At 66.5% G+C, this 42,873-nt stretch carries 36 protein-coding genes; 17 read left to right on the forward strand and 19 right to left on the reverse strand.

What is annotated here, in order from left to right; all coding sequences use genetic code 11:
* Positions 1–66 precede the first annotated feature (66 nt).
* On the reverse strand, positions 67–849 hold the full coding sequence (locus tag TVC13_RS10845) for a hypothetical protein (RefSeq protein ID WP_422401219.1): 783 nt from the start codon (positions 847–849) through the stop codon (positions 67–69).
* A gap of 229 nt (positions 850–1,078) precedes the next feature.
* On the opposite strand from TVC13_RS10845, the gene sigK reads away from it, so the two are divergent.
* From sigK to TVC13_RS10860, 3 genes are all read left to right on the forward strand, one after another.
* Positions 1,079–1,684, forward strand: a complete 606-nt coding sequence (gene sigK / locus TVC13_RS10850) for an ECF RNA polymerase sigma factor SigK (RefSeq protein WP_422401220.1) — start codon at positions 1,079–1,081, stop codon at positions 1,682–1,684.
* Positions 1,681–2,454, forward strand: coding sequence for an anti-sigma factor domain-containing protein (locus TVC13_RS10855; protein WP_422401221.1), 774 nt, complete (start codon positions 1,681–1,683; stop codon positions 2,452–2,454). The genes sigK and TVC13_RS10855 overlap by 4 nt, the downstream gene beginning before the upstream one ends.
* A gap of 176 nt (positions 2,455–2,630) precedes the next feature.
* A complete protein-coding gene (locus TVC13_RS10860; RefSeq protein WP_422401222.1) occupies positions 2,631–3,188 on the forward strand; it encodes a hypothetical protein in 558 nt (185 codons plus the stop codon).
* 66 nt (positions 3,189–3,254) lie between these two features.
* Here TVC13_RS10860 and TVC13_RS10865 read toward each other — a convergent pair whose 3' ends face one another.
* Positions 3,255–4,922 (reverse strand): FAD-binding dehydrogenase, encoded by a 1,668-nt coding sequence (locus TVC13_RS10865; protein WP_422401223.1) that lies wholly within the window; start codon positions 4,920–4,922, stop codon positions 3,255–3,257.
* Between the two features lie 129 nt (positions 4,923–5,051).
* On the opposite strand from TVC13_RS10865, the gene TVC13_RS10870 reads away from it, so the two are divergent.
* Positions 5,052–5,183, forward strand: a complete 132-nt coding sequence (locus TVC13_RS10870; protein ID WP_422401224.1) for a hypothetical protein — start codon at positions 5,052–5,054, stop codon at positions 5,181–5,183.
* Positions 5,184–5,275: 92 nt separating this feature from the next.
* On the opposite strand, the gene TVC13_RS10875 is transcribed toward TVC13_RS10870, so the two are convergent.
* Together TVC13_RS10875 and TVC13_RS10880 are read right to left on the reverse strand one after the other, a co-directional pair.
* Positions 5,276–5,512, reverse strand: a complete 237-nt coding sequence (locus tag TVC13_RS10875) for a YegP family protein (protein WP_091607647.1) — start codon at positions 5,510–5,512, stop codon at positions 5,276–5,278.
* 123 nt (positions 5,513–5,635) lie between these two features.
* Positions 5,636–6,613 (reverse strand): asparaginase, encoded by a 978-nt coding sequence (locus TVC13_RS10880; protein ID WP_422401225.1) that lies wholly within the window; start codon positions 6,611–6,613, stop codon positions 5,636–5,638.
* Positions 6,614–6,739: 126 nt separating this feature from the next.
* On the opposite strand from TVC13_RS10880, the gene TVC13_RS10885 reads away from it, so the two are divergent.
* The 3 genes from TVC13_RS10885 to TVC13_RS10895 are packed head-to-tail and all read left to right on the forward strand — an operon-like array spanning position 6,740 to position 8,212.
* Positions 6,740–7,198, forward strand: coding sequence for a very short patch repair endonuclease (locus TVC13_RS10885; protein WP_422401226.1), 459 nt, complete (start codon positions 6,740–6,742; stop codon positions 7,196–7,198).
* 40 nt (positions 7,199–7,238) lie between these two features.
* Positions 7,239–7,928 carry an HAD family hydrolase gene (locus TVC13_RS10890; protein WP_422401227.1) on the forward strand — a complete coding sequence of 230 codons (690 nt, stop codon included), beginning with the start codon at positions 7,239–7,241 and terminating at the stop codon, positions 7,926–7,928.
* A 26-nt stretch (positions 7,929–7,954) separates the two neighbouring features.
* Entirely contained in the window at positions 7,955–8,212 is a 258-nt protein-coding gene (locus TVC13_RS10895) for a hypothetical protein (RefSeq protein WP_422401228.1), read from the forward strand.
* Here TVC13_RS10895 and TVC13_RS10900 read toward each other — a convergent pair.
* Positions 8,209–10,623 (reverse strand): Tex family protein, encoded by a 2,415-nt coding sequence (locus TVC13_RS10900; RefSeq protein ID WP_422401251.1) that lies wholly within the window; start codon positions 10,621–10,623, stop codon positions 8,209–8,211. The two genes, TVC13_RS10895 and TVC13_RS10900, sit on opposite strands and share 4 nt — an antisense overlap.
* 202 nt (positions 10,624–10,825) lie before the next feature.
* Here TVC13_RS10900 and TVC13_RS10905 point away from each other — a divergent pair, with 202 nt between their 5' ends.
* Positions 10,826–12,502 carry a thiamine pyrophosphate-dependent enzyme gene (locus tag TVC13_RS10905; RefSeq protein WP_422401229.1) on the forward strand — a complete coding sequence of 559 codons (1,677 nt, stop codon included), beginning with the start codon at positions 10,826–10,828 and terminating at the stop codon, positions 12,500–12,502.
* Positions 12,503–12,701: 199 nt separating this feature from the next.
* On the opposite strand, the gene TVC13_RS10910 is transcribed toward TVC13_RS10905, so the two are convergent.
* Positions 12,702–12,998 (reverse strand): DUF503 domain-containing protein, encoded by a 297-nt coding sequence (locus TVC13_RS10910; RefSeq protein WP_422401230.1) that lies wholly within the window; start codon positions 12,996–12,998, stop codon positions 12,702–12,704.
* A gap of 157 nt (positions 12,999–13,155) precedes the next feature.
* Between TVC13_RS10910 and TVC13_RS10915 the strand changes: the two genes are divergently transcribed.
* Entirely contained in the window at positions 13,156–13,908 is a 753-nt protein-coding gene (locus tag TVC13_RS10915; protein ID WP_422401231.1) for a cytochrome c oxidase assembly protein, read from the forward strand.
* A 9-nt stretch (positions 13,909–13,917) separates the two neighbouring features.
* On the opposite strand, the gene TVC13_RS10920 is transcribed toward TVC13_RS10915, so the two are convergent.
* Both TVC13_RS10920 and mmsB read right to left on the reverse strand, forming a co-directional pair.
* Entirely contained in the window at positions 13,918–15,402 is a 1,485-nt protein-coding gene (locus TVC13_RS10920; RefSeq protein WP_422401232.1) for a CoA-acylating methylmalonate-semialdehyde dehydrogenase, read from the reverse strand.
* 25 nt (positions 15,403–15,427) lie between these two features.
* Complete coding sequence (gene mmsB / locus TVC13_RS10925) at positions 15,428–16,411, reverse strand: 3-hydroxyisobutyrate dehydrogenase (protein WP_422401252.1); 984 nt, start codon at positions 16,409–16,411, stop codon at positions 15,428–15,430.
* Positions 16,412–16,460: 49 nt separating this feature from the next.
* Between mmsB and TVC13_RS10930 the strand changes: the two genes are divergently transcribed.
* Complete coding sequence (locus tag TVC13_RS10930; RefSeq protein WP_422401233.1) at positions 16,461–17,405, forward strand: LysR family transcriptional regulator; 945 nt, start codon at positions 16,461–16,463, stop codon at positions 17,403–17,405.
* A 40-nt stretch (positions 17,406–17,445) separates the two neighbouring features.
* Here the strand turns inward: TVC13_RS10930 and TVC13_RS10935 are convergent, their stop codons facing one another.
* On the reverse strand, positions 17,446–18,861 hold the full coding sequence (locus TVC13_RS10935; protein ID WP_422401234.1) for an MFS transporter: 1,416 nt from the start codon (positions 18,859–18,861) through the stop codon (positions 17,446–17,448).
* 254 nt (positions 18,862–19,115) lie between these two features.
* On the opposite strand from TVC13_RS10935, the gene TVC13_RS10940 reads away from it, so the two are divergent.
* Genes TVC13_RS10940 through TVC13_RS10950 form a run of 3 tightly spaced genes read left to right on the forward strand, consistent with a single transcriptional unit; the run spans position 19,116 to position 22,190 of the window.
* Positions 19,116–20,306: a type III polyketide synthase gene (locus tag TVC13_RS10940; RefSeq protein WP_422401235.1), complete on the forward strand. Its 1,191-nt coding sequence runs from the start codon at positions 19,116–19,118 to the stop codon at positions 20,304–20,306.
* A gap of 4 nt (positions 20,307–20,310) precedes the next feature.
* Positions 20,311–21,048 (forward strand): class I SAM-dependent methyltransferase, encoded by a 738-nt coding sequence (locus tag TVC13_RS10945; protein WP_422401236.1) that lies wholly within the window; start codon positions 20,311–20,313, stop codon positions 21,046–21,048.
* Positions 21,045–22,190, forward strand: coding sequence for an FAD-dependent oxidoreductase (locus tag TVC13_RS10950; RefSeq protein WP_422401237.1), 1,146 nt, complete (start codon positions 21,045–21,047; stop codon positions 22,188–22,190). Before TVC13_RS10945 ends, TVC13_RS10950 begins: the two co-directional genes overlap by 4 nt.
* A gap of 33 nt (positions 22,191–22,223) precedes the next feature.
* Here TVC13_RS10950 and TVC13_RS10955 read toward each other — a convergent pair whose 3' ends face one another.
* The 3 genes from TVC13_RS10955 to speB form a co-directional block, all read right to left on the reverse strand.
* The gene (locus TVC13_RS10955; protein WP_422401238.1) at positions 22,224–23,804 is read right to left on the reverse strand and encodes a Na+/H+ antiporter; all 1,581 of its coding nucleotides are present in this window, start codon (positions 23,802–23,804) and stop codon (positions 22,224–22,226) included.
* A gap of 110 nt (positions 23,805–23,914) precedes the next feature.
* On the reverse strand, positions 23,915–25,567 hold the full coding sequence (locus TVC13_RS10960) for a thiamine pyrophosphate-binding protein (RefSeq protein WP_422401239.1): 1,653 nt from the start codon (positions 25,565–25,567) through the stop codon (positions 23,915–23,917).
* Positions 25,564–26,535: an agmatinase gene (speB, locus tag TVC13_RS10965; protein WP_422401253.1), complete on the reverse strand. Its 972-nt coding sequence runs from the start codon at positions 26,533–26,535 to the stop codon at positions 25,564–25,566. The genes TVC13_RS10960 and speB overlap by 4 nt, the downstream gene beginning before the upstream one ends.
* Before the next feature lie 140 nt (positions 26,536–26,675).
* Here speB and TVC13_RS10970 point away from each other — a divergent pair, with 140 nt between their 5' ends.
* Positions 26,676–28,376, forward strand: a complete 1,701-nt coding sequence (locus TVC13_RS10970) for an FAD-dependent monooxygenase (RefSeq protein ID WP_422401240.1) — start codon at positions 26,676–26,678, stop codon at positions 28,374–28,376.
* Here TVC13_RS10970 and TVC13_RS10975 read toward each other — a convergent pair.
* The 4 genes from TVC13_RS10975 to TVC13_RS10990 all read right to left on the reverse strand — a co-directional run bounded on the left by TVC13_RS10975 (position 28,306) and on the right by TVC13_RS10990 (position 35,108).
* Entirely contained in the window at positions 28,306–31,329 is a 3,024-nt protein-coding gene (locus tag TVC13_RS10975) for an alpha-mannosidase (RefSeq protein WP_422401241.1), read from the reverse strand. The two genes, TVC13_RS10970 and TVC13_RS10975, sit on opposite strands and share 71 nt — an antisense overlap.
* Before the next feature lie 41 nt (positions 31,330–31,370).
* Positions 31,371–31,949, reverse strand: coding sequence for a helix-turn-helix domain-containing protein (locus TVC13_RS10980; RefSeq protein WP_422401242.1), 579 nt, complete (start codon positions 31,947–31,949; stop codon positions 31,371–31,373).
* A 215-nt stretch (positions 31,950–32,164) separates the two neighbouring features.
* The gene (locus tag TVC13_RS10985) at positions 32,165–33,343 is read right to left on the reverse strand and encodes an AI-2E family transporter (RefSeq protein ID WP_422401243.1); all 1,179 of its coding nucleotides are present in this window, start codon (positions 33,341–33,343) and stop codon (positions 32,165–32,167) included.
* Between the two features lie 13 nt (positions 33,344–33,356).
* Positions 33,357–35,108 (reverse strand): long-chain-fatty-acid--CoA ligase, encoded by a 1,752-nt coding sequence (locus tag TVC13_RS10990; RefSeq protein WP_422401244.1) that lies wholly within the window; start codon positions 35,106–35,108, stop codon positions 33,357–33,359.
* Between the two features lie 336 nt (positions 35,109–35,444).
* Here TVC13_RS10990 and TVC13_RS10995 point away from each other — a divergent pair, with 336 nt between their 5' ends.
* Positions 35,445–36,575 carry a VIT1/CCC1 transporter family protein gene (locus TVC13_RS10995; protein WP_422401245.1) on the forward strand — a complete coding sequence of 377 codons (1,131 nt, stop codon included), beginning with the start codon at positions 35,445–35,447 and terminating at the stop codon, positions 36,573–36,575.
* A 103-nt stretch (positions 36,576–36,678) separates the two neighbouring features.
* Here the strand turns inward: TVC13_RS10995 and TVC13_RS11000 are convergent, their stop codons facing one another.
* The 3 genes from TVC13_RS11000 to TVC13_RS11010 form a co-directional block, all read right to left on the reverse strand.
* Complete coding sequence (locus TVC13_RS11000) at positions 36,679–38,316, reverse strand: MDR family MFS transporter (protein WP_422401246.1); 1,638 nt, start codon at positions 38,314–38,316, stop codon at positions 36,679–36,681.
* The gene (locus TVC13_RS11005) at positions 38,313–38,951 is read right to left on the reverse strand and encodes a TetR/AcrR family transcriptional regulator (RefSeq protein ID WP_422401247.1); all 639 of its coding nucleotides are present in this window, start codon (positions 38,949–38,951) and stop codon (positions 38,313–38,315) included. Before TVC13_RS11005 ends, TVC13_RS11000 begins: the two co-directional genes overlap by 4 nt.
* A gap of 82 nt (positions 38,952–39,033) precedes the next feature.
* Entirely contained in the window at positions 39,034–40,089 is a 1,056-nt protein-coding gene (locus tag TVC13_RS11010) for a zinc-dependent alcohol dehydrogenase family protein (RefSeq protein WP_422401248.1), read from the reverse strand.
* Positions 40,090–40,481: 392 nt separating this feature from the next.
* Here TVC13_RS11010 and TVC13_RS11015 point away from each other — a divergent pair, with 392 nt between their 5' ends.
* Positions 40,482–41,060 (forward strand): hypothetical protein, encoded by a 579-nt coding sequence (locus TVC13_RS11015; protein WP_422401249.1) that lies wholly within the window; start codon positions 40,482–40,484, stop codon positions 41,058–41,060.
* 156 nt (positions 41,061–41,216) lie between these two features.
* The gene (locus TVC13_RS11020) at positions 41,217–42,782 is read left to right on the forward strand and encodes an alpha/beta hydrolase (protein ID WP_422401250.1); all 1,566 of its coding nucleotides are present in this window, start codon (positions 41,217–41,219) and stop codon (positions 42,780–42,782) included.
* Positions 42,783–42,873: the final 91 nt, after the last annotated feature.

Genomic DNA, 42,873 nt, shown 5'->3' on the forward strand with positions numbered 1-42,873 from the left:
CCCCCCACGGCTGCTCCCCGTCACTGTAGGTCCACCGGGGAACAGCCGGTCTTCATTGCCGGTTCCTTAGCCACGGGCCCGGCGGCGGGCCAGCATGGCGCCGGCCAGTGCCAGCACTCCTGCTCCCATTCCGGCAGCTGCCAGCGTAGAGCCGTCTACTGCGCTGCCGGCGGCGGATGCTTCCGCTCCGGTGTCAGCTCCGCCCTCAGGCATGGCGCCCATCTGTGAGACAGCTACTGTGCCGCAGGCAGCCGGAAGGGTTGCTGCCGCCGGAAGGGAAGGATCCAGATCGGACATCTTGGCCGCTGCGGCCTCCGGCATCTTGGCCGGATCGACGCCGTGGACCACCACAACAGCCGTGCCGTTCTCCAGGGACTGGGCGGTTTCCGGGTTCACCTCGAAGGTCCGCTCATAGGTGTACGCAGAGCCGCCCGGGAAGCGTTCGACTGCGAGGCCGGAGTCGGCACTGGTGTCGCCTTCGGTTGTGAGGGAGGTGCCGATGTGTCCGTAGTAGGGGTGGCCCTCGGTCGTGTTGACCACACCGTCGCCGTCGGTGTCTGCATCAGGGCCGGGACAGACGCCCTGCGCGGCGATGTGGATGTGCTGGGCGTGCGGGAAAGGACCGTCCATGAAGGTCTCAGCCGCGCCCGTTACGTTGACGGTCACCTTGGCTTCGGTCCCGTGTACCTCAACCATGGCCTGGCCGGTGGTACCGGAGTTGTTCAGGGTGTTCAGCGTTGCCTGCCCGGACCAGGAATCCGGTCCGTGGGCCATGGCCGGCGTTGTGGAGAGCGCCAGTGCGCCCAGGGCGAGCGTGGGAACGGCGAGCAGCCGGAGCTTTGTATTCATGATCGGTTTCCTTCGTCGTGATGAGTCTGTAAATCGGTGTGAATGCGTAAGTAGTTCGGAGCCGATCGGCGTTCGGATGGGTCGGCTGCCAAAAAAACTTTCACCCCGGTCCCGGCGTCGTGGTTCCGCTGGCATCCCCAGGCCCGCATATGGCAGAGTTCACGTCCATAGTGCGTCCGTGGACATTCCGCGCAGATGCCAACGCCGAAGGGATAAGCAGTGCAGGCCCATGACTGAGACCGGTGGAGCCCCGGGTGAGCAGCACGGCGTTCCCACGCTGGGCCGCATGGACCCGGATCTCACGGATCTGGTGCGCCGCAGCGCAGGCGGAGATGAAACGGCCTTCGCGGCCCTCTACGACGCAACCTCGGCAAGGGTTTACGGTTTAGCTATACGGATAACCCGCTCTCCCGAGCTAGCGGCCGAGGTGGTCCAGGAGGTCTATTTCATGGCCTGGGAGCAGTCGGAGCGCTTTCAGCCATCTCGCGGATCAGTACTGGGGTGGCTGTGCACCATGGCCCACCGGAGGGCCGTGGACCGGGTCCGCCAGGTCGTCAGCGAACGGGACCGGGAACAGACTTACGAAGACCAGCGGCCAAAATCGGCAGCAGACCAGACCTGGGAGGAGGTGGAGCAGTCCATGGCTGTCCAGGAAGTACGTGACGGGCTGGGGACGCTCACTCCCCTCCAGCGCCAGGCCGTTGCCCTGGCGTACTACGACGGATGCACTCACCAGGAGGTGGCCCGGCAGCTGGACATACCGCTCGGCACCGCCAAAGCCCGGATCCGCGACGGCTTAAACAGTCTCAGGTCCGCACTGGGGGGACGGCGATGAACGAACAGCTCTACGGCGACGCGCTCCACGAACTGGCTCCTCTTTTTGCCATCGATGCCCTGGAACCGGACGAGCGGGCGGCCTTTGAAGAGCATCTGGCCGGCTGCACCCGCTGCCAGGCCGAGGTTGCCGATTTCGCCGAGGTCACTGCCCACCTGGCAGCCGGCGCGGCGCAGGAGCCTCCTGCCGAGCTGCGGGCCTCAGTGCTTGGTGCCATTCACGGCACCCGGCCGCGTTCGGTCCCCCAAGCTGAAGAGGATCCCGGATCGCCGGCTGCACAGGTTGCACCTCCGGTTCCCCTCCACACCCGCCGGCTGCGCCCGCTGCTGCTGGCCGCCGCCGCTGCGGCACTGCTGCTTCCGGCTGCCGGGCTGGCAGGCTGGGCCCTGGGCATGCAGTCCGAACAGCGCCAGCAGGAAGAGGCGGCTGACCAGCAGCAGCAGCGCCAGGACCGCCTGCTTGCGGCACCGGATCTGTCTGTTCAGCGCCTGGACGTGGACGGGCAGCCCGCAACACTGCTGTTTTCCGAAGAACAGGACTCGGCCCTGTTTGTCGCGGAGGGCCTGCCTGATCCGGGCCCGGACCGTGAGTACCAGCTTTGGCTGCTGGAAGACGGCACCCCCGTCCCTGATGTCCACTTTGCCGGAGGTGAAATCCAGGTGTGGCTGACCGGCGAGGTCTCCCAGGCCGGAACCGTGGCCCTCACCGTCGAACCAACAGGTGGATCCACCACTCCAACATTCCCGCTCCTGGCTGCGGCAGACATCTGAGCCTGAGAGCCGCTTAGTCCTTCCGGTGCAGGCAGCGCGGTAAACAGAATCGGCGAATTCCGCCTTATTGGGGAGGTCAGGGACCGATTCTCTGGTTAGGCTGGCTTCGTCAAGCGCCGGTGGATTCTGCAGCCGCCGGCTCTCACACCGCATTGCAGACACCTATGAGGGGAATTATGTCCGAGCAGCAGCCTCCGGCAAACAACTACAGCTACAACGCATACGCCAGCAACCAGGCAGCGGCAGCGCCGCCCGCGCCGGTGCGTCCCAAGCAGGTTGACCTGGGCTTCTGGCTGCTGATTGCAGCGGCCGTCGTCTCAGCGATCAGCATCCCGGTGACGATCGCCTGGATGGATTCCGCCGAATTCCGCGACGCCATTATGTCCACCAGCACCGGGGCCATCACTGAGTCCGACGTAGACGCGATCATCGCGATTACTGCGGTGACCATCATCTTCTTCGCTGCCATCAGCATTGCGATCGCCCTGCTGGTAGCCCTCTTCATCCGCAAGGGCCACAACTGGGCGCGCATCGTTGCCACCGTCTTCGCGGCTCTGGGCATCTTCGGCCTGACCAACCTGACCATGGCCGGCGGACTGATGGCCGTGCTTACCGTGCTCAGCGTGCTGCTGCCCATCGTCGCCGTCGTGATGCTGTGGATGAAGCCTTCAACTGAGTACTTCAACGGCGCCAAGGCTTACCGCCAGTTCAAGAAGTACAACCCGGGAGCCTAGTCTTCCCGCAGGTGAAGAGGCCGGTACCGCAACTGCGGTACCGGCCTCTTTTGCTCTTCCGGCGGGTCAGCGGGAAGCAGCCCGCCCCGCCGCACGACCGCTGAACAGGCAGCCGCCCAGGAAGGTTCCTTCCAGCGACCGGTAGCCGTGCATCCCTCCACCGCCAAAGCCAGCGGCTTCCCCGGCCGCAAACAGGCCCGGAACCGGGTTCCCGTCCGCTCCGAGCACCCGGGAATCCAGATCGGTTTCAAGCCCTCCGAGCGTCTTTCGGGTCAGCACGGATAGCCGGACGGCGATCAGCGGCCCATCCTTCGGTTCCAGGATGGGACGCGGCACCGCGGTTCGGATCAGCCGGTCACCCAGGTAGGACCGCGCACCACGGATAGCTGTGACCTGTGCATCCTTGCTGAACGGATTGGCGATCTCCCGGTCCCGTGCCTGCAGTTCTGCCAGCACGGCGTCCGCGGAGAGCACCGGGGCCGTGCCGTCGGTTGAGGACTTGGCCAGGGCATTCATGGCCGCAACCAGCTCCGGGACGCTGCCGGCGGTGAGGAAGTCCTCGCCGTGGTCGAGGAACTTCTGCACCGGCCCCGGAACGTCCGCGGTGGCCCGGCCCAGCACTCCCCGCAGGGACTTGCCGGTCAGGTCAGGGTTTTGTTCAGATCCGGAGAGCGCGAATTCTTTTCGGATAATCGCCTTGTTCAGCACAAACCAGCTGTAGTCGTGGCCGGTGCGCCGCAGGTGCTCGAGGGTCCCGAGCGTGTCGAAACCCGGAAACAGCGGACCCGGCAGCCGGTTCCCCGCAGCATCCAGCCAGAGCGATGACGGCCCAGGCAGAATCCGGATCCCGTGGTTCGGCCACACCGGATTCCAGTTCCGGATCCCCTCCACGTAGTGCCACATGCGGTCCGGGTTGATCACCCGACCGCCCGCGCTTTGCGCGGCCTTGATGCCGCGGCCGTCTACGTGTCCCGGTACTCCGCTGAGCATCGTTCGGGGCGGGGAACCCAGGCGCTGCGGCCAGGCGGCACGAACCAGGTCGTGGTTGCCTCCAATGCCGCCGGTAGTGAGGACGACGGCGCCGGCCGAGTACTCGAACTCGCCCACCACAGTCCGTTCAGCCTCCCGGCCGCGCGGCGTCGTCGTTCGCTTGAAGACAGTGCCGCGTGCTCCGGTGACCGTACCGCCGGTGCTCACCAGGGATTCCATGCGGTGGTTGCAGGCCAGCCGCACCAGCCCACGCTCGACGCCGTCGCGCACCTTGGCCAGGAAAGGCGCGGTGATCCCGGGCCCGGTTCCCCAGGTGATGTGGAAGCGTGGCACGGAGTTCCCGGGTCCGGTGGCGCCGTAGCCGCCGCGCTCGGCCCAGCCAACCACCGGAAAAACCCGGTGCCCCAGCTGGTGCAGCCAGGCCCGTTTCTCTCCGGCCGCGAAATTGACGTAGGCCTCAGCCCAGCGGCGCGGCCAGTAGTCTTCCTCCCGGTCGAATCCAGCCGTCCCCTGCCAGTCCTGCCAGGCGAGGTCCACTGAATCTTTTACGCGCAGGCGCCGCTGCTCGGGCGAGTTCACAAAGAACAGGCCGCCGAAGGACCACCAGGCCTGCCCGCCCAGGCTCTGTTCACCTTCCTGCTCAAGCAGGATTACTGAGCGGCCGGAGTCCACCGCTTCGGCCGCCGCTACCAGGCCGGCAAGTCCGGCACCGACCACAATGACATCCGCGTCTCTTCGCTGCATCCGGCAAACGCTACCGGCAGGTACACACTCCTGCCTAGGGATGCGCGGGGTGCCGCAAACCCTGTCGGGAGCGCGTGCAGGTTCCTAGACTGGAAAGGCAGATGCCGTAAACCAGCTATGGAGGCATTCATGAGCACCACACCGAATGACGAAGACCGGACCCACAACGAGCAGCCGTCAGAAGGCGAGGAATCAGCCCAGGCCGACTCCACACGGGACCATTCCCAGAACGCGGCGGAAGGTGACGAAGGCCAGTCATAACAACAGCCATAACAAAAGGCCTCCCGTTCCCGGCGTCCTGTGCGGCGTCGGGAACGAAAGGCCTTTAGAGAGACCCTGGGGGCGGAGCGCGGTCAGGAAGCCTTCGCCCTGCCCGTATTTCGTTTGGCATCTGCCACGACATCGGCATCCTTGCTGTGGTCCACGACTGGCCCGGTTCCGGCAATTTCGCGCAGCTGCTCAATGCCCGCTGCCGCAGCTTCCTTGGTGGGGAACATCGCGGACACTGCCATGAGTGCTCCGTCACCGGAAATGAGCTTGATCCGGAATGCGCCGTCGTGGGCGTCAACCAGCTTAAAGTAGCCCGACATCTCTTACCTCCTTGTAAGGGGTACCTTCAGTGCCATTAATAGTAAGCCGACTGATGGCTTTTGGGACCCCTTCCCCGGCAACTGTGGAAGGACGATGCAGGATCGAGACCTAAGCGTGCGCCGCTAACGGTTCCGCGACGTCCCGGTGGTGAGCGCCTGGAGGAGTTCTTCCTGCGTGGCGGGCAGGGACGTCAGCAGCGCAGCCAGCATCCTGGCCTGCGCCGGGGCCAGGTCCCCGCCCGGGATGGCTCCGGCCCGGACCAGGTCCAGGCCGCCGCCGGCGCCGTAGGCGGGAACCACAGGTCCGGCAGGCACCCGGCTGCACAGGATCACCGGACAGCCGCCGCGCACCGCGTCCTGCACGGCTTCGGCAAATCCCTCCCCTGCGTTGCCCACACCCGTTCCGGCCAGAACGACGGCATTAACCCCCGCGTGGACCGCGTGGCTGAAGAGTTCCGGATCCGTACCCAAAGCACAGACGATGATCTCCACACGGGCATTATCGAAGTCTTCCCCCGGCATTGGCAGGGGCGCCGGCCGCACCGGAATCGCCGTGACGTGCAGAGTGCCGGCAATAAAGTGCGCCACCTCCACTCCCCCGGCGAACGGGTTCGCAGCCACGGTGTGGACCTTCCGCACTCCTCGCGCGGACTGGACCTGACCCGCGAAAGAAATCAGCACACCGGCGCCTCGCAGGCCGGCGTCGGCAGCGGCCGTGACTGCTTCCTCCAGATTGCCCGGTCCATCCGCCACCGGGCTGTCCGCCGGGCGCTGCGCGCCGGTGAAAACCACAGGCTTGGGAGAGTCATGGACCAGATCCAGCGCGAACGCCGTCTCCTCCATCGTGTCCGTGCCATGGGTGACCACGACGCCGTCCACGCCTTCGTCTGCCACCGCAGCACGGACCGCCTCGGCTAGGACACGGACATCCGCGAACCGCAGCCGGAAACTGTTCGCATTCGTAATGTCCCGGACGGAATAACTGTGCCGTCCTGACAGGGACGCCGCGAGGTCCTCCGCGCGGCCGGCAGATGCTGCGCCGTCGCGCCCGGTGCGTGACGCAATGGTCCCGCCGGTCGCCAAGATTCTGATGTGGGCCATGGAACAGCTGTCCTCTCGCCGGCATCACCACTGCCAACATATGCCTGCCCGTGACCTATTGGCTAGGAGGTCCGCCCTTCCCGCCGCGCAGATGAGCAAACCTGTGCAGGGACCTAGACTGGCGGCATGGCAGATACGGTCTCCGCGGAACAGCGCAGCCGCAACATGTCCCGCATCCGGTCCAAGAACACCAAACCCGAGCTGAAGGTCCGGCGTCTGCTGCACCATGCCGGCTACCGTTTTCGGCTCCACGGTGCTGCCGCCGGGGGTTCATTGCCGGGGAAACCGGATCTGGTCTTTGCGGGCCGGCGGAAGGTCATCAACGGCTGCTTCTGGCACACCCACTCGTGTTCCGCAGGCACCCATGCACCGGCCACCAACCCCGAGTTCTGGGCGGCCAAGCGCGCCCGGACGGTGGCGCGTGACGCCGCAGCGCTGCAGGCCCTGAAGGCCGCCGGCTGGGAAGCGCTGGTGGTCTGGGAGTGCGAGCTGCGCAATCCCAGTGCCCTGGAAGCCGAACTCTCTGCTTTCCTCGGACCGCCGGGCACGCCGGCGTCCGCGCTGGAGGAAGACGCACCTCGTTAGACTCGTCAGACACACTGCACCCAACCCGAGGGAATCTCCGATGACAGAAACTTCCCGGCCGCTGCGCGGCGTGCTTTTCGACGTGGACGGCACCCTGGTGGATTCGAACTACCTGCACACCGTCGCCTGGTGGCAGGCCTTCCGCCGGCTGGACTATGACATTCCCATGGCCAATATCCACCGTGCCATTGGCATGGGCGGGGACAAGCTCATTGGCCATCTGCTCGGCAGCGATCCGGAACCCGAGGTGGAAGAGAAGCTCGACTCCAGCCACGGGGCGATCTTCTCCGCGTCCTGGCCCGCCCTGCGGGCGTTCGACGGCGCCGCAGACCTGCTGCGGGCGTGTGCGTCCCGGGATCTCGCCGTCGTGCTTGCCTCCTCGGCCTCGGAACCGGAGCTGGCGGCCCTGCGCCGGGCGATCGACGCCGACGACGCGATTACCGGCGCCACCAGCTCCTCCGACGCGGAGGAAAGCAAACCTGCACCAGACATCCTCCAGGCGGCGCTGGACTCTTCGGACCTGGACGCCGAAACCACAGTGTTCGTGGGCGACTCCGTCTGGGACGTCAAGTCCGCGGCCGCCCTGGGGATTCCGACCATTGGGCTGACCTGCGGCGGCACGAGCGAAGCGGAACTGCGCGACGCCGGGGCGGAACAGGTTTACGCCTCACCACGCGACCTGCTGGAGAACCTGCAGAACAGCCTGCTCGGCCAGGGCGACGCGAGCTAGCTCCCACCACCCGAAAGGACCGCACCATGACCACCGAACCTACCGGACCGGCCAACGACGCCGAGGATCCGCTGGGAACCAGCGTCCCGCAGCCCGAACCCACCGGCTCGCCCAGGAAGCCCGGTACCGCTGACGAATCGGCCGGGAACATCCGCGAGGAACAGGGTACGCATGCTCCCGGAACCGTTCCTGCGGCGCACTCCGGCGGAGAGGACGCCGCCGAAACTGACGGCGGACGCCGCCCGGAGGACGCCCTCAACGAGCCGGAGTCTGTGGACGGCTAAGCCAGCCCGGCCCGCCGCAGCGCCTCGGCCATGGCACTGTCCGGTGCCGCCGGGGTGCGGCGCGGCGCGTTTCCGGCCTTCCCGCCCTTGTGCTTGGGTCCGCCCTGCGGGGTCCGCCCGCTGCCCTGGTTTTTGCCCTGCGGCCGGGAAGCCCTGGGCCGCCCGTTTCCGGCCCCTTCGCCGGCCACTGGAGCGTCGTCGTCCAGGCGAAGGCTCAGCGAGATCCGGTTCCGCACCGGATCAGCTTCCATCACCTTGACCTTGACCACCTGGCCGGACTTCACGACGTCGTGCGGATCGGAGACGAAGGAGGAGGACATCGCCGAGATGTGGACCAGCCCGTCCTGGTGAACGCCGATGTCAACAAACGCACCGAAGGCGGCCACGTTGGTGACAACGCCGTCAAGTACCATGCCCGGGCGCAGGTCAGCGACTTTCTCGATCCCCTCAGAAAAGGTGGCCGTCTTGAACGCCGGGCGCGGGTCCCGGCCGGGCTTGCGCAGCTCGGACAGAATGTCCAGGACGGTTGGCAGGCCAGTGGAATCATCCACAAACATGGCCGGATCAACGCCCGTGAGCTCTGCCCCGGCAGGACTCATCTCAGCCTTGGCTGCGGCAAGGATCCGGCGGGCGATTGAATAGGATTCGGGGTGCACGCTGGACGCGTCCAGCGGTTCTGTTCCGCCGGTGATCCGCAGGAAGCCGGCGCACTGTTCGAAGGCCTTCGCCCCAAGCCGGGGCACCTTCAGCAGGTCCGCACGGCGGGCAAACGGTCCGTTGGCGTTGCGGTGGGCCACAATGTTTTCGCTCAGCAGGGGCCCGACGCCGGCAACCCGGCTCAGCAGGGCGGGTGAGGCAGTGTTCACGTCCACCCCGACGGCGTTGACGCAGTCCTCCACCACGGCGTCCAGGGACCGGTCCAGCTTCGCCGCAGTTATATCGTGCTGGTACTGACCCACCCCGATGGACTTCGGATCGATCTTCACCAGTTCCGCCAGCGGATCCTGCAGCCGGCGGGCAATCGACACCGCGCCGCGCAGCGAAACGTCCATGCCCGGCAGTTCGGCTGCAGCCAGCGCCGACGCGGAATAGACCGAGGCACCGGCTTCGGAGACCACAAGCTTCTGCAGCTTGGCTTCCGGCACCAGCCGCATCAGCTCGCCAGCGAGCTTGTCCGTTTCGCGGGACGCCGTGCCGTTGCCGATGGCCACCAGCTCCACCCGGTGCTTCTTCACCAGGTCCGCCAGCCGCACCAGCGCATCGTCCCATTTGCGGGCCGGGGCGTGCGGGTAGACCGTGTCCGTGGCGATGACCTTCCCGGTTCCGTCCACTACCGCCACCTTGACTCCGGTGCGCAGCCCCGGGTCCAGTCCAAGGGTGGCGCGGTTGCCGGCCGGCGCTGCCAGCAGTACGTCGCGGAGGTTCGCCGCGAACACCCGGACTGCTTCAGTTTCGGCGTCCTGGAACAGGCGGACCCGCAGGTCAACGGAGAGTTTGGCGAGGATCCGGCGCCAGGCAAGCTGGACGGTCTGCTGCAGCCACGCTCCGGCCGCTCCCCCGCCCGAGGCAACGCCCAGCCGGAACGCCACCGAGTTTTCAAACCGCTGCCGGGCAGCCGCCAGCGCATCAGCATCCGCCGGGTCAGCTTCAGCCAGGCCGAGCTCCAGAATGCCTTCTTTCTCCGCGCGCAGCAGGGCCAGCACCCGGTGGGACGGCATGCCGGAGGGAGCCTGCGCGAAGTCAAAGTAGTCGGCGTACTTCTGTCCCTCGGACTCCTTGCCCGGGCGCACCTGTGAGCGCAGACGGCCCTGCTTCCAGAGTTTCTCGCGCGCTTCGGTCAAAAGATCAGCGTCCTGGCCGGCACGTTCCACCAGAATCGCCCGGGCTCCGGCCAGGGCCTCTGCGGCGTCGGGAACGGCGTCATTCACATAGCGGGCGGCTTCAGCCTCCGGCACCAGCCCGGGATTGGCCAGCAGGGCATCGGCGAGGGGTTCCAGCCCGGCTTCACGGGCAATCGCTGCCTTGGTCCGCCGCTTCGTCTTGTACGGGAGGTAAATGTCCTCCAGCCGGGACTTGGTCTCCGCAGCTTCCACCGCCGCGCGCAGCTCATCGGTGAGCTTGCCCTGCGACTCAATGGCTTCCAGGACCGCACGCCGGCGGTCGTGGAGTTCACGCAGATAGCGGAGCCGTTCATCAAGTTCACGCAGCTGCGTGTCATCGAGGGTGCCGGTCACTTCCTTGCGGTACCGGGCAATAAAGGGGACCGTCGAACCGCTGTCCAAAAGCTCGACGGCGGCGCGGACCTGCCACGGTGCAACGCCGAGTTCCGCGGCGATCTGCGCATAGATGCGTGCAGCGGCGTCGCTGCCGGAGGACGCGGGTTCGGGCTGGCGGGAGGGCTGCGGGGCGATGGTGAGACTCACCCGCCCAATTGTTCCCCATGACCGCCGAAAGCGGCCAACCCCGCCAACGGATCGCAGGGGTGCAGGAGGGATGTTCCCTGACACATTGGCACATGATTGGGGGAACCGGCTCAACCATGGGGTAGAACATAGGGATGCCTCCCGCCGCAGGCTGGCGGCATTTCAACGTTTCAATGAAGAAAGGTCGAAAATGACTCAGATTGCCCCGCTGTCTCATTCCCCTGCCGCAGGGCCGGAGGTGAAGAGCGCCGGCCATGTCATTGTCGATTCCCTCATTGCCCACGGTGTAAAGCGCACGTACGTGGTGCCCGGAGAGAGCTTCTTGGACGTCCTGGACGGACTTCATGAGAGCCCAATCGAGACCGTGGTCTGCCGTCACGAAGGCGGCGCCGCCTACATGGCTGAGGCCGACGGAAAGATGAACCAGCTTCCCGGCGTCGCCATGGTGACCCGCGGTCCCGGCGCCGCGAATGCCCACGTTGGCCTGCACACTGCCTGGCAGGACTCCACCCCCATGGTGCTTTTTGTGGGGCTTATCCCCTTCGAGCACCGGGACCGGGAAGCATTCCAGGAGTTCGACATCAAAGCCTGGTTCGATACCGGGGCCAAGCGCGTAATGGTGCTGGACCACCCGGAGCGAGCATCGGAAATCGTTGCTGAGGCTTTCTTCGCCGCCATGAGCGGACGTCCCGGCCCGGTGGTGATCGGCCTGCCTGAAGACATCATCCGCAAGGAAGTTTCCGCCGCGCTGCACCCGCCCATTCCGGTAGCCCCCGGCGGCATGACCGTCACCGACTGGAAGGCCCTGCAGGCTGCGCTCAAGGACGCGGAGAAGCCGCTGTTCGTCACCGGCGGCAACGACTGGACCCAGGAAGGCGCGGACACCCTCACCCGCTGGCTGGAAGAGCACCACCTTCCGGCTGCCGCCGAATGGCGCTGCGAAGGAACCATCTCCTTCGACTCGCCGTCCTACGTTGGACCGATCGGCTACGGCCGGCCCAAACCCACCTACGACCTGTTGGAAGAGACCGACCTGCTGGTCTTCGTGGGCACCGTGCCCGGCGACGTAATCACTGACGGTTTTGTGGTTCGCCAGGACTGGGAAAAGAAGAACTTCCTGGTCACTATTGACCCCTCCCTGCGCGGCCGCTCCGGCCCGGTCTCCTACCAGATTGTTGCCAAGCCGGACGTCTTCGTGCGGGACCTGGTGATGATGGACCTGCCGGTGAAGGACGAATGGAAGGCCTGGACATCCCGCATGCGCGGGGAGCAGGAGAAATTCGCTGCCCTTCCCCCGGCCGAGCCGTCCAACGGCCAGGCCCGGATGGACACGCTGATGGCCAACCTGGTGCCGACGCTTCCCGAGGACGCCATGATCACCCTCGGGGCGGGCGAGCACACCAACTGGGCGCACCGCTACTTCCCCACCCGCCGCTACGCGTCGATGCTCAGCGCCCGCAACGGTTCAATGGGCTACTCGGTGCCGTCTGCCATTGCTGCGTCGCTGGCGCACCCGGGACGCCGCGTGGTCACCATCGCCGGCGACGGTGAGTTCATGATGAACGGGCAGGAACTGGCCACAGCCGCGCAGTACGGCGCCACGCCGCTGGTGGTCGTGATGGACAACCAGGAATACGGAACCATCCGCACCCACCAGGAACGCCACTACCCGGACCGGATCTCCGGGACGCAGCTGAAGAACCCGGACTTCGCGCTGATGGCCCAGGCTTTCGGCGGGTTCGGTGTGCGGGTGGAGAACGACGCCGATGTGCCCGCCGCCGTCGAGGCTGCGCTGAAGGCCATCGATGAAGAGGGCAAGTTCGCGCTGATCCACCTGATCGTGGAGCAGCGGGTCAAGGCCTACTAAGCGGGATCGGGGCTTCGCGGCCGGGGTTACTACCCGGTCGCGAAACCATGCCGTCACCTGCTGCGCCCACCCTTCCCACGCTCCGTGACAGGTGTTAACTGGTGTGGTCCCACCAGCCACAGCAGTACCGAAGCGTGGGAAAACTGGTCGGGGAACGGGCCTCAGGCGGGGCGCTGCCTCTTGCCCCGTCCAGTTCCATCTACTCGTCTTCGCTGCTCAGTACCCGTCTGCGGGTGCTGAGCAGCTGCACTTCGGGCCGGTAGGCAACCAGCCGCTCGGCGCTGTCCAGGACCTCGACGACGTGCGCGCGGTCCGCGGACACAATCCCGATTCCAATCTCTGCGCGCCGGTGAAGATCCAGCTGGCCGGTCTCGGCGGCGGACACGGCAAACCTGCGTGCCAGTTCGGCCACCAGCGGCCGGACCAGCGACCGCTTCTCCTTGAGGGAATGGACATCGTCAAGCAGCAGGTCGAATTCAAGGGTCCCCGTCCACATGGTTTCCATCCTTGCCGCCGAATGGGATCTGTCAACGTACGGCTTAGGAGCTGAGGGTTCAACCGGGACCTGTGCGGTGTTACGTTCGAAAACATGACGCCGTCCCAGACAGTGCGTTCCCGGCCAGTTCCTGTACCGACTTCACCGGCAGCACCGTATGCATAACCACGGTGACTTTCCGGCGGAGTCCCTCTTCCTCATTCCCGCCGTCGCCGCGGCGGCCGCGTATTGGGCCGGCACCGTGTCGAAAAAGTCCGGCGCCTGGCCCTATCGGCGGCTGGTGTTCTTTTTGTCCGGGATTCTGACCGTGCTGCTCACGGTATTGGAACCTTTGGCCGGCTGGGCGCACTATGATTTCGGCGCACTGGCACTCTCCCACGTTCTGGCCGGGATGGCCGGGCCGGCGCTGCTGGTCCTCGCCCACCCCGTGGACCTGGCGCTGCGGACCCTGGATCCCGTTCCCGCAGCCCGGCTGCGCCGTGCCGTGGATTCTGCGGCGGCCCGCGCCCTGACCCACCCGGTAACCGCTACGGCGCTGGTGGCAGCCGGGATGTGGGCTATGTTCCACACCCCGCTGCTCACGGCAATGCAGCAGTCCATGCCGGTGCACTGGCTGGTCACTGCGTATCTCACGGCCACCGGGTGCCTGTTCACCGCCGCCATCCTGGACTGTGGTCCTGTGCCGCACAGCCTCCGCCTGCGGGCCGGGGCGCTGGCCGCAGCCGCCGTCGCGCATGCCGGCTCCGCGGCCTGGCTGCTGGTCTTTCCTCCCGCGGGCGCCGGCAGTACCGCCGCCGGGGCGCTGCTGCTCCTGGGTTCCGGACTGGCAGTCCAGACCGGCCTGGCGCTGATTCTGCTGGGGCAGCAGCGGGGCACCGCCCGGCTGCTGCCCTCGGCCCGCGGGGCTTAGGACCTCTGCCTAGAGGACCTGCGGGAAACCCAGGTCGATTTCCGACGTCGCGGGATCCGGCCAGCGGGTGGTCACCACCTTGCCGCGCGTGTAGAACCGGATCGAATCCGGACCGTACATGTGGGTGTCTCCGAAGAGTGAATCCTTCCAGCCGCCGAAGGAGAAGGACCCCACGGGAACCGGAATGGGCACGTTGACGCCCACCATGCCGGCCTCCACGTCGAACTCGAACGAGCGGGCGGCACCGCCGTCGCGCGTGAAGATCGCGGTCCCGTTGCCGTACTGGTTCTCGTTGACCAGCTGCACCGCGTCTGCGTACGTCTCAACCCGGACCACGGAGAGAACAGGACCAAAGATCTCGTCGTCGTAGGCTTTCATGCCGGGCTTCACGTGATCCAGCAGGCTGACGCCCAGGAAGAACCCGTCGCCGTCGAACTGGCTTTCCCGGCCATCGACCACCACTGTGGCACCTTCATCCGCTGCTCCGGCTACGTAGGAGGCCACCTTGTCCCGGTGCTCGGCGGTGATCAGCGGACCCATCTGGGAGGACGGATCAGTTCCGGGTCCGATCTTCAGGTCCACCATCCGCGAGCGCACGGCTTCCACCAGGTCATCGGCAATGCTGCCCACCGCCACCAGCACGCTTACGGCCATGCAGCGCTCCCCCGCGGACCCGTAGGCCGCCGAAACCGCAGCATCGGCAGCCATGTCGAGGTCGGCGTCGGGCAGCACCACCATGTGGTTCTTGGCTCCGCCCAGGGCCTGGACCCGTTTCCCGTGTTCGGCCGCCCGCCGGTAAATCGTGCGGGCGATCGGCGTGGAACCGACAAAACTGACGGCCTTTACGCCCGGATGCTCCAGCAGCACGTCCACGGCTTCCTTGTCCCCGTGCACCACGTTCAGCACCCCGTCCGGCAGCCCCGCTTCGGCGAACAGCTCCGCGATAAACACCGACGCGGACGGGTCCTTTTCACTGGGCTTGAGCAGGACGGTGTTGCCGCAGGCCAGGGCGCTGCCGATCATCCACAGCGGCACCATGGCCGGGAAATTGAACGGGGTAATGCACGCAACCACGCCCACCGGCTGGCGGATGGAGTGGACGTCGACGCCGGAGGCCACCTGTTCCGAGCGCTCCCCCTTCAGGCTCAGGGCGAGCGCGGAGGCGAATTCGATGTTCTCCAGGCCCCGGGTGATCTCTCCTTCGGCGTCGGAGAGGACCTTGCCGTGTTCGCTGGTGAGGATCGCAGCGAGCTCGGCCTTGCGTTCGGTCAGCAGCTCGCGGACCTTGAAGAAGATCGCTGTCCGGCGTGCCAGCGAGGTGGCGCGCCAGGCCGGTAGTGCTGCCTGGGCGGCCTGGATGGCTTCTTCAACTCGCGCCGCTGAAGCCAGGGCCACTTCCTTCTCCTGGCTTCCTGTGGCGGGATTGAACACCGGCCCATACCGCTCGGCCTCGGGAACGTGCTCTCCGTTGATGATGTGTGGAATGCGCTGCATGGGTTCTCAATTCGTTTCGGCGCCGCTACGGCGCGGGGACCTGGTCCTGGGAGCCGGCCAGCGAGCCGTCCACCAGTTTCACGATCATGGAGCAGTCTTTGCCGGCGTGGCCGGCGTCGATCAGCCGGGCAAACAGCTGCTGCACGTGCTCGCCGATTTCCAGCGGCGTGCCGGTGTCTGTGGCGGCTGCGATCGCCAGGTTGATGTCCTTGTTCGCCAGCTCGGTGGTGAAGGTTGGTTCGAAGTCATTGTTCGACGCCGCGGTCTGGACTACGCCGGGCACCGGGTACCAGGTGCGCAGCGCCCAGCTGTCTCCGGAGGAGACGGAGGCGATGTCCCAGAACACCTGTTTGTCCAACCCCAGCCGGTCAGCCAGGACTGCGCCCTCCGCCGTTGCAGCGAGGTTGATAAAGAGCATGAGGTTGTTGCAGATTTTCGCCGCCTGCCCGGTGGTGGGTCCGCCGGTGGGAATCACGTTCCCCGCCATGGGCTCAATGAACCCGGTGGCATCGGCCACGGCGTCCGGGGCGCCGCCGACCATAAAAGTGAGCGTCCCTGCCTGCGCCCCGCTCATTCCTCCGGAAACCGGGGCATCCACGAACCGGAAGCCCGCGGCAGCAGCGGCGTCGTGCAGTGCCTGCGCTGATTCGACGTCGATCGTGGAGGAATCAATCAGCAGCGTGTCGGTGGAGGCGCTGGCCAGCACGCCGTCCGGTTCAAGGTACACCGCACGGGAATGCTCCCCCTTCGGGAGCATCGTGAACACCACGTCCGCTCCCGCCACGGCCTCGGCAATGCTGCCAACCGCCTGCACACCGGCAGCTTCGGCTGTTGCCACGGCCCGCGGACTAAGGTCGAAGCCGCGTACATTGTGACCGGCCTTCACCAGGTTCGCCGCCATGGGGGCACCCATGTTTCCCAGTCCGATCCATCCCACTTCCGCCATCGCTAAGCTCCTTTGCCTAGTTGGTGCTGCCTGAGTTGCGCTGCGCGTCCGCCGCGGAACCAGCGTGGCACCGCGCTAGAGTGCGTTCAAGACCAGAATCCACAGACCCCATGTGCAGCCGTGCACAACGGGGAGAGGAGGAACGGCCCTGGACACCGCCAGCCGCCCGCCCAGTCCCGATGACCTGCTGATCCTGCTCACAGTGGCCCGGCTGGGGCGTTTCACAGCCGTCGCGGAAACTCTCGGGACTACCCACACCACCATTTCCCGGCGGATCACCGCGCTGGAAAAGCAGCTTGGCGGCCGGGCTTTGGCCCGGACTCCGCATGGCTGGGAGCTGACCGCGCTGGGAGCCCAGGCGGTCCGGGCGGCCGAATCCATCGAAGAGAGTCTGGCAGCCCTCCGCTGCGCGCTGGCGGACGACGCCGATCCCCTCGCCGGAGTGGTGCGGATCAGCACCGTGGACGGTCTGGGCGCCGAAATTGTGACGCCGGCGCTGGTCAGGCTGCAGGCATCGCACCCGAACATCAGCGTTGAAATGTTCTCCGCCACGCGCAAGGTCAGCCAGAACCGCTCCGGAGTGGATTTGGAGGTGGTGGTGGGCCATACCGATGTGCGCACTGCCCAGGCGATCCTGCTGGGCCATTACGTGCTCCGCCTCTACGCAGCCGAAGGCTATCTGCGCCGTCACGGCATCCCGGGTGTTCCCGCAGACCTGGCCCAGCACTGCTTTGTCTCCTACGTTGAATCCGCGCTGCTGGTCGAGGAACTGGGCCACCGGTCCACCGGCCTGCCGGACCCGCGCTCGAGTTTCCAGGCGACCAGCATCTTTGCCCAGGTGGAAGCGGTCCGGCGGGAGGCCGGCGTCGGGCTGCTGCCCAACTTTATGGTGGCCGGACGGGAGGGCTTCGTGCCGGTGCTGGCTGATTCCTTTGAACGCCGGCTGCCCATCTGGGCCGTGGCCCGCCCCGAGGCGCTCCGCTCTGCCCGGGTCCAGGCTGTCATTGAGGCTATCCATGCCGAAACCGCTGCCCGCCGGGACATTTTGGATTTCTGACGGGCAGCGGCTTCGGTGCTGGCTCCAACTGCGCCGGGAGTTAGTTGTCCACGGCGGAGGAGCTGCGCTTCTCCTCGTTGGCCTTGGAGGCTGCGAGCAGGTCCGCTGTTCCCTGCGCGTCGGCCGCGTCGACGTCGTGCAGTGAAATACCGTTGGTTTCCCGAAGCAGCAGCACTGAAATCGCCGTGATGACACAGGCCCCCAGCAGGTACAGGGCTACCGGCGTCGAAGAATCGAACTCGGAGAGCAGCGACGTGGCGATGATCGGTGCCAGCGAGCCGGCCACGATCGAGGTCACCTGATAGCCGAGGGACACCCCTGAGTACCGCATCCGGGTGGGGAACATCTCCGCCATGATCGAGGGCTGGCCGGCGTACATCAGCGCGTGGAACAGCAGGCCAATCGTCACCGCCGCCAGGATCATCAGATCATTCGCCGTGTCCATCATCGGGAAGGCGAAGAAGCCCCAGGTGGCGCCCAGCACCGCCCCGGCCATGTACACCGGGCGGCGGCCCAGTGCATCGGAGAGCTTTCCGGCCACCGGCACCGCGCAGAAATGGATGAAGTGCGCAATGAGCAGCAGGAGCAGAATCCGGGAGGTGTCGGTTTCCACCACGATGCGCAGGTAGGTGATGGAGAACGTGACAACCAGGTAGTACAGAATGTTCTCCGCGAAGCGCAGGCCCATGGCGGTGAAGACGCCGCGCGGGTAGCGGCGGAACACCTCAATCACGCCGTAGCCCTTGGCCTCTTCCTCGACCTCCTTTTGGGCTTCCAGGAAGATCGGCGCGTCTGAAACCTTGGTGCGGATGTAGTAGCCCACCAGCACGATCACTGCCGAGAGCCAGAAGGCGATGCGCCAGCCCCAGCCAAGGAAGGCGTCCTCGCTCAGCGTCGAAGAGAGGACAAACAGGACGCCGGTAGCCAGCAGGTTGCCCATCGGAACGGCGGACTGTGGCCAGCTGGACCAGAATCCGCGGGACTTGTTCGGGCTGTGCTCCGCAACCAGCAGCACGGCGCCGCCCCATTCCCCGCCCACGGCGAAGCCCTGGATGAAGCGCAGCGCCACCAGCATGGCCGGAGCCCAGTATCCGATCGAGTCGAAGCCGGGCAGGCACCCCATCAGGAAGGTGGACACACCTACCAGGATGATGCTCAGCTGCAGCAGCTTCTTGCGGCCGAACTTGTCCCCGAAGTGCCCAAAGACGATTCCGCCTACCGGCCGGGCCACGAAACCGACGGCGTAGGTCACGAAGGCGGCGATGATGCCGTCCAGTTCGGTTTCTGCGTTGGGAAAGAACAGGCGGCTGAAGACCAGGGTCGACGCCGCGGCGTAGAGGAAGAATTCGTACCATTCCACGACCGTCCCGGCCATGGACGCTACAACGACCTTGCGCAGCCCTTCCGGCACCGGCGTTTTCCTGCGACCGGCCCGCTGGGGATTATTCGTGCTCATCCGCGATCTCCTTAGGTGTCCTCGTTGACACTGCTGCACCCCTCCGGGAGCCCCAAGGCACCCCGGGCGGAGTAAGCATGAGTATGGTGCGCCGCGGGCTGCGCACTCAACCGCCAAAACCGCATGGCGTATCTGCACAAATGCACAGGCCCTTCAGTACAGGCGCTTCCGAACCCTTCCCGGCGTCCGGGCGGCACGCCGCTGCGCCACGCCGCGCCATTGTGTACTGAAGGTAGTTCACCTAACAATGGAGGATGACAGTTACGCTCAGATCACTCGAAACTGCTGTCCCTTCTACTGTCCTGGTTCAGGACCAGGTCCGTGACGTCTTCGCCGCGCAGCCCGGGCTGACCCGCCTGGGCACGCGGCTTGTAAACACCTGCTTCAATTCAGCCGCCATCGATACCCGGCGCACCGCGCTGGAGGAACTGACCCTGAACTCCACCGCGGAGAACCCGCAGTTCTTCGATCCGCAGACCGGCCTGCTGCTGATGCCTTCCACCAAGACCCGCAACGACATTTTCGCCACCGAGGCCACGAAACTCTTCATCGAAGCCGGCACCAAGGCCGTGCAGAACTGCCCGGGGATCGGCCCGGAAGACGTCACCCACGTCATCACTGTCTCCTGCACGGGGTTCTTCAACCCCGGCCCCGATTACAAGCTGGTGCGCGCACTGGGCCTGAACCCCTCCGTGCAGCGCTACCACCTGGGTTTTATGGGCTGCTACGCGGCCTTCCCGGCCATGCGCGCCGCCAAATCCTTCTGCGACGCCGATCCCGACGCCGTCGTCCTGGTGGTCAGTGCCGAGCTGTGCTCCCTGCATGTGCGCTCCTCAAATGACCCGGACATCATCATGGGGTCCTCGCTCTTCGCTGACGGTGCCGCCGCTGCCATCATCACCGCCCGTGATCTGCCCGGCGAAAGCCCGGCAATCGTGCTGGACCACTTTGAAACCACGCTCACGCCGGTGGGCGAGGAATCAATGGCGTGGAACATTGGCGACCACGGCTTCGAAATGGTGCTGGGCACCTATGTTCCGCACATCATCGATGACCACATTGTGGGAGCGCTGGAACCGCTGCTGGCCCGGGATCCGTCCCTGGAGGGGCAGGCATACAACGATATTGAGCACTGGGCTATCCATCCGGGCGGCCGCAGCATCCTGGACAAGGTCGAAGCGAAGCTGGAACTCAGCGAGGAGCAGCTGGTACCCGCCCGGGAAACCCTGCGCAACTTCGGCAACATGAGCTCAGCGACGGTGATGTTCGTGCTGAAGAACATCCTGGAACAGCCTTTCTCCGGCGGCAACGAGCGGATCTGCTCCATGGCGTTCGGCCCCGGGCTGACGGTTGAAACCGGCCTGTTCACCCGGGTTCCCGGAACCGGTGCCGCAGCCGCTGCAAACGCGCTGGCAGCTGAGCCGGTTCCCGCTGCCGTCGGATAGTGCGGTGAGTCTGCTGGATATTGGACCTCCGCCGTTCCTGCCGCCCCCAATGAGCCGGCGGGCCATGGACGCAGTGGAGGAGATGGACCGCCCGGACTGCGATCCGGTGCTGCTGGAGCGAACGTATGCGCAGTTTCCGCTGATCAACGCCGTGGTCTCCGGCTGGCGGCGGAACTACCGCCGGTATGTGCGGCCCGTGCTGGCAGCGCAGGGCGGCGGAACGGTGCTGGATATTGGTGCCGGCGGCGGGGACCTGGCCCGTGCCCTGGCCCGCTGGGCCCGGCGGGACGGCCTGGCCGTGCAGGTGACCGGCATCGATCCGGATCCCCGCGCCCACGCCTACGCCTCCATGCGCCAGGCTCCGGCCGGGTGCAGTTTCCGTGCCGCACTGAGCTCGGATCTGGTCGCTGAGGGCGCGGTGTTCGACGTCGTGGTTTCCAATCATGTGCTGCACCATCTGGACGATGCAGCATTCCGGGGCATCCTGGCCGACTCGGAAAAGCTGGCCGGATCACTGTCCCTGCACAGCGACATTGAACGCAGCCCGTGGGCCTACGGGCTGTTCTCCGCCGGCACACTGCCTTTCTTCCACCGGTCCTTCATCCGCCGTGACGGGCTGACGTCGATCCGCCGCAGCTATACCGCGCAGGAGCTCACCGCCGTGGCGCCGCCCGGCTGGGAGGTCCGGCGCCAGCACCCGTGGCAGAACCTGCTTGTGTACCCGGCGCGGGGTGGGCGGTGAATCCTGTCGACGTCGACGTCGCGGTTGTGGGCGGCGGGCCGGTGGGCCTGGCCCTGGCAATCCTGGCGCTGCAGGACGGACTGCGGGTCCGGGTCCTGGAAGCCCGGACGGTACGCAGTTCGCACTCCCGGGCCATTGGAATCCATCCGCCGGGCATGGCGGCCCTGGAAGCAACCGGAGTCAGTGCGCAGCTGGCAGCCGAGGGCGTGCAGATCCGCACCGGTTCAGCCCGTACCCGGGACACCGAGCTGGTGTCCATCAGCTTCGCCAGGACCTCCACTGCGTACCCGTACGTGCTGGCCCTTCCGCAGGAACGGACTGAAACGGTGCTTCAGGCGCGCCTGCACGAACTTGATCCCGACTCCCTGCAGCGCGGGCACCGCGTTACCTCGCTGCTCGACGACGGCACTGGCGTCACGCTGGCCGGAGCCGCTGCCGGAGAAGATTTCACTCTCCGCGCCTCCTGGGTGGTGGCGGCAGACGGGGCGCGATCGGCCGTTCGGGGCCTGCTCGGTGTGCAGGCGGCCGGCACGCTGCTGCGCGATTCATACCTGATGGGCGACTTTCCGGACAACACCGGCGACGGTCCGGTGGGGGTGCTGTATCTGGAGCCCGAGGGAATCGTGGAGTCCTTCCCGCTCCCCGGAGGCAAGCGCCGCTGGGTGGCTCATACCCGTTCGCTCCACACCGACTCCGATGCCAAGGACCTTGCCCGGATCGTGGCTGCCCGGACCGGACGGACCCCGGAGGCCGCCGCCAGCACCATGCTCAGCGCTTTCCCGGTCCGGACAACGGCACTGAAACAGCTCGTGCACGGGCGCACGGTGCTGATCGGCGACGCCGCGCATGAAGTCAGTCCGATCGGCGGGCAGGGCATGACCCTCGGCTGGGTCGACGCCGCTGAACTGGCCCCGCTGCTGGCCGCCGCAGTGCACGGAACCGACGTGGGCCGGCAGCTGGCTGCCTTCGACCGCCGACGCCGGCGGGCCGCCGTCGTCGCTTCCACCCAGGCCCGGCTGAACATGGCGCTGGGCCGCCCGCTGCCGGCACCGGTCATGCGGGCCAGGAACACCGTGCTGGCGCAGCTCTTCCGCTCCCGGGTGCTCAGCGACACCGTGGCACGCCGCTTCACGATGCAGTAGCGGCCTGCCGAATCGGGAGCGGCGCTGTAATGGTCAGTGGCTGCCGCGGTCCAGGGTGACGGTACGCAGGTCCAGGCGTCGGAGCACCCGGTCCACGGCCTCCGGGTCCATGCCGGATTGCCTCCGCGCAGCCAGCACTTCCTTCCGGGCCGCTGCCAGCGCCTCACGCTGAACTGTGTCCATGACTTCCAGCGTGGCCTTGAGCTGCAGCATTTTCTGCGGATCGGATTCCGAGTCGCGTTCAAGGATGGAGTGCAGGGAGGACATCCGGCGGGCCAGCGCCGTGCGCCGCTCCGGCGGAAGTTTTTCCGCAGCCCGGGAGCGCTTCATGGTTTCCAGGGCCACCCGTTCGGCACGCCGTGCCAGTTCACGTTCCTGCTTGGCGACGGCTCCGTGGTCACTGGGCAGTTTCAGCCGGCGCATCAGCCACGGCAGGGTCAGGCCGGGAAGCACCAGGGTCACCACCAGGACCGCCCCTGCACAGACGATCATGAAGTTCCTGCCCGGCAGCACCTCTCCTGCCAGCGTGGTGGCCGGCAGTGCGAGGGCGAGCGCCAGGGTGGCCAGGCCCCTCATTCCGCACCAGGACAAGACCAGGACTTCCTTCATGGAGCCGGGAACCCGGTTGAGCCGCTCGGTGCCGCCGAACCGGTAGAGCCCGTACATCCACGCGAAGCGCACCAGGACCACCGCTGCGCAGACCGCCGCCACACCGGGAATGAAACCGAAAATCTCACGGCCTTCGTCTTCGATGACGTAGCGCATTTCGATTCCCACCAGGCCAAAGGCAACGCCGGTGGTCAGCAGCTCAACCACTTCCCAGAAAGCGGTACGGGTCAGGCGCTCTTCGGAGTCCTGCGGACGGGCCCTGCGGCCAAGCTCCAGGGCCGTGACGACCACGGCGACCACACCGGAAAAGTGCAGTTCCTCGGCGAGGATGTACACGGCGTAGGGCGCCACGAGCGTGACGGCGGAGCGTGCCACCAGGTTCGGCACAAACCGGTTGAGCGCACCCACCAGCCAGCCCATGGCAAGGCCCAGCACCACGGCTCCGGCTGCCCCGAGCAGGAAACTGGGCACAATCGACCAACCGACTTCCCCGCCGCTGACTGCTGCGGTCACGGCCGCCTGGAAGATCACGATCGCGATCGCATCGTTGAACAGTCCCTCGGTCTGCAGGACCGTGATGAGCCGCCGGGGCATGTTGACCTTGCCGGCCACCGCTTCCACGGCCACCGGGTCGGGTGGAGCCACGATCGCACCCAGGGCTATCGCAGCGGGAACCCCAAGAGCGGGGACGATCATCCAGGCCACGCCGGCAACCACCCCGACGGTCACCGCCACCAGGGCTACCGCCAGCAGCACCAGGGAACGCCAGCGCAGCCGGAAAACGGACCAGGAGCTGCGCTGGGCCGCGGCGTAGAGCAACGGCGGCAGGAACAGCGGCAGGATGAGTTCGGGATCAATGTGAATCTCCGGAATCATCGGCAGGAAGGCGAACAGCGCCGAAAAGATCAGCATCAGCACCGGGTAGGGCAGCCGGACCCGCTCGCCGATGCCCACCACCAGCACCGTACCGAATAGGAGTCCAATCAGCAGGATCAGGAAATCCATCGGGACCTCCTTCTTTCCGCGGCACCGCTGCGTCCAGTTGCCTTCACCGTCGACCTCCTATAGTTGCCTGAGGTAACTTTACCGCCGTCAACTGGAAGGTTTCCGAACGTTTAGTTCGCCAGGTGCGTCGGAGCGAACAGCCGCAGCAGCGTCTGTACAACCACCACGTTCGGCCCATCCTGCGCGAAGGATTCTTCAAGTGCCTGCCGGACCCCTTCCGGATTTGTCCGGCGCGCCGGCACTCCGAAGGACTCTGCCAGCTTCACGAAGTCCGGACCGGCAAGCTCCGTGGCCGTTGCCTTCCCAAAGGCATCCACCATGTACTCGCGCAGCACTCCGTAGCCGCCGTCGTCCACAATCAGCCAGGTCACCGGAAGGTCGTGCTGGCGGGCGGTGGCAAGTTCGGCAATTGAGTACATTGCCGATCCGTCACCTGAGACAGCCAGGACCCGTTCCCGGGTTCCCACCGCAGCGCCAAGGGCACCAGGGTAGCCGTAGCCCAGCCCGCCGGCGCCCTGTGCCGAGTGGAACTGGCCGGTCCCGGCGTCCCAGCAGCTCCAGGCCCAGTAGGCGGCGATGGTCATGTCCCAGAAGGTCTGCATCCCGGCCGGTACCGCGGCGCGGATGTCCGCCATGAATTTCCGTTCCAGGTCCAGGTCCTGGGCGTCCAGGCGCGCAGTGATCCGGGCCAGGGTATCTGCGGTGAGATCTTCAGCGGTTTTTCCGTGCCAGTCCGGGATCGCATCCCGAACCGGCAGTGCGGCGTCGAGTGCCGTCAATGCCTGGCCGGCGTCGGCCCGGATGCCAAGGGCAGGTCCGTTTGATTCAAGCACCCGGGGCTCGGCATCGATCTGGATAATGCGTCCGCGCGGGGCGAAGGTGAAGTAGTTGGAGGTGATCTCACCCAGCGAAGAACCGATCACCAGCAGGACGTCAGCGTCTTCCAGCAGGTCCGTTGCATATCTGTCCTCAACCCAGGACTGCAGGGACAGCGGATGGTTCCACGGGAACGCCCCCTTTCCGCCTGGCGTGCAGATCACCGGGGCGTGGAGCTTCTCAGCCAGGGAGAGCAGGGACTCCTCGGCATGGCCCCGGCGGGTGCCGCCGCCGGCTATGATCGCCGGGCGCTGCGCGGAGCCAAGCCATTTCACGGCCTCGGTCACCAGCTCGCTGCGCGGCGGGTTGTCGAAAGGCTCCGCGAGCGCGTCCTCAACAGCAGGAACCATCACCGGTGCCAGCAGCACGTTTTGCGGCACCTCGACCCAGACCGGCCCCATGGGCGCGGAAATCGCTTCAGTCCAGGCGTCCTGGATGGCCGAGGGGATTCCGGAGGCGTGCTGGATCAGGCGCTGGCTCTTGGTGACGTTGGCAGCGGAGGCTTTCTGGTCATCAAGCTGGTGCAGCATCCCGCGCCGCCGGGCACCCAGGCCTTCGATGGGGATCTGGCTGGCCACCACAACCATGGGCACGCCGGTGGCATACGCTTCCTGCAGCCCGGCCAGCGAGGTCAGGGCACCGGGTCCGGTGGAGAGGAACAGGACGCCGACCGTTCCCGTGGCACGGGTGAAGCCGTCCGCGGCGAAGGCGGCATTGTTCTCCACCCGGGAGGACACAAACTCCAGGGTCGAGCGCGAGAGGGCATCAAAGAGGCCCAGGGCATGCTGGCCCGGGATGCCGAAGACCGTGGTTGCGCCGAGTGCTTCCAGGGTTTCGACCACCAGATCCCCGCCGTTGCGCACCGCAGTGCCCGCTTCAGCGCTCATGAGTTCAGGCCCATCAGTGTGATGAGGTCGTAGGCCACGTGGGAGGCGGCGACGGCGGTGATGTCCGCGTGGTCGTAGGCGGGCGCCACTTCCACCACGTCAGCGCCGATGAGGTTCAGTCCGCGCATGCCGCGCAGGATTTCAAGCAGTTCGCGGCTGGTGATGCCGCCGGCTTCCGGGGTGCCGGTACCCGGGGCATGGGCGGGGTCCAGCACATCGATGTCCACGGAGATGTAGAGCGGCCGGTTCCCGATGCGGTCGCGGAGTTTCGCCACTACTTCGTCGACTCCCTGCCGGAACACATCGGAGCTGGTGACGATGCCAAAGCCAAAACGGCGGTCATCTTCCAGGTCCTTCTTGCCGTACAGCGGGCCGCGGGTACCCACATGGGAGATCGCTTCGGTATCCAGGATCCCTTCCTCCACCGCACGGCGGAACGGCGTGCCGTGGGTGTACTCGGCGCCGAAGTAGGTGTCCCAGGTATCCAGGTGCGCATCGAAGTGCAGCAGGGCCACTGGTTCCCCGGCCCGCTCGGCAGCTGCGCGGAGCAGCGGCAGGGCAATGGTGTGGTCCCCGCCGAGTGTCAGCAGCCGGGTGCCGTCTTCGGTCAGGTCCAGCGCTCCGGCCTGGATGGTCTCGATGGCCTCATTGATGTTGAACGGGTTGACCGCCAGATCTCCGGCGTCCGCTACCTGCAGGTTGGCGAACGGTGACGTGTCCTGGGCGGGGTTGTAGGGGCGCAGCAGCCGGGACGCTTCACGGATATGGTTGCCGCCGAACCGGGCACCTGGCCGGTAGGAGACACCGGTGTCGAACGGCACGCCAACCACAGCGACGTCGGCCCGGCCTACCTGGTCAAGCCGCGGAAGACGGGCATAGGTCGCTGCCCCGGCATAGCGGGGAACCTGGGCGGCGTCGATCGGCCCCACCCTGCCGTTGGTGGTGATGCGCGGCTGGTTTTGGGGCATGTCCACGGTGGTGATTCTCCGGTTCGTTTCGCCGAGCCGGCCCGGGTCTGCCGCGGGCCGTCAAGTTATCTAATAGGAATCAAATGTTTATCGGAAGGCTAAAGTGGAACACCTATCGGCGTCAAGACTAGGCTGTGACTATGGCGGACAGGGTTTCCTATGCGAACAATGATGGAATGAACTACGACGTCGACGTCCTGATCGTGGGTGCCGGACCGACCGGGCTGGCGCTGGCAGCCCAGCTGGCCGGCTACGGAACGAGCTTTAGGATCATCGACCGCAGGCAGGGTCCCTCGACCCAGTCCAGGGCACTGGCCGTGCAGCCGCGCACGCTGGAAGCGCTGCGCCCGTTCGGAATCAGTGCCGAGATGGCACAGGCCGGAACCCCCGCCCACCAGCTGCATCTTCACCTGCCTGAAGAGACGGTCCAGATAGGCCTGTTCGACATCGGAATCGAAGACTCGGCCCACCAGCAGCTGCTGTTCCTTCCCCAGTCCGAAACCGAGCGCATCCTGCTGCGCTACCTGGGCAGCCGCGGCGTGCGCGTGGAGCGTGGCGCCGAGCTGCTGGAGCTGGACCGCCTGGTCCCGGATGACCCTTTCGCCGGCGTCGAGGCCCGCGTGCAGCGCCAGGACCGCGGCATCGACCGGATCCGCGCACGCTACGTGGTGGGTGCGGACGGCGCCGAGAGCACCGTTCGCCGCCGGGCGGGAATGGATTTCCGCGGCTCCGGCTACGCTGACACCTTTGTCCTGGCCGATCTGGAGGTCGACGGCGCCGCGCCCGGCGCAGTGCACGCCTACCCGACTGACGACGGCTTTATGGTGCTCTTCCCGCTTGGCCAGCCGGCGTCCTGGCGCATGATCAGCCTTAAGGAGCGCGGGGACAACAGCGCGACGACCCTCGAATACCTGCAGGGCATCGCAGACAAGTTCTCCGGCGGCGGCCTGTTGCTGCACGATCCGAAGTGGATCAGCAGCTTCCGGCTTTCCCACCAGATGGCCGAGTTTTTCCAGTCCGGCTCCGTCTTCCTGGCCGGCGACGCCGCCCACGTCCACTCGCCCGTGGGCGGACAGGGCATGAACACCGGCATCCAGGATGCGCTGAACCTGGGCTGGAAACTCGCCCTCGGGGCGCGGGGCCTGGCCGCTGACGAGCTAATCGACAGCTACGACGCCGAACGCCGGCCGGTTGCCCGCGGCATCGTGGGCTTCACTGACCGGCTGTTCAAGCTCGCCACCAGCCGCAGCGCGCTGAAGAAACTTCCCCGCACCAAGCTGCTGCCCGCCCTGGCGCCGTCGCTGGCGGCCAGTGAGCGCCTGCGCAGCCGTGCGTTCCGCACCATGTCCCAGCTGGGCATCCACTACCGCGGCAGCGCCATGACCGCCACGGGCGCCAACCGCCTGCCGGCTGTGCTCGCCTCCGGTCCGCGGCCGGGCGACCGGCTGCCCGACGCCGTCGTGCACTACCAGCAGAAGGAACGCCGCCTGCAGGACCTGGTGTCCGCTCCGGGCTTCCACGTCCTGCTCACCGGGCCGGGCTGGCCGGAAGACACCCCGCAGCAGCTCCACGCTGCGCTGGCCGGGCTTGGCCGGCTGCTCAGCGTGCAGCGCCTGGTGGTCGGCAGCACACTCACGGCCTCCGGGCCGGGCATCATCGAGGACGTCAGCGGGCTGGCGTTTGAACGGCTTGGCCTCTCACCCCGGCGGCCCGAGGTGCTGGTAATCCGCCCCGACGGGTACATCGGCTACCGATCGTCCGGAACGGATATCAACGGTGCGGTGGCTTACCTGGAACGGCTGACCGGGCCAGGCGCACGGTCTTCACTTCAAACGGCCTGAAGCCCAGCTCCCAGCGGCCGTCCCGGCGGCGGAGCAGTTCTGCGCCGGTGTCCCGTTCGAGCAGATCAGCGGGCACTGCACTCCGGGCCGGGAAACCGGCTGTGAGGAGCGCCTTCGTGTGCCCGCCGAGGGACTCGTAGAGCCGCAGGACAACGTCGCCGGAGCGGTCGTCCGCCAGCTTGACGGCCTCCACCAGCACACTGCCGGGAGTGAGGACTGCCAGCGGAGGGATACTTTCAGCGCCGGCACCGCTGACCGTACGCAGGGGCAGGTTCAGCCGGTACCCCTCCTGCACAGCCTCGGCCACGGTTGCGTCCGGACGCAGCGCGAACCGGAACGTGTGCCTGCCCTGGTCGGCGCCGGGATCCGGAAAGAGCGGAGCACGCAGCAGGGAGGCGCGCAGCAGGGTGCCGGTGCCGGCGTCCCGGGAACCGGTCCGGGAAATGTCGTAGCCGTACGTCGAGTCATTCGCCAGGGCCACTCCCCTGCCGTGCTCCCCGGCATGCACCCAGCGGTGGGCGGGCGCCTCGAAGCGGGCGTGGTCCCAGGAAGTGTTGGCATGGGTGGGGCGCTGGATGTGCCCGAACTGGATTTCCGCCGTCGCCCGGTCAGCCAGCACTGCCACTGGGAAGCCGAGTTTCAGCAGCTTCTGCTCTTCATGCCAGTCCACGTCGATTTCGAGGTCGAGCGCCCGCCCGTTCGGGCTCAGGGAGATCCTCTGGCGCAGTGATGATCGGCCGAAGGCGCAGTTCAGCACCAGAGAGTCCCCGTCCCGGGAGAGTTCTCCGCGCAGCGAGAGCGCATCGGCGCGGTCTGCGGCGTCGATGTCCCAGGCGTCCCACTGGTTGGGCGTGTCGCGGAAGAGCTGGAAGTGGTTTGCTTCTTCGCCGGGGACCACCAGTTCGCGGCCGCTCTCACCGCGCAGCGAGGTAAGGGTGCCGGTGGCGCCGAAGCGGGCCGTGAGGTGGTCGGAGGACAGTTCCCAGCCGCCGTCGTGCGCCTGGAACCGAGCGGCGGCCGGCGCCGCGGGCTCCGCGGCTGCGCCCATCGCAGCGATGCCCCGCAGGGCGACTGGTGCCGCGTTGAACACCAGCGGCCTGCTTCCCTCCTGCGCCAGTGCCCGCTGGGCCCGGTCAATGATCCGCTCGAGATGCTCTGCCGTTTCGGCGTACGCCCGTTCGGCGTCCCGGTACACCCAGGCGATGGAGGATCCGGGCAGGATGTCATGGAATTGCCCCAGCAGCACGGTTTTCCAGGCGGTTTCAAGCTCCTGGTAAGGGTAGTCCGTGCCGCAGCGGACGGCAGCGGACGCGGCCCAGAGCTCAGCTTCCCGGAGCAGGGCCTCACTGCGCCGGTTGCCGCGTTTGGTCCGGGCCTGGGACGTGTAGGTGCCGCGGTGGAACTGAAGATACATCTCTCCCGACCACACCGGAGGATCAGCGTAGTCGGCTTCCGCGGCGGAAAAGAACGCCTGCGGGCTGGACAGCTGCACCTGCGGGGAACCTTCCAGCGAGGCGGTGCGGTGCGCGGCGGCGAGCATCTCCCGGGTTGGACCGCCGCCGCCGTCGCCCCAGCCGAAGGGAACCAGGGAGAGGTTCGTGGCACCCTTTTCGCGGAACTGCCGCTCAGCGCGGGCCAGCTCCTGGCCGGTCAGCGCCGAGTTGTAGGTATCCACCGGCGGGAAGTGGGTGAACACCCGGGTGCCGTCGATTCCCTCCCAGAGGAACGTGTGGTGGGGCATCACGTCGGATTCGTTCCAGCTCAGTTTTTGGGTGAGGAACCAGCGGGACCCGGCCGCCCGGATCAGCTGCGGCAGTGCCCCGGAGTAGCCGAAGGAATCGGGCAGCCAGACGTCCAGCGGTTCGACGCCGAAGGCTTCCAGAAAGTACCGCTTGCCGAAGGTGAACTGGCGGACCAGTGATTCCCCGGAGGGCAGGTTGGTGTCCGCTTCGACCCACATGCCTCCCGCCGGGACAAAGCGTCCTTCTGCGACCCTTGCCGCCACACGGGCAAAGAGCGCCGGATGGTCTTCCTCGAGCCAGGCGTACTGCTGGGCCGAAGATGCCGTGAACACGAAGTCCGGGTCCGTCTCCATCAGGGCGAGCACATTGGCGAAGGTGCGTGCCACCTTCCGGCGGGTCTCGCGCACGGGCCACAGCCAGGCACTGTCAATGTGGGCGTGCCCGACGGCGTGGATCCGGTGCGCGCTGGCCGCAGCGGGCGCGCTGAGGGCTGGTTCGAGCAGCTTCCGCGCGGCTGCGGCCGTACCGGACACGTCCTGCGGGTCGACGGCGGCAGCGGCGCGTTGAAGCGCCCGCAGCAGTTCGTGCCGGCGCGGGGAGTCCATCGGAAGTTCGTGCATCAGACCCCAGAGCACGGAGAAGTCCTGGGCCAGCTCATGGACCTGCACATCGAGCAGTGCGGTCTCGGCCCGGCGGAACACGTAGAGCGGGCCGCTGCCTGCCGTGTCCGGGCTGCCCAGCGGAGTGGGCAGGAAGCTGAAGTCCCCAATCACGTTCGGGGTCGCAGCGGCTTCCACCCAGAGCAGCAGGCCGGCTCCCGGTTCCTGGGACAGCGGGACAGCCATGTTGGTGGATTCGAGCGCCTTAAGCACGTTCCCTTCGGCGTCGTAGACCAGCCCCTCGGCCTGGAAGCCGGGCATATCGGTGCTGAATCCCAGGTCGATCAGCGCTTCCGGCACCAAGCCCGGCTCTGCAGCGGGCACCGTGCCGGACAGCCGGAACCAGGTGGTTCCCCAGGGCCGGCCCCAGCGGGCCCCCGGGGACACCGGCGTGTATTCCTGGGCGGTTGCTTCCGCGAAAGTCACCGGCTCCCCGGGGCAGTTCCACGCGGCGGCCTGCAACGGCACGGGAGACGTCCAGAGGTGCGGCGGCAGCCGCTGGGCCAGAAATCGGGCAATGCGGCGTTCAGTCAGCTCACGGTCCGGGTGCATGCGCCAACTCTGCTCGCCGCGGCACCCGGTTGGGAAGGGAGCTAGGCGGAGCCGGGGCTGACCAGCGTCCAGATCACCACGGCGGAGGCCAGCGGGTCCGGGTTGCGCCAGGAATGCGGTTCCCTGCCCGGGAATGTCACGGTGTCCCCTGCCGTGAGGTTCATGGTCTCGGCGGTGAAAACCAGTTCAAGCCGGCCTTCGGCGACGTGGAGCACCTCGACGTCGCAGTCCACTGAGTACAGATCGGATTCGCCGGTGCCCCCGGGCGCAATCTCCGAACGGATCACCTGGACCCGGCGTTCAGTGCGCGGAGTGATGAGCCGTTCGTTGATGCCGTTGCCGCCAAGGTTGATTCCCGGCGCATCCGGCCAGCGGACGAGCGTGGTCTGCGGCGGCAGGAACAGGTCCCCGATGGAGATGGAGAGCACCTGGCAGAGCGTTACCAGGGAGGCTACCGACGGTGAGGTGAGGTCCCGTTCCACGCGGCTGAGGAAACCCTTGGTCAGTCCGGTGGAATCTGCCACTTGCTCAATAGTGAGGTGGCGGGCCTGCCGGGCAGTGCGGATCCGGGAACCGATGGCAATGGGCGCATTGCTTGGTTCGACCGAAAGAGCCTTCATCAGCGCAGCCGTCCTCTCGTTCCCTCTTCAGCTGCCTCCGGGACCCGGACGGCAGTGCCTGCGGCCGTACCGACCGCCATAAGTCGCGGCGGATGCGGCACATTTCACCCTAATTGACCCGTGGTTCAGCGGCGCATTAGCGTGAATAAACAATAGTTTTCGAACATAGAACGCCGGTGTTTGCCGGCCCCCGGTACCGCACCGGGTCCGGACGGTTAATCCCCTGCCCGTCCGGCCCCGGTGCTTCCCATTTCAGGGGTGTCCAGGTCCTGCTCGGGTGAGGCGACCTCCGCCACTTCTTCGGGATCGCCGGTGTCTTCCCCGGTCCAGACCTTGATCACGGCCCAGCCGACGGCGGCAATCGGGACCGAGAGGATCGCACCGATGATGCCGGCGAGGATCGTTCCGGCGGTCAGCGCCAGCAGGATGACCAGGGCATGGATGCTCAGCGTCCTGCCCATGACCACGGGCTGCAGGAAGTTGCCCTCGAGCTGGTTCACCGCGATGATCACGATCACCACAACCAGGGCCACGACCGGCCCGTTGGCTACGAGGGCGATCAGCGCAGCCAGGACGCCGGCGGCGGTGGCGCCAACCAGCGGAATGAAGGATCCAACGAACACGATTACTGAAAGCGGCAGCGCCAGCGGCACTCCGAGGATGAACAGCGCGGCACCGATGCAGATGGCATCCACAGCTGCCACGATCGCGGTGCCGCGGACATAGCCGCCCAGCACCTCCATGGTCCGTGCTCCGGCCAGGGCCATCTTGTCCCGTCGTTCGCCTCGGAACCAGCGCAGGATGAAGGCCCAGATCTTGTCCCCGTCCTTGAGGAAGAAGAACAACACCACAGCCATCAGGGCAAACCCGGTGACGAAGGAGCCTGCTGCCGAGATGCCGGCGATGGCCCCGTTGCCCACGGTGGAGGACGTCGCGAAATCAAGGACAGCGTCCCGGGCGCCGGAAACTGCCGAGTCGTCTACTGCGAAGGGCCCGTCCTGGACCATGGAGTACAGCTTGTCGAATCCGGCCACCGCCTGGTCCACCAGGGTGGACCACTCGCTGCGAACCGCGAAGACGATCCCGGTGATGAGTCCGCCGAATACCGCCAGGAGCAGCAGGAATGACGTGCCGGTGGCCAGCGCACCCGGCCAGCCCTTGCGGCGCAGCCAGTTCACGAACGGCGCGATCGCCGCTGCCAGGATCAGGGCGAGCAGCAGCGGAATGACCACCAGGGTCACTCGGGTCAGGCCGTAGACCGCCACACTGACCAGCAGCAGGACCAGCAGCAGCTGGGCTGAGCGCAGGGCCGCATGGCCCAGGCCGTCGTTCCAGTGTCCCGTCAGCCGTTTCGACTCGGACACGTTCGGACTGGAGCCGGGCTGGCTGTCCATTGAATTCCCCCGTCTAGGTTGTAGGTCCGGCCTCGTGGCCGGTTCCCTTGTGCAGCAGCGACTCTTTGACGTGTCTCCGGAGCACCTTGCCGATCAGTGACCTGGGCAGGTCCGGAATCTGCACGATGCGGCGCGGCACCTTGTAGGCTGCCAGTTCCGCCCGCACATAGGATCGCAGTTCATCGGCGTCGAACTTCATGTCAGGACGGGCGACGACGGCGGCCACCACGTCTTCCCCGCCGCCGGTCCGGGTCAGGCCTACGACGGCGGCTTCCGCTACGGCCGGGTGGCGCTTGAGCGCTTCCTCGACCTCGGAGGGAGAAACGTTAAAGCCGCCGGTAATAATCAGTTCCTTGATCCGGTCCCGGATGGTGACGAAGTCGTCGTCATCCACCGAGACGATATCACCGGTGCGGAACCAGCCGCCGTCGAGCAGTGCAGCCCGGGTTTCCGCCGGTTTGTTCCAGTACCCCTGGAACACCTGCGGCCCGCGGATCAGCAGCTCCCCGGCTTCACCGCGGCGGCGTTCCTTGGTGGGATCCTCCGGATCCACCACCTTGATGTCAGTCAGCGGGAACGGCACGCCAACAGTGCCGGCCTTGCGGGTGGGACCCATCGGGTTGCCCAAGGCGACCGGTGACGTTTCGGTCAGGCCGTACCCCTCGATCAGGTAGCCGCCGGTTGCCTTCTCCCAGGCATCCACCGTTGCGGCCGGCAGGTTCATGGCCCCGGAAATGGCGAAGCGCACGCCTTTCAGGGAGATGCCCTGCTCCTTCGCCCCCGCCACGATCCGGTCATAGATCGGCGGCACTGCAGGCAGGAACGTGGGCGGGGTCTTCTTGGCCGCCTTCAACACCAGGTCCACGTCGAACTTCGGGAACAGGACCAGCTTGGCACCGATGCTCATGGCGAAGGTGAGGCTGAGAGTCAGGCCGTAGGCGTGGAACATCGGCAGGACACCGTAGACGGTTTCCTTGCCCAACCGCAGCCCCGGAATCCACGCCCGGCCCTGGGCCGCGTTGGCCAGGAGGTTGGCATGGCTGAGCATGGCACCCTTTGGATCCGCCGTGGTGCCGGAGGTGTACTGGATGGCAGCGAGGTCTTCCGCCTTCGGGTGCGGATGACGGCGCGGCAGCGGCCGGTGGTCCAGCAGCTCCTTCCAGGGAACTATCCGGCGCCCGGCGCTGCGGGGTTTCTTTTCCGGAGCCAGGGCACTGCGGCTGCGGCGGGCCGCCGGAAGGGGAAGCTTCAGCGCCAGCCGGGTGGTACGGGGCATGGCGCTGATCAGGTCAATCGAGACAATGGTGCGTACCGGGATATCCGCCGGCAGGGCCTGAATCCTGTCCGCAACCTTGTCCCAGACAATGGCAACCGTGGCGCCGTGGTCTTCGAACTGGTGGCGGAGTTCGCGGTCGGTGTACAGCGGGTTGTGCTCCACGACCACTGCGCCCAGGCGAAGCACAGCGTAGAAGGCCACCACGTGCTGCGGGGCGTTGGGAAGGACCAGGGCCACACGGTCCCCGGGCCCCACGCCCAGGCGCTTCAGGCCGGCAGCGGCACGCCGGATCTGCTCGCCCATTTCACGGTAGCTGGTGGTGGCGCCAAAGAACTGCAGGGCCGGCTTGGAACCGTACCGGCTGATGGATTCCTCCACCATGTCAACCAGCGAGCCTTTAGGCAGCTGGAGGTTTTGCGGCACGCCTTCGGCGTAGTGGCGCATCCACGGCCGGTGAAAATCAGGAAATCCCTTGGAAGCTTTACTCACGCTTTGAACTCTATCCGTTGCTCGGCCGTGCTCAGGTACCCGGCCAGGGGGTGGTAGACCTGCATTCTTTCGTTCACTCTCCTAGGAGAATTCCGACTGGTCTGGGCTACACTAAAAAGCTGAAGGGGAGTAGCTCCGGTACATATCCAATCTTAGTTTCGGCTTTGGCCGCATCGAAAATTGGACCTGGTTCCGAGGCCTGTCGACATACTGGCTGCACCAGCAGCCCGGCAGTCCACCCGCGGTGCACGGCATCGGGGCGAGCGAGACCTTCGGTCAGTTTTCGATTGCTGGCCGGAGCCTCCCTGCCCGCTCCGGCCATGACCAGGAGCGTGTGTGAAAAACCAGTCAGCCCACGGGGATTCTCCCCCTGAGCGTCCCCAGCCCAGCCCGGCCGAGCGCCGCCGGTGGCGGCAATACCTGGCCGATGAAAAGGCCGAAGCAGCCACTTACCGCTACCTCGCCGAGCGCCGTGAAGGCGAAGAGCGGGACATCCTGCTGGCTCTGGCCGAGGCCGAGGGCAGGCATGAGGCGCACTGGCGGCAGCTGCTTGGCCCGGACGCAGACAAACCGATGCGCCCCTCCCTGCGCAACCGCGCCCTTGGCCTGCTGGCCCGCCGGTTCGGGTCAGTGTTTGTGCTGGCCCTGGCCCAGCGCGCTGAAGGCCGCTCCCCCTACAGCGACGACCCCAACGCCACCAGTGCCATGGCTGCCGATGAACAGATTCATGAAGAGGTGGTGCGTGGTCTCGCGACCCGCGGCCGCACCCGGCTTTCCGGGAACTTCCGGGCCGCCGTGTTCGGCGCCAACGACGGCCTGGTCTCCAACCTGGCCCTGGTCATGGGCATCGGCGCCACCGGCGTCTCCAGCACGTTTGTGCTTTTCAGCGGCATTGCCGGCCTGCTGGCCGGTGCCCTTTCCATGGGTGCCGGTGAGTACGTATCGGTGCGCTCCCAGCGGGAACTGCTCGAAGCGTCCCGGCCCACGCAGATAACCCTGTCCGCAGCCAAGTCGCTGGACATCGACGCCAACGAACTGGTTCTGGTCTACCGGGCCCGCGGCATGTCCAGGGAAGCCGCCGAACACCGCGCAGCGGAACGCATGGGCCTGTATTCCTGCGACTGCGACCCGTCCCTGTCCCTGCAGCCGGAAAAGATGGAGGAGACCGGCACGGACGAACACGAGACGGTCGGCACCGGCCTCGGAGCAGCGATTTCCAGCTTCTGCTTCTTCGCCTCCGGTGCCATCATCCCCGTTATCCCGTACCTGTTCGGGATGAGCGGGGTCGCCGCCGTCGTCCTCTCCTGCACGCTGGTGGGAATCGCCCTGGTGCTGACCGGCAGCGTCGTGGGCCTGCTTTCCGGAGCTTCCCCGCTCAAGCGCGGCCTGCGCCAGCTGGCCATCGGCCTGGGTGCGGCAGCGGTGACCTACCTGCTGGGAATGGTGTTCGGCACCACCGTCGCCTAGCCCCTTCCAATCCCAATCCCAATCCCAATCCCAACGAGATTACAGAAACTGCCCGTATGAGCGCTCATACGGGCAGTTTCTGTTATCTGGATGTAGCGTCTGCTCAGCGCGGCGTGGACGCGCTGACCTGCCGCAGCTCGGTGGTGCTGGGGCCGTTGCCCTCGTCCTCCGTGCTGATAAGCACGTTGCCTTCACCGATGGCCTCGGGCATCACCTCCGGCTCCAGGCGGGTGGCGAGCGGCTTTTCCTTGATGAACAGGCACAGGATCGTTGCCACGACGGCCATGGGAACCATAAAGAGGAACAGCGGAATCAGGGCCTCGTTGTAGGACCGGATGATGATGTCCTGGATTGCCTCCGGCAGTTCGTGGACAAGCTTCGGCGTGAGCGAGTTGCCGCCTCCGGTCGCTGCCGCGGCGCTGGCCGGAAGCCGGTCCGCGAGCAGGTCGGAGAGCCGGTGCGCGAACAGGCTGCCGACGACGGCGGAGCCCAGGGTTGCGCCGATCTGGCGGAAGTAGTTGTTCGCTGCGGTAGCAGTGCCCACCTGCCGCATGGGGAAGGAGTTCTGCACCACCAGGACCAGGATCTGCATGTTCAGGCCCAGGCCGAGGCCCAGGACGCCGATGTACACACACAGCTGCCAGACCGGGGAGTCCGCCGTGATGGTTCCCATCAGGAACAGGGCCAGGACCATGATGGCGGAGCCCGCAATGGGCATCCACTTGTAGCGTCCGGTCTTGGAGACCAGGGAACCGGAGAGCACCGAGCTGAAGAGCAGGGCGCCCATCATCGGGATCATCAGCATGCCCGCCTCGGTGGCGCTGGCGCCGGTGGCCATCTGCAGGTACGTGGGCAGGTAGCCGATGGCACCGAACATCGCCACGGAGGTAAGCAGGCCCGAGGCGGTGGAGAGGTTGAAGTTGCGGTCGCGGAAAAGCTCCATGGGAATGATCGGTTCCGCGGTACGGCGTTCGACCATCACGAAAACGACGGCGGAGATGATGGTTCCGCCGATCAGGCCCAGGATTACCGGGTCGGACCACTCATAGGTGCTGCCGCCCCAGCTGCTGACCAGGACCAGGCCGGTGGTGGCCAGGGCGATGAAGACCATGCCCCACAGGTCGATCTTGGGACGTGACGTGACCGCGCGCGGCTTGAGGAAGAACAGGGCACCGAGCAGTGCCAGGAGACCCACGGGAATGTTGAACCAGAAGGTCCAGCGCCAGCCCGGCCCTTCAGTGAGCCAGCCGCCGATCAGCGGGCCGACCACTGAGGAGAACGCAAACACGCCGCCCATCCAGCCCATGTACTTGCCGCGCTCACGCGCCGGAACGACGTCGGCGATGATGGCCTGGGAGAGGATCATCAGGCCGCCGGCACCAATGCCCTGGATAACCCGGGCAACGATCAGCCAGGTCATGTCCGGGGACAGCGCACCGACAACCGAGCCGGCCAGGAAGATAATGATCGCTGCGACCAGCAGGTACTTGCGGCCGATCAGGTCGCCCAGCTTGCCGTAGATCGGCATCATCACGGTGGAAGCCAGGATGAAGGCCGTGATCACCCAGAGCATCAGGTTGGCACCGTTGAGTTCACCCACGATGGTGGGCAGGGCGGTGCCGAGGATGGTCTGGTTCAGCGCCGAGAGGAGCATGGCCAGCACCAGTGCGGTGAAGACCAGCACCAGGCTGGGTTTTTTCCCGTTGCCCGCAGGCGCTGCAGCGGCAGCTGTTTTTGTCATAGGAGTTCCTTGAAGACGTCTCTGAGCAGTTCCAGGCCCTGATCAAGGGCTTGGAACTGGGCGGTGGAGGTGGGGGTAGACCAGGTTTTCTGCATCACGTACCGCATCTGCGTGCTGGCCGTGAGGACAATCGTGAAGGCGACGTCGTCGACGTCGTGCCCGTGCCAGGGTGAGTTCGCCGGCTGCTCGCGCCAGCGGCGGGAGTCCGCGAGCTGGCTGCGCACCGTCTCAAGGACAAGCTGCTCGACCTTGAGGATGTACTGGTAGCGGCGGTGGCGCAGGTGCGGATAGGCCTCGTAGATGCGTCCGCGGAGTTCGGCTGAGTCGTCACCGCCCTGGATGGTGCGCAGGACGGACAGCATAAGCCGGCTGACTTCGGTGAGGAGATCGCCCTCAATATCGAAGGCTTCCAGCATGGCCGGCTCAACCGACGGTTCCGTCAGACCGAGGACGGCATCTTCCTTGCACGGGAAGTAGTTGAAGAAGGTCCGGGTCGAGACACCTGCCTCGTCCGCTACTACTTCAACGTTGACCCCTTCCAGACCGTCTTTCAGCGCCCGCCGGGCGGCAGCGGCATGCAGCGCGGCCCAGGTCTCGGCGCGTTTACGGTCGCGGAGGGAAAGTAGTTGACTCACCGAACTACTTTGTCACTACTCACAAATTTTCACAACTGCAAAATTGCAGTTGTGCAAGAAGTCACAGCATGCGTGGACCTGGCTAGGGCTTCAGCATCACCTTGACGGCCTTGCGCTGGTCCATGGCTTCGTAGGCTTTGGGGGCCTCTTCCAGTGAGAGCACGGAGTCGAAAACCCTGCCCGGGCGGATCTTTCCCGCCAGAACGTCCTCCAGCAGTTCCGGCAGATACGTGCGCACCGGTGCCATGCCGCCGCCCACCGTGATGTTTTTGGCGAACAGGACGCCGATCGGCAGTTCCGCTCCCCCGGCAGGGACACCCACAAAGCCGACCCGGCCGCCGGGACGGGTGCAGCGCAGGGCCTGGTCCATCGACTCCGCCGTGCCAACGCACTCCAGCACGGCGTCGGCCGGCACACCGCCAAGCAGTTCCCGCACCCGGGCAGCGCCTTCCTTGCCGCGTTCGGCAACGACGTCCGTGGCACCGAACTCACGGGCAAGTGCTGCCCGGTCCTCATGCCGGGACATGGCAATGATCCGCCCTGCGCCCAGCCGCGAGGCGGCGAGCACGGCACAGAGCCCGACGGCGCCGTCGCCCACCACCACCACGGTGGCACCGGGAGCCACACCGGCGCTGACCGCGGCGTGGTGGCCGGTTCCCATGACGTCGGAGAGGGTAAGCAGGTCCGACAGCAGAGCGTCATCTGGATCGGTGATCCCCGGAACCTTGACCAGTGTTGCCTCGGCGTTGGGCACCCGGACCGCTTCGCCCTGCGCGCCCTGGACGTAATCACCGTGGGTGTCCTTGCTGCCCCAGCCCACCAGTTCCTCACACGCGACCGTGACGCCCGTGCGGCAGGCCGGGCACTTGCCGCAGTTGCCGGTGAAGGGCGCAATGACGAAGTCACCGGGGGCCAGGGACGTAACGTCCGCGCCCACGCTTTCCACCACACCGACAAACTCATGTCCAATGGCCCGGGGCTGCGGGGTCTCGCGGATTCCGCGGTAGGGCCACAGGTCTGATCCGCACACGCACGCTGCGCTGACCCGCACCACGGCGTCGCTGCCGCGCAGCACCTGCGGGTAGTCCCTGTCCTCAACGCGGATGTCTCCGGGGCCGTGGATGATGGTGGCGCGCATGGCAGCCTTCCTGTTAGCGGGCAGATGTTCGCATACCAGCCTAACGCCGCAAGTGAAAGCCGGTTGCATGGGTAGTTCTCCCCATGTCCACTTTCCGGGTTCGGGTTTAGCGTGAGGGGGAGGGCGGAGTGACAGCGCAGGAGTGACAGCGCAGGAACGAAAGCGCAGCAATCACAGAAACTACAGCGAGCAAAAGGACGGATGGAAGATGCTTAGGCATTGCAAGGGGCTTCCGGCCCGGCTGACTCCACGGCCGCGGCTGCCGCGCACTCTGTGCCGCCGCAACTGGAACCGCATCCCGCGCTGCGTGAACGCAGCATAGGCAACCACTCTCGACAGATTTTCTTCTCACCGGCACAATGCCGCAGATGAGAAGGCCAGATCCACGCTCCTTGTGCGTCGTAGCCGCCGGGATCGTGCTGGTAGCAGGCTCGGCTTCCCCCCAGCCGCCTGCTGCCCCCGCCGCCGGCTGGGGGACCGGCGGCGCCGAACTTACCGCCGCTGAAATCAGCGAAGCGCAGCAGGACACAGCCGGCTCCGTCATCGCGGCGCTGGGCACCTCCGGGTGGACCACGCCGGACGGAAGTGCCGCAGCAGACGGTCTCCCGGCCCCGCATCCGGTTGTTTGTTCCCTCCCCGGGCCGGCTCCGGCAGCGGGGAGCCTCCCCGGCCCAACCGCCGGAGCACGGCGGCATCTGCTTTCGCTCGAGCTCACCGGCCCGCCGCCCGCCTCCCCGGAAAACGCCCGGGACCTGGCCCAGGCGGTCCTGGTCTCGGCCGGCGCCGAGATGCTTTCCGCCCGCACTCCCGGCCCCGGGGCACCGCCCGAGTCCGAGTACACCTTCGCTGCGGTCCATGCCGACGGACTGGTGCTCTTCACGGCCAGTGACTATGCGCAGAAACTGCACCTCACCTCGCACTGCTCCGCAGATCCAGCGCTGGCAGCCGTCGCGGGCACCCCGGCCACCTGAGCCCGTCTCCGCCGGCGCGGGAAAAAATTGCCGGTTTCTGCGGCTGCAACGGCACCCGGACCTTGTCCCGGAATCTTTAGGCACCCTAGTCTCGGGCTACCCTACTGGCCGGTAGCAATGAGCCGGCCTGACAACGTCGTCACAGAAGAGGTTCCCATGCGAAAACTTTCCGGCCTGCTTGTGGCAGGCGCCGTAGCTGCTGTCTCCTTCCTGGCAGCTCCTCCCGCTTCAGCCCTGGCAGAACAGGCTCCGGCCGCACCCCCGGCACCCAAGGTCCGTACCGACGTCGTTGTTCCCTCCTTTGACGGGACGCCAATCCATACCAATTTCTTCCCGGCGCTGGGCCTGCAGGCAGGGGAAAAGGCACCCACCGTCATGGTGGGGCCCGGGTTTGGGCTGCCCGGAAGCCGGATCCCGTCCACCGGCACCAGCACCCTGATCGGCTCCATCGGAATCGCGCCGCTGAGGGAAGCCGGCTATAACGTGGTGACGTGGGATCCGCGCGGGTTCGGCCTCAGCGGCGGGGAAGCGTATGTCAACAACCCTGCCTACGAGGGCCGGGACGGGCAGGCGCTTATCGACTTCATTGCCGAGCAGCCCGAAGCTGAACTGGATGCACCCGGAGATCCGGTGCTGGGCATGGCCGGCGCCTCCTACGGCGGCGGGATCCAGTTTGTCCTCGCCTCGCAGGATAAGCGGGTGGACGCGATCGCCCCGACCATTGCCTGGAACAACCTCACCACGAGCCTGTACAAGGCCGACGCTTTCAAATCGGGCTGGGGCACACTGCTCTGCCTGGAGGGAACGGTTACCGGGCAGCTGGGCGAACTTGTTGGCAACAGCGGCGCGCTGGCCGCGCCGGTGCGCAAGGCATGCCGGGAGGGAATGCGCTACCCGAACACCCTGAGCCCGGAGTCCCTGGCCTACTTCGAATCCCTGACCCCGCAAAGCATGTTCACCTCCATCACGGCTCCCACCCTGATCATCCAGGGCACCGTGGACACCCTGTTCACCCTCGATGAAGCCACCCGGAACTACAACCTGATCAAGTCCACGGGCACCGAGGTGAAGATGCTGCAGTTCTGCGGCGGACACGGACTGTGCTCATCCGGCGTGGCCGGGCCGGACCGCATCACCGGCGCGGTGCTGGACTGGTTCAGCAAGCATCTGGACGGCAACGACGTTTCCACCGGACCCGGCTTCGAATTCATCGACCAGCTGGGAACCACCCGGGCGGCCGAGGGATACCCCGCTCCCGTGGGTGCCCTGACCGGGTCGGGTAAGGGAACCCTGCTGCTCTCTCCGGCCGCTGTCAGCGGCGGCGTCATTGCTGCGGCATGGGCACCGGTGGCCGTCAACGCGCCCGTTACGGCACCGGCCGCAGCCACCCAGGTCTTCGGGGCGCCGCAGCTGACGCTGACCTACCGGGGAACCTCCCGGACGCCGGACACGCATGTGTATGCCCAGATCATCGACAAGTCCCGCAGTTCGCTGGTGGCCGGGAACCAGGTGACTCCGGTACCGCTGATCCTGGACGGCACGGAACGGACCATTACCGTTCCGCTGGAAGAGATTTCCTACCTGGTGACGCCGCAGAGCAGGCTGGTGCTGCAGGTGACCCCCAGCTCGTCGGTGTACACGTCCCCAAAGGTCACGGCCCTGACGTCCTTCACGGCGTCGGTCTCGCTGCCGGTGATCGGCAATTACCCGGTAGTGCAGTAGCCGCAGCGTTTGGGGCGCGGGGGGGGGGGGGGGGGGCGGGCGCCCCCCCCCCCCCCCCCACCCCCCCCCCCCCCCCCCCCCCCCCCCCCCC

Origin of the sequence: Arthrobacter sp. 3Tela_A (assembly GCF_049311025.1) — a bacterium.
Lineage (GTDB): Bacteria > Actinomycetota > Actinomycetes > Actinomycetales > Micrococcaceae > Arthrobacter_B.

Excerpts from the sequence above, each read along its gene's own strand:
- TVC13_RS10940 (WP_422401235.1), top strand. The coding sequence starts at position 19,116 with ATGACAGTTACGCTCAGATCACTCGAAACTGCTGTCCCTTCTACTGTC.
- TVC13_RS10910 (WP_422401230.1), bottom strand. The coding sequence starts at position 12,998 with ATGTGGACGGGGACCCTTGAATTCGACCTGCTGCTTGACGATGTCCAT.
- TVC13_RS10855 (WP_422401221.1), top strand. The coding sequence starts at position 1,681 with ATGAACGAACAGCTCTACGGCGACGCGCTCCACGAACTGGCTCCTCTT.
- TVC13_RS10890 (WP_422401227.1), top strand. The coding sequence starts at position 7,239 with ATGACAGAAACTTCCCGGCCGCTGCGCGGCGTGCTTTTCGACGTGGAC.
- speB (WP_422401253.1), bottom strand. The coding sequence starts at position 26,535 with ATGCCCCAAAACCAGCCGCGCATCACCACCAACGGCAGGGTGGGGCCG.
- TVC13_RS10875 (WP_091607647.1), bottom strand. The coding sequence starts at position 5,512 with ATGTCGGGCTACTTTAAGCTGGTTGACGCCCACGACGGCGCATTCCGG.
- TVC13_RS11000 (WP_422401246.1), bottom strand. The coding sequence starts at position 38,316 with ATGACAAAAACAGCTGCCGCTGCAGCGCCTGCGGGCAACGGGAAAAAA.
- TVC13_RS10865 (WP_422401223.1), bottom strand. The coding sequence starts at position 4,922 with ATGCAGCGAAGAGACGCGGATGTCATTGTGGTCGGTGCCGGACTTGCC.
- TVC13_RS10880 (WP_422401225.1), bottom strand. The coding sequence starts at position 6,613 with ATGGCCCACATCAGAATCTTGGCGACCGGCGGGACCATTGCGTCACGC.
- TVC13_RS10845 (WP_422401219.1), bottom strand. The coding sequence starts at position 849 with ATGAATACAAAGCTCCGGCTGCTCGCCGTTCCCACGCTCGCCCTGGGC.
- TVC13_RS11020 (WP_422401250.1), top strand. The coding sequence starts at position 41,217 with ATGCGAAAACTTTCCGGCCTGCTTGTGGCAGGCGCCGTAGCTGCTGTC.
- TVC13_RS10970 (WP_422401240.1), top strand. The coding sequence starts at position 26,676 with ATGGCGGACAGGGTTTCCTATGCGAACAATGATGGAATGAACTACGAC.
- TVC13_RS10960 (WP_422401239.1), bottom strand. The coding sequence starts at position 25,567 with ATGAGCGCTGAAGCGGGCACTGCGGTGCGCAACGGCGGGGATCTGGTG.
- TVC13_RS10915 (WP_422401231.1), top strand. The coding sequence starts at position 13,156 with ATGCATAACCACGGTGACTTTCCGGCGGAGTCCCTCTTCCTCATTCCC.
- TVC13_RS10895 (WP_422401228.1), top strand. The coding sequence starts at position 7,955 with ATGACCACCGAACCTACCGGACCGGCCAACGACGCCGAGGATCCGCTG.
- TVC13_RS10920 (WP_422401232.1), bottom strand. The coding sequence starts at position 15,402 with ATGCAGCGCATTCCACACATCATCAACGGAGAGCACGTTCCCGAGGCC.
- TVC13_RS10885 (WP_422401226.1), top strand. The coding sequence starts at position 6,740 with ATGGCAGATACGGTCTCCGCGGAACAGCGCAGCCGCAACATGTCCCGC.
- TVC13_RS10860 (WP_422401222.1), top strand. The coding sequence starts at position 2,631 with ATGTCCGAGCAGCAGCCTCCGGCAAACAACTACAGCTACAACGCATAC.
- TVC13_RS10985 (WP_422401243.1), bottom strand. The coding sequence starts at position 33,343 with ATGGACAGCCAGCCCGGCTCCAGTCCGAACGTGTCCGAGTCGAAACGG.
- TVC13_RS11010 (WP_422401248.1), bottom strand. The coding sequence starts at position 40,089 with ATGCGCGCCACCATCATCCACGGCCCCGGAGACATCCGCGTTGAGGAC.
- TVC13_RS10980 (WP_422401242.1), bottom strand. The coding sequence starts at position 31,949 with ATGAAGGCTCTTTCGGTCGAACCAAGCAATGCGCCCATTGCCATCGGT.
- sigK (WP_422401220.1), top strand. The coding sequence starts at position 1,079 with ATGACTGAGACCGGTGGAGCCCCGGGTGAGCAGCACGGCGTTCCCACG.
- TVC13_RS10975 (WP_422401241.1), bottom strand. The coding sequence starts at position 31,329 with ATGCACCCGGACCGTGAGCTGACTGAACGCCGCATTGCCCGATTTCTG.
- TVC13_RS10935 (WP_422401234.1), bottom strand. The coding sequence starts at position 18,861 with ATGAGCACGAATAATCCCCAGCGGGCCGGTCGCAGGAAAACGCCGGTG.
- TVC13_RS10870 (WP_422401224.1), top strand. The coding sequence starts at position 5,052 with ATGAGCACCACACCGAATGACGAAGACCGGACCCACAACGAGCAGCCG.
- TVC13_RS10955 (WP_422401238.1), bottom strand. The coding sequence starts at position 23,804 with ATGGATTTCCTGATCCTGCTGATTGGACTCCTATTCGGTACGGTGCTG.
- TVC13_RS10905 (WP_422401229.1), top strand. The coding sequence starts at position 10,826 with ATGACTCAGATTGCCCCGCTGTCTCATTCCCCTGCCGCAGGGCCGGAG.